Source organism: Mucilaginibacter gossypii (assembly GCF_900100945.1).
Lineage (GTDB): Bacteria > Bacteroidota > Bacteroidia > Sphingobacteriales > Sphingobacteriaceae > Mucilaginibacter > Mucilaginibacter gossypii.
In genome coordinates, this window is sequence record NZ_FNCG01000021.1 from 57,672 (window position 1) to 110,015 (window position 52,344).

Genomic DNA, 52,344 nt, shown 5'->3' on the forward strand with positions numbered 1-52,344 from the left:
ATCTGTAACCTCGCTGTAAAATATCTGTTATCAGGATTATTGACAGATATTTTCACTATCTTAATCACTCCTGATTTGAATGACCGTGGTATTTATCCATATCAAAAATTTGCTCCGGATTTTGCCGCTGTTGGTTTTGCTTGGTGCGTGTGCCAAACAAAAAAAAGTTTTCCAAAGCGATTGCAATAGTTCAAAAGATTATAAAAAGATTTCATTTACAGAGCTGACCAGTCATATTGAAAAATATGATAAACAATATGTTGAAGTGAGCGGTAAATACAAGGAAGGGAACGAGCAATCCGCGCTTTTTAATGACAGCCTGTTCTCGAGCCACGCATTACATAATGCCATTTGGGTTGATTTTAGTCAGGATTGCCCCCTTTATCTGCCGGGTACTCATATAGGTTTGTTTACCTATAATGATGGTCAGTTTATCCGTATGAATAAACGTAAAGTAACTATTCGGGGCGTGGTTGATGCCAGCGATAAAGGCCATTTAAAACAATACAGAGGTACCATCGACAGGGTGAGTTTTATCGAACTGTGATCTTCAATGCTTTTGAAAATAAAAACAATGCGCCCCGGTATCAGTTGTAATTATAAAAACAATAGTTATGGCTATCAACCCCAATGATGCACCAGACAATGGCTTTTTCGATGAATCAGATGATGAGGAGATCATCAATCAAAATCAAATAAAAGGTTCAAATATGGTAAAAGACCCTGATGAATGGTCAACAGGTGATGAACCCATGACCGGCGCACAGCATTCCTACCTCAAAACATTATCTGACGAGGCCGGTGAAGAGTTTGACGGATCGCTTACCAAAGCCGAAGCATCAAAACGGATAGACGAGCTGCAGCATAAAACAGGCAGGGGATTGAATAATTAATTAAAATAAGCAATATTAAAACCCGTTGCTTGCAGTAAAGGCTCGAGTTCTTTGTAAATGTATGCTTGCCGTTTAAAACCGTGGATTGATATCGATATTAAATAGTCAGTTTCAGGCCGTCATACGCCAGTTCAATGCCTGCAGGCAGCTCTTTGGAAACGTCAGCATGTTTGCCCAGCCTGTGGCTTATATGTGTAAAGTAGGTGGTTTCGGCCCCAATGTCGTTAGCAAAAGCTATGGCTTCTTCAAGCGTAAAATGGGAAATATGGGTTTCCTTTTGCAGGGCGTTGATCACTAATATTTTTGTGCCTTTTATTTTTTTCCTTTCTGCATCCGGAATTGTTTTGGCATCGGTGAGGTAGGTAAAATCTTTAATCCTGAAACCTTTTATAGGCAATCTGTAATGAAACACCTCGATAGGGACGAACTCAACATTACCGATCATAAAGGGATCAAGCGCAATAATGTGCATGTTTACCTGCGGAATGCCCGGGTAACCCGTGCCATCAAAAATATAGGGAAATTCACGCACCAGGGCTTTTTGCACCCTTTCATCAGCGTAAATATCAATCGGGGCGTTTTGTTTGTAATTAAACGCGCGGATATCATCCATACCGGCAATATGGTCTTTATGCTCATGTGTAAAAACGATAGCATCAAGGTGCTGTACTTTTGCACGAAGCATCTGGTACCTGAAATCGGGGCCCGAATCAATGGCAATTACCTTTTCCTCGGTTTCAATTAAAACAGAGCTGCGCAGCCGCTTATCGTGCTTATCTGTTGAGAGGCATACCTCGCAGTTACATGCTATAACAGGTACCCCCTGCGATGTTCCGGTTCCTAAAAATGTTATGGTCACAGCTGCAGTTTAGTTTGTTTAATTTCCTGCAAAAATGTAATCTGTTTATCATCAAGCAGCTTGTAATCTACCTCAAGTTCGCGCAATAGCTCAACCAAAGCAAGGATCTTACTTTCCAGATTAGAGAAACGGTTTACCACAATCATTTTACTGTTAAGCAGCAGGCAGGCACCGGTTTTAAAGTTTCCCTTTTCATAACGCACTTTATAACCGGCTGTTTTTAACAGCAGTTCCAGTTTCTCGAGTGTATGGTTAGTTGCGGGAAGCATTAATTTCAAAAGTAGTAAAAATGGGTGTATTTGCAGGGCTTAAATTGGCATTTGCATGTCACATTTGGTAATTAAATTTCTATTTTTATTTACCTTTTATAACCTAAAACCATCCGGATGAAGAACTTACTGCTCATAGCAACAGGCATTGTTTTTAGCATTGCCGTTTATGCACAGCAAACCAAAACCTATGCCGAAAAGCTTGGCTGGCCTAAAGGCGCACGTGTAATTATCCTGCATGTTGACGATGCCGGTATGTCGCACGAATCAAACGAAGGGGTGGAGAAAGCCATTGGTGAGGGTATAGCCACTTCAACCAGTGTGATGATGCCCTGCCCCTGGGTACCAGATTTTAAGCATTATATGGATCAGCACCCGGGAATTGATGCAGGGCTGCACTTAACCTTAACTTCCGAATGGAAAAATTACCGATGGGGGCCGCTTGCGGGTAAGGCAACAGTTCCGGGACTGATTGATAAAGAAGGCGCTTTCTGGCCCGGAGTAGTCGCCGTTTATTTCCATGCTACTGCCGATGAGATTGATAAGGAGATCCGCGCCCAGCTTGACCGTGCCTTAACCATGGGCTTTATACCAACCCATCTCGACTCGCATATGGGTACTTTATTTGCCAAGCCGGCTTTTCTCGAAAAATATATTAACCTCGGCATTGAAAAAAAGATACCGGTAATGCTGCCCGGAGGCGAGGATCTTTTTTACCGCGAGGAAGCAAAGAATGCTACGATAGCACAGCTTAAAAAAGATGGTAAATATACTGAAGGAATGACGATACCCGAACCTGCCGAACTGGCAAAAGCGCGTGAGCTTGGCGACGTAGTCTGGAAAGGAGGTTTGCCGGTACTGGACGATCTCGATAATTCAAGCTATGACTGGGTAATGCCCGATATTGACAAGGCTACTGATAAGGAACTGCAAAAATGGTACACAGACCACTATATCGAAAACTTCGACCGTTTTTCGCCGGGATTAACGATGGTACTGATGCACTGCACACAACCGTCGCCGCAATTTAAAAATATCTGTAACGAAGGCCAGAAACGGAAAGGCGACCTGCTGGCCATGACCGATCCTCGCCTGAAAGCTTATCTTAAACAAAAAGGCTTTATTTTAACCACCTGGAAAGAGGTAATGGAGCGGAGGGTTAAGGTCGGAAAAGAGTAAGTTTGAACTTAAATATAACAACCCGTGCATATCAACATCTTCGGCGCGTCTGGCTCAGGGGTAACTACGCTGGGCAAAACTTTGAGCGAGAGACTTGATTACCCGTATTTCGACAGCGATCATTATTTCTGGTTCCCTTCCGATCCTCCTTTTACTAACCGGCGACCGCCTGAAGAACGAAATGCTATGATTAACAGTGAAATGGCCGGTAATGAAAACTGGATCCTTGGCGGGTCCGTCATCAACTGGAACAATAACTGGCGATTTGATCTGTCGGTATTTTTATATATCCCGCCAGCCATCAGGATTTGGCGTTTGCAGCAAAGAGAGCTTGAACGTTATGGCGATATTATCTATACCGGTAGGGAGCGAAATAAGCTTTATAATGAATTTATTGACTGGGCACGCGGTTATGATGAGCTCATCACCAACAGCCGAAGCCTGCATTCGCATAAGAATTGGATGAACAAGCTCACAACTCCTTTGCTGATTATAGAAGGTGATACAACTGTTGAGGAAAGGGTAGAGGCTGTTTTAGGGAAAATTAAGGAGTTAATTTTGTAATAAAAACAACTCTTCGCCGCCGCTCGGCTCCTGCCGAGTGGCAACTATCCTGCGGCGTCCCGCCGCCGGGATCAAATAAATCAGGTGTTTAACGCAGGCCAGAGGCCTGGTAATAGTTGCCACTCGCCAAGAGGCGAGCGGCGGCAAAATAATTAAAATAAAAAAAACGGGAGGTAACCCCCCCGCTTCAAAATATCTCAAATCGCACATCTAAGAAAGATTACCTCAAGTCCACCAGTTCAACACCCGGGTGACCTTTGGCATCCCATGCAAAAGTAGCGTCAGGAGCAGGTACGTTGGGGGTAAAGGTACGCACGGTATAAGTATACCTGTTGCCGTTTTTATCAAACAGCAAAGCACTGTAGAGCTGTTTTTTTACTTTATCGATAGTAAGCTTCACTTTAAAAATAGCTTTTTTATCATCTTCGGGTGTAAGCTCAATATTTTGGTAAGTTTTACCTGATATCTTTTGCTCGCCGGTGTACAGGTATTTAAACCCTTTTTCATACATGGTAAAAATCTGGGCAGGGTTGCTCAATCCGTCGCCGCTTTTGTCAGCGTCACTTACCTGTACTTCTTTATCTTTTTTAAGGTATGTCCACTGGTTTTTGCCGTCGCTCAAAATTTCTTTGTCTACTTCGGGTTTTGCGGCTGCGCTGTAAAGGGTAACGCGGTATTTACCGGTTTTCGCCCTTGATATCAGGGTGCCGGTTTGTGTTTCTTTAATATTGGCCTGTTGGTTATTCAGGCTAAAGGTAAAATCACTTTTAATAACATCGTACGACCGGTATTTTTGGCTTACCTGGTTTAAAATCGCTTTTGCCTGGCTGTCTTTTTGTGCAAAGGCAGTGCTGTATGTACTTATTGCTAAAATGGTATATGCTATGATCCTTTTCATTCAGTTTTATTCAACAACAACTATTGTTATTAATAGTTATTGGATTAGAGTAATTAAATTTTGCTTGGTTTAATCTTTAATTGGTTTTTGCAGTGTTTCGAGGTAGCGCTCAAGGCTGTATTCGTCGGGATAGAGTACATCACGGGCCTTGCTGCCTTCAAACGGCCCTACAATTCCGGCTGCTTCCAACTGGTCAATAATGCGGCCGGCGCGGTTATAGCCCAGTTTCATTTTGCGTTGGATAAGCGATGTTGAGCCTTGTTGGTGCAGTACAATTAAACGGGCAGCTTCTTCAAACATCGGGTCGCGGTCGTCCGGGTCATATTCTTTGGCGCCGCTGCTGGCTTCACCTTCTCCCACATATTCGGGCAGGTACATGGCCGATGGATAACCTTTCTGGTTGCCGATAAAATCAGATATAGCTTCAACCTCCGGCGTATCCACAAATGCACACTGTAAACGGATCAGGTCGCTACCTGTTGAAAATAGCATATCCCCACGACCGATCAACTGATCAGCGCCGCCGGCATCCAGAATGGTGCGCGAATCGATCTTAGAAAGTACCCTGAAGGCCAGCCTTGACGGGAAGTTGGCTTTGATAGTACCGGTAATGATGTTAACAGAAGGGCGCTGCGTTGCAATAACCAAATGGATACCCACCGCACGTGCCAGCTGCGCAATACGGGCAATAGGCATTTCTACTTCTTTACCGGCAGTCATCATCAAATCGGCAAACTCATCAATCACCAAAACTATAAACGGCAGGTAACGATGTTTTTCAGGGTCGCTGATCTTACGGTTTACAAATTTGGCGTTGTACTCTTTCAGGTTGCGTACCTGCGCGTCTTTCAGCAAGTCATAACGCTGGTCCATTTCAATACAAAGCGAATTGAGCGTGTTTACTACCTTTTTGGTATCGGTGATGATGGCATCGCCATCATCAGGCAGCTTAGCCAAAAAGTGCCTTTCTATCTTACGGAAAAGCGTAAGTTCCACCTTTTTAGGGTCAACCAGTACAAATTTGAGCTCGGCAGGGTGTTTTTTATACAGCAGCGATACCAGAATGGCGTTAATACCAACCGATTTACCCTGGCCGGTGGCTCCGGCAACCAGTAAATGTGGCATCTTGGCCAAATCGGCAATAAAAACTTCGTTAGATATGGTTTTACCTAAAGCGATAGGCAGGTCCATCGTGGTATTCTGGTATTTTTCCGTGGATAGAATAGAGCGCATCGAAACCATCTCGGGATTTTGATTAGGCACTTCAATACCGATGGTTCCCTTGCCAGGCATAGGGGCAATGATACGGATGCCTAATGCAGCTAAACTTAGTGCGATATCATCTTCCAGGTTCTTGATCTTGCTGATCCTTACACCTGGGGCAGGGATGATCTCGTATAAGGTAACCGTTGGGCCAATGGTTGCCTTGATCTTATCAATCTCGATGTTGTAATGGTTCAGCGTTTCAACAATTTTATTCTTGTTGGCTTCCAGCTCTTCGGCATTAACCGAAATCTTGTTTGAACCGTGGTTTTCTAATAACTCCAGGTGCGGAAGTTTGTATGAAGCCAGATCGAGCTTGTGGTCATATATACCAAATTTGCTTAGCAGGTCATCCTGTTTGGCTCCATCAGCCTGTTCAACACTTAATTCGGGCAGAGGCCTGTTGGTATCAATGGTGAGTGGGATTTCTTCTTCCTCTTCGGGTTCGTGTTTAATTGTATTTTCAGGACGCAACACCACAGGTTCATGATATCCGGGCATTTGCTCCATAGGAGGGTGCCTAAGCGGTGATGGAGGTATAAGCGGTTCCTGTACCATGGGCTCGGGCATGATGCTGCTTACATGGGTTTCGCGGATGTTGTTATTGCCCCGGGGCCATTCAAGCGGCATTGACGGCTCTTCATCAATCAGTTCAACAGGTTCAGGTGCTATCTCATCAACACTCATTGCTGCAACCGGGCGGTTTTTACGCTGGGGTATTTTAAAGTCGATGTTATAGGCTATTACCAATACGGTAAGTGCCAAAAACACCAGCAATCCGCCGGTACCCGCTTCACCTATCTGAGCCGCAAGTAAGCGGTTGGTCCAAAAACCGAAACCGCCTTCAAGGTAGTGGGGATAATCAATCACAAATGAATGAAAATAAGCTATCGCCACAGAAATAAAAACAATGCTGAATAACGAATATGCAAGTGTTTTACGTATAGAAAATAGCCTCGCTTTAAAAAGCAGACGATATCCTACAACAAAAAAAACAAAAATAAAAAGGAATGAAGCTACGCCAAACCACTCATAAATAAACTGATTGGATAATAACGCGCCAAACTTGCCCAGCCAGTTTTGCGCCCTGATGGTTGGATCGCTCAGGTCGGCAATTTCATGAACGGTAGTGCCTGTTGAAAGGTTATGCCAGCCGCCGTTTGTTTTGGAAATATAGCTTTGGTCTTCCTGCCAGGTAAACAGGTATGATGTAAAAGCAATGAGGAAAAAAATGGATAATAGCAGTGAAAACAAACCTGCTATTTTAACAGCCTTGCCGTTTTCATAGTCATAGTCAAAGCTGGGCAGTTTAGGTAATTTCCTGCCTTTCGCCCGTTCCTGTTCGGCCTTGCCGCTTTGGCGAGGCTGATTTTCTCCCTTGAAATTATTTGATCTAAACTGGTTTCCTTTTGCCGGCATCCTGATGTAACAATCGTTTATGTGCAAACTTACGTAAAATTTCACCTATGTGAACTTTGCAGTTACACCCGGTAAATATTTTATATAAGATTCAGTAACCTGCAAAAAATTACAGGCCGAATCAATATAAAGTTAACAGATTATATAACTTATTGGCAACATTTTTAATTTTTTAGTATAATTGAAAAACAACATTTACCCGTAACATAAACGTAAATTTAACAAAGTGAATATAGTAGCGCCGTTAATAGTAAACGCTTTACTTAACTAAGTAATGAGCATAGAAAGACTAGAAGAATATATCGCCTCAGCTGATTTAGATAGTATCAATACCCTGCTTGGCCGAGATCCTGCGCTGGCTACTCAAAAAACAAGCCTCAGGGTATCGCCGCTTATGCTTTCGTGCTATTATAAAAAGCCGGAGGTTACCGGTTTACTGTTAAACTATGTAAACGATATTAGTTTGTTTGAAGCGGCTGCGGCCGGCAAATTTGATACGGTTGCCCACCTGGTTACTACTAACCCAAATACTCTTGATGATTACGCCGAAGATGGCTTTACTGCTTTAGGGCTTGCCTGTTATTTTGGGCAGTTTGATGTTGCGCGCTACCTGGTGCTCAAAGGCGCAAATGTTAACCTGCAATCAAATAATGGTTTCAACGTGTTTCCAATTCATTCGGCGGCGGCAGGTAATTATACTGAGATTGCCCGTATGCTGATTGAAAACGGTGCGAAGGTAAATGTGATACAGCAGGCCGGTGCCACACCGCTGCATTCGGCTGCACAAAATGGCAACCTGGAACTCATTATCCTGTTGCTGGAAAATGGTGCCGAGCTTTTTATACGCATGGAAGGCGGCAAACTCCCCGCCGACCTGGCCCGCGAAAAAGGTTTTGAAGAGATAGCTGAAATTTTGAGTTGATGTTTAAATGCTTAATTTTAAACTGGTTAAGTGATAGCTTTTTACTAAAGATGAGCGTTTTTTAAGGCTTATCGCATGTTTTCGTACCGGGGGCTTTTATATATTTGTAATAACCTGAATTATAACAAATGAAAGAAATAGCGCTGCTTATTCACGAAGACATTAATCTTTCAACCATATCGGGCGTATTGGATATGGTGAGGCATACTAACCGTTTTTTGGTAGAAAGCGGCAAAACCGAGGCCTTTAGTGTAATGCTTGTAGGCGAAAAAATAAACAATAACCTGCTTTATTTCCCTGCCCAGTTTACCGGTTTTAAAACCATTGATGAGATCAAAGATATCGATCTGGTAATAGCCCCGGCGTTTTATGGTCCGCCTGATTTGGTGATGCGTAAAAACAAAAACCTGATTGATTTTATAAGGGACATGTACAATAAGGGCGCGGAAGTGGCCAGCCTGTGTTTCGGTAGTTATTTTTTGGCCGAAGCGGGTGTGCTTAACGGCAAACCCTGTACTACACATTGGGTTGCTGTTGATGATATGAAACGCCGCTATCCGGATGTGAATATTTTACCCGATATGGTAACCACCGATAAAGACGGGACTTATACCAGTGGCGGTGCTTTTTCAAGCATGAACCTGATCCTGTACCTGATTGAAAAATATTGTGGCAGGGATACCGGTATTTGGGCAAGTAAAATGTTTTCGCTGGATATTGACCGTACCAGCCAGGCGCACTTTAAAGTATTTGAAGGGCAGCATCAGCATGAAGACCAGGAAATAATGCGTTCGCAGTTGTTTATCGAAAATAATTACCACCTGCCTATTTCGGTAGAGGAGATTGCCGGACAAACCAATATGAGTAAGCGTAATTTCATTCGCCGGTTTAAAAGTGCCACGCAGAATACGCCAATGGAATACCTGCAAAAGGTAAAGATCGAATCTGTAAAAAAAGGCCTCGAGAAAACCAATTTCAATATCAGCGAGCTGATGTACAAAGTTGGTTATAACGACCTGAAAACGTTCAGGAAGATCTTTAAACGGATAACAGGCTTAACTCCGCAGGATTACAGGAGTAAATATTGCCGCAGGGCAGTGCTGGAGAATTGAATGCCCCCCTGTAAATCTCCCCCGGGAGGGGAGACTTGAAAAACTCTTAAGCCCTCTCCTTTGGAGAGGGTTGGGTGAGGCTCGTTGTTTCGTACCTCAATGACACTTTTATAGTATGGGTTTTAAACAACTTCAGCTTTACTTTCTTTTACCTTATCAGTTTTTTCTTGCTCCCCAAGCGATTCAAAATAGGTCTTTTTAACCACTGTTGTCATTTTATGATCGCCCGTATGGCTCCAGCCGGGTGGCATTATAACGTACAGAAACTTGTTTTTAATACCGGGCGCCTTGCGTACATCTTTGGCCAGCGCTATTATCTCGCCAAAATAAGCATCCAAAAAGCTGTTTTTAATCATGGGGCGACTGATGCCATATTCAATAGGGATCTTGCGGTCTTCATTTTGGAAGGTGCCGAAAACTTTATCCCATATCGGTAACAAGTTACAGAAATTGGTATCCATATATAATGGATTACGCGCATGATGTACCCTGTGATGCGATGGTGTAAGTACGATTCTGTTGAGGAAGCCAAGTCGTCCATCTTCAATAAGGTTTTCACCAATGTGGATCATAGATCCCCAAAATCCATCAATAAACATAATTACAAACAGCATAGGCGGGTTTACACCTAATAAAATACAAATGCTGGTGCGGATGAGATCTGCATAAGGCGCTTCAAGAAAGAAATGGGCAAAGGTAACTGAAAGGTTCATGCTTTCGGGCGCGTGATGGGTTGAGTGGAGGCACCACAGGATCCTCACCTTGTGCGCAAGGTAGTGATACCAAAAATGAGCAAACTCCCATACTATATAGCCGTAAATAAACCAGTACCAGGTAAACGTGGTTTTGAAAATAGCAAACCGCGAAAAAAAACCGATACAAAAACCTACCATGGCAATGGAAAGTACGCTGCCTATAAAAGCATTTAGTACATATGTCCAAAAAGAGATCTTGTAATGGATCACCTTGAATTTTTTATAAAAGGCTCCCCTGATGATCTCAAACACCAAAAGTACAGGCAGCATAGGGCCCAATAAAGCCGTAATGCCATCATAGGTAAGCAGTTTGCCATAATCGCCCGATTTGATGATGGTATACAATCCGCCGAGGCCAAAAAATCCTGTAATATGCTCGTATATCGTTTTTAAAAAATCCATATCGAAAATTAGGTTTACCGGTAAAAGGTTTTATTCAAATTTAGGAAAATTAATTTGTATATATGTAGGTACATGTAAATTCTTTGAAAGGATATCAACATCACACATCAGGGCTGACCTGCCTGTGCTCTTCGGTCCTTTTTATTATCAATGATAAATTAGCTTATTAAATAAAGTGAAAAGAAATGAGGGAGCATCAAATAAAAAGGGTAACGAGTGTAGTGATGCCAGGAGTGAGTAACTCTGCATCAATCCCGAAACAATCTATTAACAGCAAGGTTATTTCTCTAAATTTACCTCAAAAAATCATCTGATATGAAATTATTTAACCGTGCTTTTATATTATTTTTAGTGTGTATGATCCGGTACAGTTTAGTTAACGCACAATCAACACCTTTGCCCCAAACTTCTGCCAACAGTCCGCTACAAAACAACCGCATCAAAATTGATTCCCTCGATAAAAAATTGATAGCCTTATTGGGCGAACGCGAGAGGGTAGTAAAAGAGATAGGCATTTACAAAGCAAAAAACAATATACCGGCCCTCCAAGCCGACCGTTTTAAACAGGTACTGGAGAAAACTGTCGAAGCCGGAAAACAGGAGGGGCTCTCCGCCACATTCATTACAGAACTTATGAACGCTATCCATAAAGAAAGTCTGCGCATTGAGGAAGAAATTAAGGCTCAAAAACAATAGCCGGTGTAAAAAATACACTATAATTTAAAAAGCATTTTAGCGCATCAAATTTGTAAGCTATTTCTATACGAGTTATCGTTCAATGTATTTATTATCAATTGATTAAACTAAGATAAAATTTGGTATTAAGGCGTATCAATTTGCCCGGCACGACCTTTTGAGGTGATAATTTATATCGTGATTTTTGCTTTTTTTTAATTAAGTTTAATAAATTTGACAACTCCGGTTAGCCACAGTCCAGGCTTGTAACCAAGCCGGTAAGCCTATTAATTAAACTCATGCAAAAAAAGTATTTAATTGCCTGTTTCATCGCGGGCGGATTATTAAAGATTGGCTTTGTCAGCGCCCAGGGTAAAGCGCCTTATTCGGTAATGGGTAAATCGGTCAAGGTGATTGTCTCTGAGCAAAAGGCCGGGTATAAATTTAAAGAAACCGAAACCCTGAAGTTTGCAGATAAGCCTCAACCTGCAGAAACAGAGGTGGCAGTTTTTATTGATCCGTCCAAAACATTCCAAACGATGATAGGAATTGGCGGTGCGCTTACAGATGCGGCAGCCGAAACTTATGCCAAACTGCCAAAAGATAAACAAAAGGAATTTTTAACTGCTTACTATAATAAAGCCAAAGGCATTGGTTACTCCTTTGGCCGCACCAATATTCAAAGCTGTGATTTTTCGAGCGATAGCTACAGTTATGTAAAAGATGGTGATAAGGAATTAAAAACCTTTGATATTAGTCATGATAAAACCTACCGGATTCCTTTTATTAAAGCGGCCGCAGCGGCTGCGGGAGGTAAACTGACCATGTTTGTATCACCCTGGAGCCCTCCTGCTTTTATGAAAGATAATAACGATGTACTGCATGGAGGTAAGCTCAAAAAGGAATTTGATCAAAGCTGGGCCAACTTTTACGTTAAGTTTATTAAAGCTTATGAAAAAGAAGGGGTTCCTATATGGGGCCTTTCGGTACAAAACGAACCGATGGCTAAGCAAACATGGGAATCATGCATGTATACTGCCGAAGAGGAGCGTGATTTTGTAAAGAACTTTTTAGGCCCAACCTTGCAAAAACGAGGCCTGGCCGATAAAAAACTGATAGTTTGGGACCATAACCGAGATTTGCTTTACCAACGTGCCAGCACTATCCTGGAAGATCCTGCAGCGGCCAAATATATCTGGGGTATCGGTTTCCATTGGTATGAAACCTGGACCGGGGCGGGCCAAAATTTTGAAGCTACCCGCCGTACCCATGAAGCATTCCCCGGCAAAAACCTGGTATTTACCGAAGGTTGTATCGAAAAATTTGATTTCAACAAGATCAATGACTGGTCGCTTGGCGAACGTTACGGCCTTTCAATGATCAATGACTTTAACGCCGGTACCGTTGCCTGGACCGACTGGAACGTTTTGCTTGACGAAAACGGCGGGCCAAATCACGTAGGTAACTTTTGCTTTGCCCCGGTACATGCCGACCTGCGCAACGGAAGCCTCATCTACACCAGTTCATACTATTACATAGGCCATTTCTCTAAATATATTCACCCCGGTGCAAAACGCATTAGCGCGGTGGCCAGCAGGGATAAGCTATTAACAACCGCTTACCAAAACCCCGATGGCTCAATTGCGGTGGTGGTAATGAACAAAACCGACGAAAAAATAGATTACAGCCTTTGGATAAAAGGAAAAGCGGCAGGCACTACTGCCCTGCCGCACTCAATTGCTACACTTATAGTGAAGTGATTTTTATAAAAATCTTTAGTTCAATCAATCAACTAAATCTCTGGTATGGTGGGTCATTTATGATCCACCATTATCATTACCGGGAAATGGTCGCTGGGCTCCTTAGCCTCATATTTATCCGATCCTTTAGCCTTTGCCCTGTAGGTATCCGTTAAGATCCCGTATCTCTTTACCGTAAAATCTTTGGTTACAAAAATATGATCGATACGGCCGCTGGTTTTACCATTAGCATCGAAGTCATTAAAAGTACCATTGGTAGCATATTTTATGGGCGATAGCCCATAGCTATCCTTCAACGTCCCCGAGTTATTGATTACCGCGTAGCTGTCAGACGTTTGATCAACATTAAAATCGCCCGATAAAATAGCAGGCGAGTTACCGCCTAACTCTTTCACTTTTTTCAATACCAGTTTTGCGCTCTCACGGCGGGCAATCACACCTATATGGTCCATATGCAGGTTAAAGTAGTAAAACTTGTAACCGGTTTTTTTCTCCCGGAAATATCCCCATGAGCATATCCTTGGAAGTGCGGCATCCCAGCCTTTGTTGGGCTTGTTGGTAATCGGCGCCATCCAGAAATCGCCATGTTTCAACAGTTTAAATTTATCCTTTTTGTAAAAAATGGCCGAGAACTCGCCGGCAGTTTTACCATCATCCCGGCCTATGCCGGTAAAAACGTACTGGGGCATGGCCTGTTTTAAACCCTCAAGCTGGTGTACCAAGCCTTCCTGGGTGCCAAAAATATCCCAGTCATGAAAGCGGATGAGCTGCGTTATAACCGGCAGGCGCTGTTTCCAGCCATTGCCTCGTACAGAATCATCATTTGTGGCATTATCATTACGTAAATTATACGTGGCAATAGTAAGCTGATGTTGGCCATAACTTGCTGAAACAGAAAGTATAGCCATAAATAATAAAGAAAGTAGTTTTTTCATAGTAATATTTAGATAAGATGCCAACGGCACTTGAACAAAGTTAAAAGTAAATATTACGTTATAACATAAGTTATACACTGAAGAGTATTTAACCGGCGAAAACTTACGAGGGTTCAAAATTTTGTAAGCCAGGAGTAATTCTATTCAGAATTTAAAGAAACATGCAAGGACACCGATAACAAGCTTAGCCTGGCATTAGCTGGTATCGCTACTATCCCGAACATTGGCGGGTGAGTTTACTCAAACACTACCGTTTTGTTCTTATACACAAATACCCGGTCTTCAAAAACAAGCTTTAGGGCCTTGGCTAATACGGCAGTTTCCACTTCCTGGCCGGCTTTTACCATGTCTGTCCAGCTATATGAGTGGTTTACCGGAACAATTTGCTGGGCAATGATCGGCCCTTCGTCCAACTCATTTGATACGTAGTGCGCTGTTGCCCCTATGAGTTTCACACCCCGTTCAAACGCCTGCTTATAGGGATTGGCACCTATAAACGCGGGTAAAAACGAGTGATGGATATTAATGATCTTCATCGGAAATTCAGCCACAAATTGGGGTGAGAGGATCCGCATAAATTTAGCCAGTACCACGTAATCAGGAGTATATCGTTTAATGGTACCAATCACCTTTTGTTCAAATTCAGCCTTGCTTACCTGCTCATGGCTGATATGATAAAAAGGAATGTCAAATCGCTCGCATATGTTTTGCAGCTTGGCGTGATTACCGATAACGCATTGCACACTTGCGCCCAGGGTATTAAAGTGGTTACGCACCAGGATATCGCTCAGGCAATGATACTCTTTGGTAGCCAGTACAACCACTTTCTTCACGGGCTCAGGGTTTACTGAAATATAAGCCCCTTCGGGCAGTATCTTACGTAATGAATCTTCGAGGCTGGCGTCGTCGCCTTGTTCAACTTCCAGGCGCGTAAAAAAAACATTTTCGTTATGATCAACATGCTCTCGCATGGAAACTATATTGAGCAGGTGTTTGGCTAATGTTGCAGATATGGCCGCCACTAGGCCCACTTTGTCTTTACACTGTATTACAATAATCATGGTTTAATGATACAAAGAATTTTGCTGAATATATAACAAGCATTTCTCTTTAAATTATTCTACAACTTATTGTAGCAAAGCCATGTGCTGTACCGTAAGGTATCTTATAAACCCACAATTATGAAAATTATCCTGTTAGCAGTATCCATAATTTTATTAGGTAGTATAACCGCCTGTAATAAAGGCGATCTTCCCGGCCCGGGCAGCAGCAGTATTGTTGGCAAATGGCGCTGGATAAAATCAGTTGGCGGTATTGGCGGCTTTACCGTTACGCCACAAAGCAGCGGCTACAATATTCGAAATGAATTTTATGCTGATAGCAGTTTCAAAAGGTTCCAAAACAACGTGCTACAGATTAGCGGCAATTTTCGCACTACTCCAAACTATCAATATAGCCCAACAGAAAAGGCAGATATATTATTGATCTCCGGGCCTACGCTTGATACTCGCCCGGTTTCATACCTCATAAGGCACGATACGCTTTACCTGAATGAGATTTATATAGCCGATGGGTATAGTGAGGTATATGTACGGATGAAATAATTGCCGTTACTCCCCCCGGCACCGCTATGCTCGTTACCTCCTCTCTAAATAAGCATAAAGAGAGGAGGTGTTTTTTGCCCGCTTTGCAACGCAGAGAAGAACACAGGAGGGGGTAAGTAAACTGTAAGCTACACTTACCTTATATAATAGTTATTTAGCGTAATGCCCTATCTTCATCATATCCCGTACGGCGCTTGCTAATGAGGACTTCTCATTATTATCGAGTTCTTTTTTCTTTTCGCCATCATTAAACTGATAGGTAATACGCCCGTTATAATCGCTTTCGGCACTTATTTCAAAGTCATTATTTTTGTATTTTACCTTCCCATTAGGCGAGATCCTGCTGATGCCCGTGCTATCAGCGGTAAAATACACGTGCCCCCAGTATTCAATCCGTCTTACTCTACCATCAGCGTTTTCAGAAATCACTGTATGCCTTCCGCCTATGTGGCAGGCATCTAATAAGGCTATCAAACCTATGACAACCAATACATAACCTAATAATTTTTTCATGTTGTTGTTTTTTTTAATGTTGATTATTTTAATTGACGCTGCTCTTTGATGTTGAGCAGTTTAATAAAGCAGGAGCCGAGCGATATAAACCAAACCGACCAACCCAGGTGGGCCAATCTTTGAATAAGCCCGGTATAATTGTTTTGAATAGTAGCCGAAGGAATGAAGCGGATAAAGATGAGCAGCATAATACCCAGGCTTAATAGCGAAAGCTTCCTGATCTGTCTAAACTCCTCTCCCCGCCATAAGATAGCAGAAAGCAGCGCACCTGCGTAAAGGAGTAAAAACACCGGCCCGGATGCCGAATGCAGCGGGTTGCCTGCATGAAATATAGCCGCCCAGCCAAACATGATAGGGAAACCTATCACCCCAAACACCGGCAGGATATTAAGCCCCAACTGGCTGCAAGCAATAAACAGGCCCGCCATAAAAAACACGCTGAGCACTGTATTGAGCAGCGTAAATGTTTCCATCAGCGTTTCAGATTTTGTGCCGATAGCGCCCAGCTCACTGATTGTATTGCTGAAATGATTGTAATTACCATGCACAAACCCGCAAACAATGGTTGAAAGCCAAAATACAATGGGAATAATGATGCCGGTATAGAGTAGCGGTTTAGTGTCCATTTTAATAATATTCAACTTGTTTTTCTTTCGACTAAAACAAAGTTAATATTAAACATGGTACTATACAATACATAGTACTATGTTTTTTATTTTATTTTTTCAAAACTCTTTAATGGCTTCGCCAAAATGTGTTAGTTTAAAAATGGATTGACGAAACCTGAATTTGATTTAGATGCACTTCGCCCTTGTCAGGCAGGGAGGGGGGCAACACAGCGTAATATCACAGAGATGAAACAGATACCGGTTATACCCATACATTTATTCACCATCACAAAAATGTGCTAACTTCGCGGCATGTATCAGTTGATAAAACCCATCCTGTTTAAGTTCGATCCGGAAAATGTGCATTACTTTGTTACCCGCAACCTGAAGCGCTTTAATCGTTTTCCGGGTGGTGCATCGTTAAGTAAAGCGATGTGGGATGTAAAAGATCCGAAGCTTGAACGCGAGGTTTTTGGTCTGAAGTTCAGGAACCCGGTTGGACTGGCTGCAGGTTTTGATAAAAACGCCGAAATGATGGGCGAAATGGCCAACCTTGGTTTTGGTTTTGTTGAGATTGGTACTGTTACACCGCTGCCGCAACCTGGTAACGAAAAGCCACGCATGTTCCGCCTGCCGGAAGATAGCGCGCTCATTAACCGCATGGGGTTTAATAATTTTGGTGTAGACATAGCTGCCGAACGAATCGCAGCTTTCAGGCGCGATCAGAAAAATATCAACAAACAACTGATCATTGGCGGCAACATTGGTAAAAACAAGGTTACCCCTAATGAGGATGCTGTTAACGACTACATTAAATGCTTTGACCGCCTGTTTGATGTAGTTGATTATTTTGTAGTAAACGTAAGTTCACCCAATACTCCGGGCTTGCGTGCCCTGCAGGAAAAGGGACCTTTGATGGAAATTTTGAATACATTACAGCAACGTAATAATAAAAACGGTATCAGCAGACCTATCCTGCTAAAAATAGCGCCTGATTTAACTGATTCCCAACTGGACGATATTGTTGATATTGTGCAGCAAACAGGCATAGCCGGGGTAATTGCCACCAATACCACTATCAGCCGTGAAAACCTTTCATCTCCATCGAAATTAAAAGGAGAAACCGGCGGTTTGAGTGGTAAGCCACTTACCCAACGCTCAACAGAAGTTATTGCTTATCTGCATAAAAAATCTAACGGATCATTCCCCATCATCGGAGTGGGGGGGATTCACTCTGCCGAAGATGCCATTGAGAAGCTGAATGCAGGTGCATCTTTGGTACAGCTTTATACTGGCTTTATTTATGAAGGGCCTGGGCTGATTGGAAGGATTAACAGGAAGCTTCTGAACCGTGATTCTTAGTATTTGAGGATTGCCCTGAAATATACATTTTGATGCCGGATATCCCCGTTTCCTCGCGGAGACCTTATGCCTTTTAGTTTATTGAATGATATTTTTGTCTGAATCCGTAAGGACATGGGCTTCGGAAGAAAATATCAAGTCCATCCTCAAATCCTGACAATCATGGTTCAAAATCATAATGCAAAAAAAGTCCCGCCGGAAACCGGCAGGACTTTAAATTTTTTTTCCGAAGAAAGAGAGAATTATTTGCCTAATGCGATATCTAAAGCTGCATTGTTTTTAGCTATCTGGCTGTGTTTTGACTCAGCAGAACGGCTTCCGTATTCAAGGTTAGTAGCCAGTTTCAAGAACTGTACTTCCAAGCGTGAAAAAGTTTTATTTCTCCTGTCTTTTCTTTTTAAACGAGTAACGCCCATTGTCTTTTATTTTAAATTTTTTTAACCCTGAGGTCGGAAGCGGATTCGAACCGCTGTAAAAGGTTTTGCAGACCTCTGCCTAGCCACTCGGCCATCCGACCCTTTTTTAAGGACTGCAAAGATAGTAATTATTTTTAGCGGGCAAATTTATTTGAACGAATTTCTTTTTATTTCTGAACATAATATGGCCGTAGCTATAGCTACATTCAATGATTCGGCATAACCTATCCGGGGTATAGTTACTGTTTTATTTATTAACTGCTGTATTTCAGGGCGTAAGCCATTACCCTCGTTGCCCATAGCCAGTAAACCTTCATGGCCGAAATTGGTGCTGTAGATATTTTCGCCATCGAGCATGGCGCCAAATAAAGGAAGCTTTATTTCGGCGAGGATGGTCGTTAAATTGCCGTAATGCACGTTTACCCGAGCTAATGAGCCCATGGTAGCCTGTACCACTTTGGGGTTATAAACATCAACGGTATCGTCAGAACAGATAATATCGGTAATGCCAAACCAGTCGGCCGTGCGGATAATGGTGCCCATATTGCCGGGGTCCTGCACCCCATCAAGTATCAGCGAGAACTTGTTTTTCAGTAAGTTATAATTTAATCGGGGCCATTTTGGTATTTTAATCAAACCAATTACATCCTGCGGGGTTTTCAAACTGCTGATCTTTTCCAGATCTGAAGATGAAATTTCCTGAAAATTTATTTTTCGGGATAAATTCATCATTTTTGGAGCAATTTCGGATGTATGGTATATAGCATCAACCTGGTATGCAGCGTTTACAAATTCAACAACTGATTTGTAACCCTCAACCAAAAACAAGCCATGCTCTTTACGGAATTTTTTATGTTGTAAGGATTTTAATAAACTGATCTGTGATTTTGAAAGCATATACTAAGCCTGCTGTTTACCGCCTTACAATATTAAGTATTTTACTGGTTATTATCGGTTCGGGCTGCAGCATTACCCGTGGCATCCGTAAAGATCAGGCGCTTATACGCAAAATTACTATAAAAGGTATTGATGAGCAATTTGCCGAGACCGCTATAAATTATGTGGATAAGGAGCAACAACCCAATAACTGGCTCAATCTGCAGTTGTACTATACTTTTAGCAATAAAGGTAAAAAAAATATAGGCGAAGCCCCCGTTGTTGTTGATAGTAACCTGATCGAGTACTCGCGTGTACAGATGGAAAAATACATCCGCAGCCGTGGTTACCTCAAAGCAAAGGTCACCGACAGTGTAGTGATAAAAAAGCAAAAGGCTGAGCTGATTTTTACTGCTAATGAGGGACCTATGTTCCGCATCCGCAAATTTACTGATAGTATTGCCGATAATAATATTAAAGCATTGTATAATGGTAACCGCAACAGGATATCACACATACAGCCGGGCGGCAGGTTTGACACTGATAGTTTAGCTTACGACCGCGATCAGCTCTATTTGCTGATGAAGCATAACGGCTACTACGACTTTTACAGGCAGTATATCAATTTTACCTATGATTCTACCTTTAACAGCAGTGTGGTTGATGTAAAAATGATCATTGATAATCCGGCGGGGAAAACACAGCACCCGGTTTATACTATCAACAATACATTAATTACGATATCAAACAGCCAGGGGCGTACACCGGGCAAAGTTGATACGATACAGGTTGATTCACAATTCAGGTTTGTTGACTACTCAAAAAGGTTTAAACCAAGGGTAGTAACCGATTACGTTTTTCAGAAAAAAGGCGAAATATACGATATTGATAAGCAAACACGCACCACCACTCGCTTATCAGAATTAAATGTTTTCAGAAATGTGCCCAACCCCGTTTACGAAAAACTGAAGGATAGCTCTAACAGGCTTAATACCCGGATAGATATTGTGCCGCTTAAACGGATGAGTGACCGTGTAGAGGGTGAGGTGCTTTTTAGCGGCGGTCGTTTTGGTTATAACGTGGGTAATACTTTTACCGACAGGAATTTATTTAAACAGGCTGCTATATTGCAGCTAAAAGTTAACTGGAGCATCCTTTTTGATAACGGCAATACTGTTGGTAATGATCACAGCAGTATTCAAAACCAGGAGTTTAGGGTAGGGGCACAGCTTGTCTATCCGCGACTTTTGCTTCCGTTCAAATTTCCGTTTCTTGGTAAATTTGCGGTTCCGCATACCACGTTTTCATCAAACTATTCATTGTTTTACCAAAAAGATTTGGTTAAGCGCGAAAGTTTTATCAATTCCATCACTTACGACTTTTTTGATACGCCGTATAAAACGCATACTATTACGCCCATTAACATTGAGTTTTCGAGAGGTATAATTGATCCGGCTGCAAGGGCGGCGCTGCTTGCTCAAAACAGGTACTCCTATGTTTATTTAATCGGGCGTACGGTTTTTACATCCGGTAGCCAATACACTTACCAGGTTAATGCCATAAAGCTTAATGGTTATGAAAACTTTACCTATTTCCGGGGGAGTTTAGATATTGGCGGAAATTTTCTTAACCTGGTAAGCAATCTCACCAATGCTCCTAAAGATACTCTTGGGCAACACAAGCTTTTTGGATATACCTTTGCGCAGTATACCAAAGTTGAGCTTGATACGCGCATCTACCGAAATTTTGGCGGCGAAAAACAATTTGTTTTCCGCATAAACCCGGGTATAGGCATCGCTTACGGTAATAGCAATCAGCTTATTTTTGAAAAGAATTTTTATGCAGGTGGAGCCAATGATATCAGGGCCTGGCTGCCGCGCACATTAGGCCCGGGACAATTTAACCGCGCTTCATTTTATGGAACTGATGTTAATAACCGGGCACGCCTGAAATATCTTGATCAGTTTGGCGAGATTAAATTTATCACCAATGCCGAGTACCGGTACCTGTTGGCAAATAACTTTTTTGGTGCAAAACTCAAAGGTGCGGTTTTTGTTGATGCCGGTAATGTATGGCGCTTGCATGACGAGCCTGACAACCCCAACGGGCAGTTTAAACTGAACAATTTTTTAAGCTCAACGGCTTTAGGTATCGGCACTGGGTTGAGGTTTGATTTAAGTTTCTTCGTTTTTAGACTCGATGCAGCCTTTAAACTAAAAGACCCGCAATTTAGCGGAGCTAACCAATGGGTGCTGATTAACCATGCCGGCGAACTGTTTAGCAAAGGTTCATTCAAACAAGCTTACAAAGCAGCCAACGGAGAAGATTACAACTTTATGCAGTTGAACTTTGGTATTGGATTACCGTTTTAAGATTTTTAGGTAAAAGGATAAAGGTGAAAGGCAAAAGGTAGCTGCAGCTTTACGTTTGCATCTGTTTTTAAACCTTTTACTTTTCGTTTTGCTTTCACCTCTCCCTAAAAAAACTTTAACCTTTCGCCTTTGACCTTTTACCTTCCTTCTAAAACATATTCTTCAACCCGTCAATAATGCTTTCAAAAAAGGTTGGGATACTTAATCCGTTGTGGTAGTTGAAATACAGGAAGATACAAAATATTACTACAGCAATAATGATGAACCGTTTAAACATATAGGCCAGTAACACCAGTAAAAGAGGGATAGCTATCAGTAATACCCAGCTGATATGGAATGGACTTAGTTTACTGTCGTGCTTGTAAATGTAGTATAGTATGGCGTGTGTGCCGGAATCGTTCATGTGTTTGGCGTACAGGAAGGTTGAACGATCAAGCTTGTGGCGGTAAAAAGCAGTGCCTTTGTCAAACTTAAGTTCTTCGGTAAAACCATTCATTACAAAGGTGAAAACGCCGTTTACATTTTCCTGTATTACGCCTGCCGTATCGGTTGCAACTACAGCTACCTCGTCAACCGCAAAGGGGTTTTCTTTAACTACAAAGTTGTTGATAGCGGTTTTATCGGCAAAAGCAAAGCTGTGTGCCGCTGTAATAAGGCAAAAAATAAGTAAAAGTTTTTTCATGGCTTGATAGAGAGATTCTTTATCGATGCTGCAATTATCTGCAATAAAAATAGTGTTTTTTATGAGCTATCGGTTAAGGAAATAAATACTCATGTTAAGTATGCTGGCAAAGCTTACCCATAGTAAATAGGGCACAAGCAGCCACGAAGCAGTACGGCTAAATTTATTAAACCAGTTAATGTTTGCCACAATACTGAGCCACAGTAAAATGATTACAACCGCAGCTGCGGCTATTTGATGCATGCCAAAGAATACTATCGACCACGAAAAATTTAAAATAAGCTGAATAAAGTATATCGAACGGGCAATAATGTAAACCGGCTTACGGCTGCGGTGTTTCCATACAAGATAAGCGGCGGTCGCTATCATAATATAAATTGCAGTCCATACCGGTGCAAACAGCCAGGGTGGTGGGTTAAACGATGGCTTTTTGAGTGTGCTATACCAGCCGGCAATTTCGGGCCGGGTTACCAGTGAGGCAACAAAACCAATAAATAATACAATCAGCAAACTGATGAGGTATGGGAAAAATTGAAAACGTTTGGTAGATACAGCTACGGACATAATATTATCTGAACCCTTAAAGGAAGCCTAAGTTTTACTGTGAATGAATAATCTTTAAAACTAAATAAAATAAACATTAATGCTCAATAAAGCAACTGTTTTGCAATAAATACACAAGGGGCAGGTAGTATTAACAGTTAAATGTTAGTTTAGCCTGTATGATAAAAGCCTACAGGTTATATACCGGTGATGACGGTCATTCACATATACAAAAAGGGATGGTTGATTTAGGGACACTTAATGAAGCCCTTGCGCTTAGGTTTCAGGAATCGGAACCGCATGCATTTTATGATTACCATAATGCCCCTACAAATCAGTACGTGATAACCCTTACCGGTACGCTTGAATTTGAAACCTATCCCGGCGAAAAATTTATACTTGAGCCCGGCGAAATACTGATAGCGCAGGATACTACGGGAACTGCGCACAAATGGCGGTTGATGGATGATGAGCCCTGGAAACGGGTGTATGTTACCTTTGATCCGGCAAAGCCGATAAATTTTGTGGCTGATAAATAAGAACCGTTGCTGCAGTAGTGATGCACGTAATATTCCTTTTACAAATACTGATACAGAACCCAACAAAATTTTAATAGTTACACTAAATCAGTATTTTCGACAAATACCTTTATAATCCTCAAATGAAAGATACCAAACAAAACTACCGTCGTCATTTTTTAAAAACCACTGCTGTAGGCACGCTTGCAGCTATGGGCATACCATCAATTGTTTCATCGGCTTTAGCTGCCGAAAAACCTGCAAAAAAGCTAACTTTTAACCAGGGCGATGTAGTGCTTTTTCAGGGCGACTCCATTACCGACTGGGGGCGTGACCATAGCAAAACCGAACCGAATACTACCAGTGCTTTAGGTTCGGGCTATGCCTTGCTAACTGCTTCACAATTGCTGCTTAAACATGCTGATAAAGGTTTGAAGATTTACAATAAAGGTATCAGCGGCAATAAAGTATATCAGCTTGCCGAGCGCTGGGATACCGATTGTCTTGCCCTTAAACCAAACATATTGAGCATTCACATAGGCGTGAATGACTTTTGGCATACCCTTACCGGTGGTTATAAAGGCACAATAGATACTTATATTACTGATTACCGCGCACTGCTCACACGTACCAAACAGGCCCTGCCCGATATTAAACTGGTGATTTGCGAACCCTTTGCCGAAAAAAATGTGAAGGCCGTTGATGATAAATGGTACCCAACGTTTGATTCGTTTCGCAAAGCTGCTAAGGATATCGCTGCTGAGTTCGACGCGGTATTTGTGCCTTACCAATCGGCATTTGATAAAGCCGAGCAAAGAGCACCGGCAACTTACTGGAACCTTGATGGCGTACACCCCAGCGTAGCCGGCGAAGCCCTTATGGCACAAACATGGTTGAAAGCGGTTGGAGCTCTTTAGAAGGTAAAAGGATAAAGGTGAAAGGCAAAAGGTAGCTGCGGCTTTGCAAATAAAAGGTGAAGGGGTAAAGGCTAAAGGTGAAAGGTAGCTTCAGCTTTGCAAATAAAAGGTAAAAGGCTAAAGGTAGCTACAACTTTGCATACGGCTTGGTGTATCTTTGGCCTTTTTATTTGTCTGTCGCTTTTTAAAGACCTTTCGCCTTTAGCCTTTCACCTCAAAAAAGCGTATCTTTGCGCGTAAATGATTGCTATAAATAACCTTACGTTCGAGATTGGTGCGCGGGCCTTATATGATGAAGCCAACTGGCATATTAAACCCGGTGAAAAAATTGGTTTAATTGGTGCCAACGGTACTGGTAAAACTACCCTTTTAAAAATTATTGTAGGCGACTATAAGCCTACCTCCGGAACTGTTTCAATGGCTAAGGACCTTACCATGGGTTACCTTAACCAGGATCTACTTTCTTATTCATCTGATAAAAATATCGTACACGTGGCCATGGAAGCCTTTGAGCGCCAAAACCAGCTGCACGATGAGATCGAGAACCTGCTCAAAAAGCTGGAAACGGATTATAGCGAAGAACTATTAAATAAACTGAGCGACAAGCAGCACGAGTTTGAATTGCTCGATGGTTATAATATCGAATATAAAGCCCATGAGATTTTAGCCGGCTTGGGTTTTAGCGACGAGGATTGCAAACGCAAGCTGAGTACCTTTTCGGGCGGTTGGCGCATGCGTGTAATGCTGGCCAAGATCCTGTTACAAGCACCTGATATCCTGCTGCTGGATGAGCCTACCAACCACCTTGACTTACCGTCTATCCAATGGCTGGAGGATTACCTGAAATCATTCCCCGGTGCTATCATCATCGTATCGCACGACAGGTGGTTCCTGGATAAAGTGATCAATCGTACGGTTGAATCGAGGAAGGGCAAGTTGACCGTTTACGCAGGTAATTATTCTTTCTATCTCGAAGAAAAAGCCCTGCGTGAAGAAATTCAGCGTGGCGAGTTTAAAAATCAGCAATCAAAAATTAAACAGGAAGAGCGTTTGATCGAGCGTTTCCGTGCCAAAGCTTCTAAGGCTAAAATGGCGCAGTCCCGCATCAAAATGCTGGATAAAATGGAGCGTATTGACGATGTGGATGACGATAATCCATCCGTTAACTTCGCTTTCCGTTTCAGCAAACAGTCGGGTAGGCACGTGATCACTTTAGAGGATATCACCAAAAAATACCCTGCTATCGATATTCTTGACCACGCCGAAGCTGTAATTGAAAAAGGTGATAAAATTGCACTCATCGGTGCCAACGGTAAAGGTAAATCAACCCTGTTGCGCATTATTGCATCTGCCGATAAAGATTACACTGGTACGGTAACCACCGGCCATAACGTAACTACTACGTTTTTTGCCCAGCACCAGCTGGAATCTTTACACCTCGAAAATCAGATATTGCAGGAACTGCAATCATTTGCACCTAAGCATACAGATACCGAGCTGCGTACCATTTTAGGTTCGTTTTTGTTTACCGGGGATGATGTGTTCAAGAAGATCAAGGTATTATCGGGTGGTGAAAAATCACGTGTAGCATTGGCTAAGGCGCTTACCGCTGATGCTAATTTCCTGGTACTGGATGAGCCTACCAACCACCTGGATATGCAGTCGGTTAATATCCTGATCCAGGCGCTTGACCAGTACGAGGGTACTTTCATTGTGGTATCGCACGACAGGTATTTCCTTGATAACGTAGCCAACAAGATCTGGTTTATAGAAGATCAAAAGATTAAAATTTATCCGGGTACTTATGCCGAATTTGACGAATGGTATGCCAAACGTAAACTGGAACCCAAAGCAGCTGCACCTGCACCTCAACCCAAAAAAGAAGAGAAAAAGCCCGAGCCCGTTAAACAGCCGCAAGGCGAAAATAAGCATCAGCAATTAAAGAAACTGAACCAGGACCTGGCCAAAATGGAGCAGCAGATCGCCGACCTCGAAAAAGAGGTAAAGCACTTTGAAACCCAGCTGGCCGACGAAAAAATATACAGCGATAACGGCAAACTAAAACAAACCAATGCTGCCTATAGCGCTAAACAAACCGAGCTGAAACAAATGCAGGACAAGTGGGAAGCCCTGGCCGAGCAGATTTTGGAGTTGGAATCGTAAGCCCCACCCAAACCCTCCCCTAAAGGGAGAGGGCTTTGATAAGCGTAGAGTAAAGTATCGTGAATGAAAGCCGCTATTGCATTATGATAGTGGCTTTTTTATATTCGTGTTAAACCTAAATTAGTACATGGACAATCAATATCGTGGGCTTACCATCGCTGTATTAATATCCAGTTGTTTTATTTTAATTGGTGCCGGGCATAGCGTCGGGCCAATAATATTGTTTGAAGTAATGTTTCCTTTTGCAAGTGAAAACAAATTGTCGTTTAGCTTATCAAATAATTACGATAATTCAATTTTAGCATCCGCATTAATTCTTTTGACAGGACAGCTTTTGTTATTTATTGCGACTCACAAAGAGCACATAATTACCCGGCTTATAGCGCTTTTTGTTATGTGGATAGCGCTGCTTTTTCTGACGCATAATATTTTCAATGGCGATAGCCTTTCAGAGTTTAGCCTGGGTTCAGCTACGCCCTTCTTAATATTATCAATCACATTGTTTAGTTTTGACGTTAAACAATATTTGCAGCGGGATAAAATAGATATTGAACCGGAATGAAATTGACAAAGATATTTTTAGGCATGGTGATCTTTACCTTGCTTATACAACAAACCTTCGCTCAATCACCCTATAACAACAACGTTTACTCTTCAGCCATAAAAAGCGTTGAGTTTTATAATACCGCGAAGCAGGGCTCTTTCCCGGTTATTAATTTGGGGACCGATGAAAGGGTGCTGCTAACTTTCGATGACCTGCGCGGGGGCAGCCGTAATTACTATTATACCATTGAGCATTGCGATGCCAACTGGAACTCGTCAAACCTTTCATCTGCCGAGTACCTGCAAAGCTTTACTGATGACCGGTTGTATAACTACAGCTATTCAACCGGTACTATGCAAAAATATACCCATTATGAAATTTCGCTGCCCAACAATAACATCGCTCCCAAAATATCGGGCAATTATGTGCTGAAGGTTTATGAAGATGGCGATCAAAACAAAATGGTGCTTACCCGCAGGTTGTATGTGTTGGGCAAAAGGATATCTATCGCAGCTGATATGGTAGCATCGCCCAATAATGCCACACGGCAAACCAATCAGAAGATCAACTTTACGGTTGATTATTCGGGGCTTGTTGTGCAGAACCCGGCTTATGCTTTGCGTACTTTTATTATGCAAAACGCCCGTACTGAAACTACAGTGCTTAACGGGCAGCCAACCTATATCCGTGGTTCGCAGTTAATTTATAACGATGTAAGCATTAATGATTTTCCTGGCCGTAATGAGTTCAGGCTGTTTGATACGCGTACGCTCAAGCTTAATTCGCAAAGGGTAGCCAAAATTTATAAGGATTCTACCAACGTTGTTGTACTGCTTGGCGACCCGGTGCGCGACAAGCCCAACTACATTTTTCAATACGATAACGACGGCAAGTTTTACATCCTGAATAACGACGGTACCACGCCAGCCACCGATGCTGACTATGCTCATGTATACTTCACGTTATCAACCAATAAAAATCCTAACGACGGAGCGCCATATGTGGTAGGCCAGTTCAACAACTACCGCCTTGATGATAGTAACAAATTGCACCCGCTTGATAACGGGAGATACACCGTAAACATGTTGCTAAAACAAGGCGTTTATGACTATGAATACGTTTGGGTGGATGCCAAAACCGGCAAAGCAGATGATATCCCTTTTGAAGGCAGTCACTTTGAAACCGAAAACGAATACCAGGTGCTTACCTATTATCGCCCCCCCGCAGCCCGTTGGGATGAACTGGTGGGTTTCAGGGAATTGGTGACAAAAAGATAATGGCCTCACCTAAATTCTCTACGAAGGAGCGGACTTTAAAAAACAAACTTAACAGCGTTTGCGAATTAAAAGCTTCCGCTTAGGAGAAGGCTGTCTCATCCTAAAAAAAGTTTAGAGTTTAACTGCTAAATCCTGTTATACGTTTACAATAAAAAAGTCACGAGTACGCCACGCTTTCGTCAGCGCTGCATACTCGCGCCAGTGGGGGTTTCTGCAAAATGCAGAAATTCTGGAAGCGCGTCTATCGACATTAGCTCGGACAATCTTGGATAATACCTCTTTGTAACCGCTTTATTTAAAGTAGGCATAACTGTATTTTTAGTATTATTTATCAAACGTTGAACCTCCCCGCATTCAAATAAATGATGCGATACGATCACCACTTCTAAATCGGCAACAGTTGATCAGAATGATAATAAGTTTGAGTATCCCATGAGAATAAAGGAGCTATAAGAGGATGATTTAAAATATTTTCCTCTTCCGTTATATAATATATTTCATTATCGAAATCGGGCAAATTAACCGATACCGTAATTTCATCTGGCTCACTAAGACCATAAGTAAACTCAAGTGTACCGTAGTTAAGGACCCTATCTGTATAGGCAAAACTTCCAAAGTTTGTTAAATAAAAATATTTAACCGTGTATAGGACCTGATGTGTTGCAGCATCAACATGTTCCTCAGCAATAATTCGACCTTGGTTATCCCAGACCTTTCGCCCTTCTTCTAACTTTTCTGTTTTTTCATAGAGCCCCCAGTTCATGACAGTATAATTTCCCACTTGTTGCTTATTGGTGAAGAACGTTCCAGACCTCCATAGTGACTGGTATTCCGCAAGCACGCTCTGTAGATTTTCCCCCTCCGACAAATAATACTCTCCGGTGCTTAACTCTCCGTTCTCATATATGTCAATTTTTTGTAAAACATCGTCGACATAATGTTCAGAACTGTAATCACCTTGTAAAAGGTTAGCCTGTTGAGCGGATACTTCTACGCCCAATGAATTTTTATATTTTATTTCAATTGCCATAACATTATTTGTATTTGAAAGGAATGAGAGGTTCCAATGCACCAATCGTTCCCGATTTGAAAATTTTAAAACCTATTTTTTTCGAAGATGCAACACCTGTAAGATGGGTGAAGCCTGCATTTTGAATCATGGAAAGAGCATCCGTGTCATCAACTTTAAAATACTTAAGAAAACTATTTCCAATCTCGTTATTCTTTTCAGTATACTTTATCGTAGTTTTAATTTTATCTTTCAGTCTCCCAGTGGCTTTTACCTTGCATTTATCCAGTTCTCTAATAAATGCGTCAAAGTTCTCGCTGTCCATTATTATGGCGAACTCCACATCCCCCGGAGCCGGTAATTCGGTATAATCATTCGGATCGACCCCTTCAGGAAAAGGATCCGTAGGATAACGCTTCCAGACAGCGGAGCCCTGCATATAAAATTCATACTCAATCGATCGAAAATCACCGCCAAGCTTTTCTCCCATTTGTGCTAATGCTTTATTAAAGTTATCCTTTACATCAGTACAGAAATCCTGATAGTTCTCCATAGGGGCGAAACCAGCTACATACTTCCTTACTTTGGTAACATTAATGTAATATTTTACCCGCAATATAAATTCTTCAGATTCAATCAGCTTTCTATTTCGATAACTGATATGTATCAGACCCGCTATTTCACTTGCAGGCGTCGAGCTATCATAAGCCATTTGCATAACTTCCGCCAACACTTCAGGATTATGACGAGGCATTCCCAGTAAACCTACTGAGGAGAATGTATTGGGCTTCTCTAAACTTAATAAGCGTTCCAATTCTGAGTTGACTTTTTTCTTATAGTTATCGAAATGTTCGGCAATTTCGATACCAGCCAGCTTTAAGATTGATTCGCGCGCCTCTACCCCCCGCGAGTCTGTAGCGAATTCAGGTGGCCATGTCTCTCCAATTTCATTTACGAGATTTTTCGCGCTGATTTTTAATAAATTACCGGCAAGCACGCTCCCACTAGCGGATAGAAAATCTGACAAAAATCCTGCCTATCCAAAAAATCTCCCCACATCTCGGTTCAGACAAACAAAAACGCCCTCCGGCTAACCGAAGGGCGTTTTTATATCTGATAAAATCAGCGATTATAATTTGCCAATTTCCTGAACAAGGTCAATCAGTTTGTTTGAGTAACCCCACTCGTTATCGTACCATGAAACAACTTTTACGAAGTTTTCATTCAGACCGATACCGGCTTTAGCGTCGAAAATTGAAGTGCGTGAATCGCCTTTAAAGTCTTCAGATACTACTTCGTCTTCGGTGTAGCCAAGGATGCCTTTCAATTCGCCTTCAGAAGCTTCTTTCATTGCAGCTTTTATGGCTTCATAAGAAGCACCGTTTTTCAAACGTACAGTTAAGTCAACTACAGATACGTCGGCAACCGGTACGCGCAGGCTCATGCCTGTTAATTTACCTTTTAACTGAGGTAAAACTAAACCAACCGCTTTAGCTGCACCTGTTGATGAAGGGATGATGTTTTGGTAAGCACCACGACCACCTCTCCAATCTTTTGCAGATGGGCCGTCAACTGTTTTTTGAGTTGCGGTAACAGCGTGTACAGTAGTCATCAAACCTTCTTCGATACCAAATTTATCGTCCAATACTTTAGCGATAGGAGCTAAACAGTTGGTAGTACATGAGGCGTTTGAAACGATGTTTTGATCGGCTTTCAAAGCTTTGTGGTTAACACCCATAACAAATGTAGGGGTATCATCTTTTGCAGGAGCGCTCATTACTACTTTTTTAGCACCGGCGTCGATGTGTTTTTGAGCAGTTTCCTGAGTTAAGAACAAACCGGTTGATTCAATTACAACCTCAGCACCTACTTCATTCCATTTAAGGTTAGCAGGGTCTTTTTCGGCAGTAACGCGGATGGTTTTACCGTTAACAACCAAATGACCGCCTTCAACAGCAATAGTACCATTGAACTGACCATGGGTTGAATCGTATTTTAACATGTAAGCCATGTAATCTGGCTCAACAAGGTCATTAATACCAACAACTTCAATGTCTGGTCTTTCAATTGCAGCCCTGAATGCCAGGCGGCCAATACGGCCGAAACCGTTAATTCCTATTTTCATGATTTTTTAATTTTTACTTGAATAGTAGGTTAATAAATTATTTATGGGTTCTTTAATTATGTTAGTGATTTGCAGATCAGCTTCGGCGGCAGCTTCATACAAGTGTTCCTGAAAATTAAAAGCAACAGAGCCTGCAAAGTGAACAGACGTACCCGGGTGTTGCTGATATAAAGGTAACAAATATGTGGAAATTAGCTTGCTAAATCCTTTTTTTATGACGTTTTGCAGATGATGATCGTTTTTATTATCGAGATAAAAATCGGTAAATGAGCTTAAAAATAAAGCAGGTTGTTTTTGCCGGTAAACCTTTTCGAGCAGGTTTTTACGGTCGGCATCGTATTTGTGTATAAACTTTTTACGGATAGATAGAGGCAGGGTATCGTTCATGAATTCCTTGATGAGCTGCCTGCCCAGCCAGTTGCCCGAGCCTTCATCGGCCAGGATATAACCCAAGCCATAATTGTTTGGCCAAACTCTTCTTCCATCATACCAAGCGGCATTGGTGCCGCTGCCGCAAATGCTCACAATGCCGGGTTCGTTTTTACAGCAGGCTATCGCTGCCCCGGCAATGTCATGCTCAACAGAAACTTTTCCGAACTTGAAAAAGGTTGAAAAAGCACTATGTACTATCTTCTTCCGCTCGTCTGACGAGGCGCCCGCACCAAAAAAGTAGATGCGTCTGATCACTTCGGCATGGTGTATAAGATTGATGTTTTTGTTGAGAAGCTGAAGGATATGTTTTTCGTCGTTAAAATAGGGATTTATGCCATTGGTTTTAAAGGAAGCAACAGTTCTTCCCTTATCAGTAAGCCTCCAATGTGCAAAGTACGATCCGCTATAAACAACTGCAATCATTAATAATCTATATCGATAATATATCCATCATTTGTAAAAGGTCTTCTTCAAGCTTAAACTCATGGTGGTTAAGTGCTGCTTCCAGGTCTGTCATCATGATCTGATTGGCCTGCAAACCTACCATTTTTTGTGATTCGCCGGCAACCAAAGCATTAACTGCTGCAAAGCCAAGTCTGCTGCCCAAAATACGGTCAAAGCTTGAGGGTGCACCGCCACGTTGCAAGTGGCCTAAGATAGTAACTTTTATGTCGTAATTTTTAACTTCTTGTTGTACAGCCTTTGCAACATCATAAACGCCGCCGTTTTTATCACCTTCGGCAACAATTACAATGCTTGATGATTTTTTGTTCATGTGGCCCTCTTTAAGGTTTACGATCAAATCATCAATAGCGGTAGCGCGCTCAGGAAGTAAAATAGCTTCGGCACCGCATGATATACCAGCACGTAAAGCAATAGCGCCCGAGTCGCGGCCCATAACCTCTATAAAGAAAAGGCGGTCATGCGCATCGGCAGTATCGCGGATTTTGTCGATAGCCTGGATAACCGTATTGGTAGCGGTATCAAAACCAAGGGTATAGGTTGAACCGCAAAGGTCATTATCAATTGTACCCGGTACGCCCATTACTGCAATGTCGGGATACTTACGTGAAAAACGCAGGGCACCAGTAAAAGTACCATCACCGCCAATAACCACAAGGGCATCGATACCACGGGCTTTGGCGTTTTGGTATGCTATCTCCATGCCCTCGTCGGTTTTGAAAGGCAGGCAACGCGCGGTTTTTAAAATGGTGCCACCCAAATTAAGGATGTTACTTACCGAGCGTTTATCCATTTCATACATATCGTTTTCGATAAGGCCTTTATAACCCTGCCTTATACCTACAACTTCCAGCCCGTTATACAGTGCGGTCCTCACAACGGCACGTATACAAGGGTTCATTCCAGGGGCGTCACCACCTGAAGTTAAAACCCCTATTTTTGAAATTTTACGCATCTTTCGCTCCTTAATTTTACGCTACGAAGATAGTGTGTGTAGATTACACCATTAAATTTTATTTATTTTTTTTTGGATTAGGAATTAAGGCTATATATTTAAACTTATTAACTAAATCTCACTAATAGTTTGGAACTAATGTTACCCAAGTTTGATTCCGTATTCTCGATTGACTGCGTGATATTCGGCTTTGAAGCCGGCGAGCTCAAAATTTTGCTTATTGAGCGAAACGAGGAGCCATATAAAGACTGGCTTGCACTGCCTGGCTATATTGTTGAGCAAGACGAGAGTATTGATGATGCTGCCGAGCGGATCCTGTATGAACTTACGGGTTTGCGCGATTTGCACATGCAACAGTTTCATACTTTTGGCGAAGTGAACCGCCACCCCCAGGGTCGTGTAATTACGGTTGCTTACTATGCATTGATCCGCATAAACGGGCAAAAGGAATTACGACCGGTTACCCAATATGCCAAAAAAGCGTTCTGGCACCCGGTAAGCGAACTACCTAAACTGGCGTTTGACCATAGTGAGATCTTTAAAACAGGATTCAATAAAATAAAGCGCCGGCTACACTACCAGCCGATAGCATTTGAGCTGTTGCCCGAAAAATTTACGCTCACTCAACTGCAGTCGCTTTATGAGGCTGTTTTGGATAAGAAGCTTGATAAACGCAATTTCCGCAAAAAGATGCTCAGCTATGGCTTTTTGAAGGAGCTTGATGAAAAGCAGAAAGGTGTATCGTACCGCGCCGCTAAGCTCTACAAATTTGATAAACGCAAATACGGGAAGATTTTTCAGGGAGAGATGAATTTGGTGTAAGATAGAAGCAAGACGTCAAGAATCAGGAATTAAGACAGAAACAGGATGTCAAGATTCAGTAAGCACGAAAGTAATAGAGGGCTTTTGCAAGCGCCTCCGTACAGTTCGCGATTGCGTCGATTTTAAAAAGAAAGGACCGGAAAATCTTCCGGTCCTTTCTTTTTAAAATCGTAACGTCTTAGGTCTTGACTCTTGACTTCTTGAATCTTACAAAGAGCTTGGTGCTAATTCCAAATGGTATTTCACCAGATTATCTATAGGCGAGCGGATGATGTTGCCAACAACCATGCCATTTTCAGTAACTACCTCTTCCAGCACGTTACGGAAGTTATAACCTACCGAACCGATGCAGTTGAAAGTGTATTTTTGATAATCAGGGTAGTGGGTTACCAGGTTGCGGAAAAAATCGTCGAACGAGGTACGCACCAGGTTGCGTGAGTATTCGATGTGTACGTTGTTATCGTAAACAAATTTGCTGAAGCTTGCGCAAAAACGGTTAGCACGGGGCTGGGTGTATACCTGCTCGTTGATATCATCAGGAGTAAGTTTATAAGTTTCCCAGAAAAGGGCACGTACAGGCTCAGGCATGTATCCGCGCAGGTAATCTGTTAACAGCTTTTTGCCAATGTAGCAACCGCTGCCTTCATCACCCAGGATGTAAGCGCCCGAATCAATATTGTGTACAACTTCTTTACCATCATAAATGCAGGTATTAGTTCCGGTACCTAATATGGCAGCAAAGCCTTCGGTGTTGCCGAGCAGGGCACGGGCAGCAGCAAGCAAGTCATGACCAATATTAACTTTTGCGCCTGTGAAAACTACTTTCATAGCTTCCTCAACAATTTTGCGCATTTCGGGGGTTGAACAGCCGGCACCATAGTAATTTACCTCTGTGATCAGGTTTTTTTCAAGATCGGTTGGCAGGCTTTCGTTCAGTGACTGTATAATATACTCTGTACTTGAAAAGTATGGGTTATAACCCTCGGTATTGAAGTAAACTTTTTTTCCCTCTTCGGTAACCAGGCACCAATTTGTTTTGGTTGAGCCACCGTCAGCAATTATGATCATAAATTTTGTTTTTTTAAAAATCGGTTAAAAGTAGGATTTACTTATTGTAAAAAAAACACTTAGTATTTTAAAAATTGAAAATTGCGATTTTTACTTAAGTTATAGCTACTTTTTTGTATAAATTAAACTTTAAATGGTGTTTTTATACCATTGTTATCAATAATTAATCAGGTCAACTATACCTTTTTTTTAAATGTAAAGTTTACAGATAAGCAGTGCGCCGTACAATTTAAAAACAGAGTAATTTACAATTGTACGCAATGTTACATTATTAAGCAAAATATTGGCTTTAATTAATGCTAAAACGTGTATTTTGTATTACAAACTCGTTACAGAAACGCAAGTGAATTGCCCGGATGAATGTGTGTGGCTTTAATACCTGGCACGTTTTGCTTTAGCCAGCCTATCATAAATTCGGAGCCGGGTTCTTCGCTGGCAATATGCCCTAATACAATTAATGAAAGTTTATCGCCTTTGGCTTGGGCATCCCTTACATATTCGGCGGTTTCCCATTCCGAAATCTCGCCGCAAATCAGTACATCGGGCTTTTTGGTGCTCATTTCGGTGATCTGTCTTTTACCGCCGGCCGCTCCAGGTAACAGCAGCACCTTTTGGCAGCTTTGTGATGGATTGCCTATGTAGCGTACCTTTTCTATTTTAAGTTTCTTTTTCAGTGTTTCGATAAGGGAGCTTAACGAGGTAGATGGAATGCTTAACAGGTTTCCGGTTTCCGGCTTGTAATAGCTTACCCAGTCGAGCTGTTTCAATAGCCCAATACCAACACCATCGGGTTTAAGACTGTGGATGGTATCGTGGTTGCGCCAAACGGCTATATTATGTTTATCAAGCAGTTGTTTTTTGTACTGAAATACATCATCATTAGCCAGCCAGGTGGTTTCATCGGCATGGTTATAAAAAGTTGGCTCGTGGGCTATAATAAAGTTAGCGCCTAAGCTAATGGCCTTTTCAATAATGCCTATGGTTGCAAACATGGTGGTAACTATGCCGGTAACAACAATATCGCGGTTGCCTGATTTTAGGGTGTCAACCGTATTAGGGAAGGGTGCGCCCGGCACCTGTTTCATAAACAGATCAATGATTTGCCCTACCGTAATGTGTTCATCAGGGTTAGTGAAGGTGATGGCATCTACAGTAAACGAAGTTGATAATAACGCAGCGGTGCCTGCTAAAGCACTTAACTGGGTAATGAACTTACGGCGATCGGGATTATGATTAATGGGGGAGAGGTTTGAATTCATGGTATGATTGGGTTTGTTCAAAGATAACACAGGGCAAGTTAATTTCAGATTTGTAATAATTGTGTGACATATTTATATCTTCGCATAAATTTAAAGACCCCTAATCCGTGCAAAAACTTGCTAAGCTTATCACCAACAAACCTTTTGTTTATTCTTTATGGTTTGGCCTAAGTCTGTTTCTGGTAATTAAAGGTGTTTTAACCCATCAGGGGTTTAACAATTATACCATATTTAAATACAATTTTTTAAATACTATCCATCAGCATAACCTATACGCTTATCAGCCGGAGCATTATTACGACCTGAACCATTACGGGCCGGTATTTTCAATAATCATGGCACCTTTTGCTATTTTGCCAGATAGTATAGGCGTTATTTTATGGGTGTTGTTTAATGCATTCATCCTGTTTAAAGCTATCCAGCTTTTACCGCTGAAAAAGGACCAGTATGTTATTGTGCTTTTACTGTGCGCCCACGAACTAATGACAGCATCAGCCAATGTGCAGAGTAATCCGATGATAGCAGCGTTGATTATATTAGGTTTTAATTTTATAAAACGTGAACAGGATTTTTGGGCTGCATTAATGATAGCCCTCGGCGCATTTATTAAGCTTTACGGTATAGTTGGGTTGGCCTTCTTTTTCTTCTCCACAAATAAACCAAAGTTTGTGTTAAGCTTTATTTTCTGGTCGGCAGTGTTGTTTGTTTTGCCTATGGCCATTTCATCTCCCTCGTTTATTATACAAACTTATCACGACTGGTATACCGACCTGGTGATTAAAAATTCGGATAACCAGCAATCATATATGCAGGAAATTTGTGTTACTGGTTTTATACGGAGAGCGTTTCATTTCCAGGATCTTAAGAATATGTACGTAATAGGACCTGCACTGGTGTTGTTTGGCTTGTCGTACCTGCGCGTTAAGGCTTATAAGGTTTTGGAATACCAGCGCCTGATCCTTTCATCGGTATTGATCTTCGCTGTGATATTCAGCAGTTCGGCCGAGTCATCAACTTATATTATTGCTTTTGTAGGAGTTGCCGTTTGGTTTATGAATCTGAACCGCCAGGTAACCGGCTTCGAGATTTTTTTGCTGGTTTTAGCATTGTTGATCACAAGTCTTTCCCCTTCAGATCTTTTTCCGTCTTTTATCCGCACCCAATATATCGTTCCTTATAAACTAAAATCGATACCCTGTTTTTTAATTTGGCTTAAAATAATTTATGAAACGCTCACCAGGGATTTTGTTAATGAAAAGGAAGGTGTATTGACCCAGGCAGCAGTTTAGAGGATCACCGGTTTGAAAACAGTCTTGAATGATTATTTTTTACTGTAGAGCCCCGAAAACTTGCAGGTTAATAGATAATTATTATTTATGTTTGTAACTGGAAAGTTACATTTGAGAGCTTTGGCACCTTTTATTAAAACTTGATGACGGCAGTTACATTTTGTAACAATTTATCGTAAGGTTATTTTATAAAAAGGGTACATGAGATTGTAATCAAATATAAGCTTTAATTATTAATACCGCCTGTTACAATTAAAATTTTCCATAGTATAACTATGACATACCTTGCTGATAAAAAGATCTCTATTGTTATACCATCCCATAACGAGGAAAAGAATATTAGTTATCTAATTGAGCAACTCCGCGAGACGCTTTCGCCCACAGGATATGCCTATGAGTTGATATTTGTTGATGATGGTAGCCGTGATAACACCTTAAATGAATTAAAGATCAATGCCGAGTTGCATCCCAATGTTTTTTATGTAGAGCTTTCGCGCAATTTTGGTAAAGATTATGCCCTTAAGGCCGGTATTGCAATGGCGCAGGGCGATGCCGTGATAACAATGGATGCTGATTTGCAGCACCCGCCACAACTGATCCTGAAGATGTTAAACCTTTGGGAAAATGGCTATGATATTGTTTATACCTATCGCGAAGGCGAAAACCCTCATGGTAAAGGTTATCAGAAAGTTACCTCAAAATTGTTTTACAAAGGCCTTAACATGCTTTCGGATATCAAAATGGAAAATGGCACTGCCGATTTTAGGTTGATTGATGAAAAAGTAGTAAAGCAGCTTAAACTGATTGACGAATACGAAATCTTTTTTAGGGGGATAATTAAATGGGCAGGATATAAACAGGTTGGCATTCCTTATGTACCATCAAAACGACATACAGGCGAGGCAAGCTATTCTTTTTCAAAGCTGGTTAAGCTTGCTGTAGGCAGTATCGTAGCTTTCAGCGCGCGCCCGCTTTATATTGTATCGTTAATTGGGCTATTGATTTCATCACTGGCTATTTTGTATATCCCTTATGTATTAGTAAGCTACTTTTTAGGTTACGCAGTTTCGGGATGGGCATCAATTATTGCTACCATAGCCTTTTTTGGCGGCCTTCAGTTGCTTGTGATGAGTGTTATAGGGGTATATGTGGGAAAAATTTTTATGCAGTCAAAACATCGCCCGCATTATATTATCCGGTCATCAAATGTTGTTATTGTAGATAATGATTTTATTAGGGTTTGATGTTGAGGAGTTTGATATGCCGTTTGAGTACGGCAAATCAATACCATTTGATGAGCAGCTTGAAATTTCAACAAGGGGTACCAATACTATACTCAAATTACTGGGGCAGAAAAATATAAAGGTTACTTTTTTTTGCACTGCCAATTATGCCATCAATAGGCCGGATGTCATCAAACAGATGGTGACCGAAGGACATGAAGTAGCCTCGCACGGGTATTATCATTCCGATTTTAAGGTTGAGCATTTAATGCAGTCAAAGCTGGCTTTGGAGAATATTTCCGGAACTGAAGTAACAGGTTTTCGGATGGCCCGGATGATGCCGGTGGATGAGGCTGAGATTGCGAAAGCGGGTTACGAGTATAACTCATCCATAAATCCGACATGGCTGCCAGGAAGGTATAATAATTTTGATAAACCACGTACCTGGTTTTATGATCATGATGTGCTGCAGATTCCGGCTTCGGTTTCGCCGGTAATACGTTTTCCGCTTTTCTGGCTGAGCTTTCATAATTTGCCGCTTTCTTTATTAAAAAGGATGGCCTCGGCAACGCTAAAAAAAGATGGCTACCTGAACCTTTATTTTCACCCCTGGGAATTTACCAATCTGCACGATAAAGAAAAGTTCGGTTTCCCGGGCTATGTTTCCAAAAACTCGGGCGAAGCTTTTGCACGAAGGATAGCTGATTTTATTGATTGGGCAATGGACAAGGGTTACACCTTTGGACGGACGGACGGATTTTGTGAAATAATCAAAAACAAAATTAAACAAGAGGCCGTATTACATTAACGAGCTGTTAAGCAGCTTATAGCAAATCAATTACCAAATTGATTGTTATTTTCAGCATAATTTTGCATATTTGCACCGCAAAAAAATATACAGTATACCATGGGTTCGAAACCATGCTTATATTTGTAGTTTAGGTGCGATGGTCCTATAGCTCAGCTGGATAGAGCAACAGATTTCTAATCTGTAGGTCTTTGGTTCGAATCCAAATGGGATCACTTATAAGAAAAGCCGTTTCGTATACATAGAAACGGCTTTTTTTGTACATGAGGGCACTTTTGAGGGCCGGCCATATCTTGAATAGACGCTCGTCGTAACAGCTTGTCCCGGAACACAGTGGGCAAGTTCAACAGAATCTCCACCTATCAACGAGTATCGTATCGACTTTATAGCCAGTTGTAAAAGTCATTGCTAAGTGAGTTCATGTGTGCTGCTTCCCCGGTAAGCGAGCTATAGACTATACGAAAGTCTGATGCTTTTTTCAGTAAAGCACAGCAGTCGGCGCAAGCCCGAATTGCTTTTTAAAGGCAAAGGAGAAATGGGACAGATTCTCGAAGCCCAGCTCAAGATAAATGTCTTTGGGCTTTTGGCTTTGCTGGTGGATGAGAAAGTAAGCTTCTTCCAATCGCTTTTTTGTCAGCCAGCGTCCGGGCGTGTCGTTATAGATTTGCTGGAAGTCACGCTTGAAAGCGGATAAGCTTCTGCCCGTCAGAAACGCGAAGCGCTCTAAAGGGACATTAAACCTGAAGTTCCGGGTCATGAAGGCTTCGATGTCTATCTTTTGCGGCGCACCGAAGTTGAACAATGCGGCAGCAAGGCCTGGGTCGCTTTTGAGCAGGATCAATAGCAGTTCTTCCCGCTTGAGATCTGCAAAAGCTTCCTCGATCTCGGCCTCGCCCCTATAATAGGGTTCGAGGGAATGGATGAAGCTGGTAAGCAGCTGATCGTCCTTGACCGGCAGGATGGAATCGTCTGACGTGGCGATGCCGGTATCTACCCTGTGCCGGGCTAAAAACCGTTTTAGAAAAGCTTCATCCAGCACGATGACGATCTTTTTAAAGTCACCGTCCTGTTGCTGCTTGGTGTAGCGTAGCAAATGGTTCTTACGGGCGATGCAGCTATCGCCGGGATGAAAGTGGTAATGCTTGTCGCCACTGTATGCAAGCATAGAGCCTTTTAGGAGGTACAGAAAGAAATGATCGGATATTACCTGTTCGGGAGATATTCCGGGCCCTAAATGACAGGATTGCAGACTACTGGTGATCATGCTCAAAAATACTTAATTCAAAAGACTATCCACACTTGCCAATATCACTTCTTCCTTACTGCGAGGATGCCAATTCAATACCCGCTGTGACTTTTCGTTGGAAATGGCGATATAGAAGGATTCATCCAGCGGTTTCAAGTCGGCGATGTTTCCGGCGTATTCGGGTCTTTCTTTCCGGATAAGCTCAGCCACGTCGTAAAGGCTCATGACCCCGGTGGCTGTTGCCAGGAAGCGCTCACCCGCTGCGGCCGGATGTGTCATTGCTTTGAGGTGAATATCGGCTACATCACGCACATCCACCACGCCAAAAGTGAAGGGCAGCGTTTCTTTGATCTGGCCATCCAATACGCCTTTCACAAAGCCGATAGAGGTGGAAAAGTCTTTTCCCAGGGCAGGGCCGAATACGCCTACCGGGTTTATTACGGTGAGTTCCATGCCGTCGCCCTCGCTGTTAATCCAGTCCCAGGCAGCTTTTTCGGCAATCGTTTTAGATTTGATGTAGGCGCGGTCTGTCAGTTCGGGGTCTGTCCAGTCTTCTTCGGTAAAGGTGTAGCCTTTGGGATCTTTGCTGTAGCCGATGGCAGCAAAGGATGAGGTTAATACCACGCGTTTCACACCGGCATGGCGGGCGGCTTTCAATACCCTTAATGCGCCATCCCGTGCGGGTATAATAAGGTCGTTGGCATCTTCGGGTTCTTCGGCAGGAAATGGGGAAGCTACGTGCAGCACATAGGTGCAGCCATCAGCTGCCCAATTCCAGTTCAGGTCATTAGTCAGGTCTGCTTCCACAAAGGCGAGGTTTTCAATGGATTTCATTCCGGCTCCTTTGAGCAGGTTAATTACTTCGTCTTTTCTTTTTAAGGAGCGAAGGGTTGTTTTAACAGTGTAGCCTTGTTGTAAGAGTTGAAGGATACAATAGATGCCAATGAAGCCTGTGCCGCCTGTTACTAATACGGTTGGCTGTTTGATGTTATTTTCCATGTTGAATTTTCTTTTGACAAAGATGGCGCTAATGCGGCTTGCCTGTTTTGTTTAGAAGTTCAATTTTGTTTTGTTTAAAAGTCCAGGAGATTTGATTTTGCTTTAAGCCGCTGACTATAAGGTTTAGCACATAACTGTGTTATTTACCAAGCGGATAAAGCATTTTAATTCCAATCTGTCTTTTTATTGATGTTAAAGTAACACTTAAAATTGCACTGAATTCCTTATGAAAAATTCTCATATCGCTGGCAAGTAAATATTAATATTTGTTTTTTCGGTATATCTATCGAACTTAAAATGAATGTTTATTTAACAATTAATTTAAGTTTTTATTTGATTATTGATTTAATTGATTTAGATTAGTAATACAATTAAAACCTAATTATAGTTCCCTCTACACGGTGAATTTTTATTGACTGGTAAACAAATTAGTTGTTTTCAATGAAGACGGACTGTAACTATTATAAACATCAAATTTATAATGAAATCAATTGAGTTAAATCATACTGACGACGTTTTATTGTTACAGCAAATAGAACAGGGCAGTCAACATGCATTTAATTTATTGTATGAAAAGCATTGGGGAAACGCCTATTCTGAAGCCTATAAACGTTTAAAGGATTCGGATCAGGCAAAAGATATAGTCCAGGAAGTATTTACCCATATTTGGCTCAAAAAAGAAAGTCTCCGTATTCATAATCTACCGGCTTATTTAACAGTAGCTATACGTAATAAGGTGTTTAAACTGGCTGAAAAGCAGAAAATCATTCATCCATTTTTTGATGTCATTGATGACCTGCCTGCATCTTGCCAACAAGCTGACGACAATTTGCTTTGGAAAGAGTTTTTAATATCTTATGAGGCACTTTTAAATACACTTCCTCCTAAAAGGCAAATTATTTTCCGGCTTCATTATCAGAACGATTTACCAACGAAAGAAATCGCGGCACAATTAGGTCTCACAAGAAAAACAGTTCAAAATCAGCTCGGAAAAGCTATTGAAAAATTGAAAGTGTCATTATTACCCTTCCTTTCTTTATTGATCATTTTATTTGGGCAATAAAATAATTAAGTCTGAAAAAAAATTTTTTAGCAGAGTGGGACTTTTGTTTGTTTATAGGTCATATCTATAATCAGTAGTACAACCTATTTTAAATGGACAAGCAATATTTTCTTGAACTGTTGCATAAATATCTCAATAATGAAGCAACAGATGAAGAACAACAATTTTTAGTTAAATATTATGAGTTGTTTTCTGCTGAGCCAGATATTGTTTCTCTATTGAGTGATGAGCAGAAGAAGGAAATCAGGGAAGAAATAAATGCCTCAATTTGGGAAAACATCGATAAACATACCGGTGTTGATAAAAAAATAATACGCCTCAAGACTTGGGGCAGAAAAATAGCTTCCGCAGCGGCAATCATTGGGGTTTGTGGCATAGGGTATTTGTTTTTACACAATAAATCGGTTGTTAAACCGCCCCAGTCATATTCGGCCCATCGGCCAAAACCTAACCTGTTTCTGGTACTGCCTGACGGAAGCAGGGTAATACTCAGCTATGGTAGCAAACTTAGTTATGCTTCATCATTTGATGGCCTTACGAAACGCGAAGTATATCTTACGGGTGAAGCCTTTTTCGATATAAAACACAACAACTTAAAACCGTTTGTTGTACACACCGGTAAAATAAAAACAATCGTGTTGGGTACTGCATTTGATGTAAAAGCAGTGCCCGGTGATAAAACCATAACAGTCACCGTTACCAGAGGCAAGGTAAAAGTCAGCAATAATAACAAGCTCCTGGGCATTATTGTTCCCAATCAGCAGATCACCTTTGACCGGCAAAAATCTATTTCAATGCAAACTAACATAAATGCAAAAAATTATACAATCTGGACGGCGAAGGATGATTTGTATTTTGAAGATGTAACTTTTGGGGAAGCAGCCAAGGTATTGGAAGACAGGTTTAAGGTTAAGATATTATTTACAGATCAGTTGGTTCGCTCAAAACACTTCACCTCTACTTTCAATAAATCTGCCAACCTGGATCAGGCATTAAAGAGCATTTGTGAGTTCAATGACGCCACTTATTCGTACGATAAAGCGAAGACTACCATAACCATCACCACTAAATCTCAAGCCAATTCAACTAAATCTCAAACCAATTAAACTTAAAGTATATGAAGAAAAAGTACCTCAAAAATCACAAACAGATCCTGTTTAAAAGAAGTCCGGATAGTTCTCCGGCATAAAAAACCCTCTGAACCATTTCCGGGGAAATAACCTCAGAGGGTCGCTAACGCTATTCGACTGCAATCGATTGTATTAGCCGGGTGTTTTAAATTTTAACATTCAATCGAAGACATTAATCACTTAAAACAAACTAAATTATGAATTTTTCCATAATTCTGGCAGAACCGCGGCATTTTGTTAAATACCCGCTCAGATTTCATCTGCTAATTGACTTAAATTTTAAACAGTGTATGAGAATCGGGATAATTTCAATGTTCATATTAGCTACTTCAATTCCTGTATTTTCAGCAGCCCCTGTAAAGAGTCAGACAATTGACCAGGTAGCGGTGAGTCTTACACTCAAGAATGAATCACTTGTAAAAGCTTTTCATAAAATCGAATCACAAAGCAGTTTTCATTTTATGTATCGCAATGATGATGTGAAGGATATTCTCAACCTGGATATTGCTGCCAGTAATAAATCGATAGCAGTAGTTCTGAAGGCCATTTTGTCTAACACTTTACTCAAATTCAGACAGATTGATGACCAGATATTAATTACAAAATCAAATCAGGATAAAGCGGCAACCGGTGAAAAAGCAGATGTCACTACTGATATAGTAGCATCCAAAGGCATAATTAAAGGAACGGTGACCGATTCAAAGGAGAGTCCGTTAGCGGGTGTTACGGTAAAACTGGATGGCGCAATTTCATTAAATAAAGCAACAGACGTTAACGGTAACTATAGCTTCGCTAATTTACCGGCAGGTAACTATACGCTCACTTTTACTTTTGTTGGTTTTAAATCGGTAACAAAAACATTAGCATTAGGGGAGGATCAGCAAAGTGTAATTAATGTGGTGTTAACGGAAAGTACAAATGGCCTGGACGAAGTTGTTGTAACTGGTTACGGAACACAGAAAAAGCGGGAAGTAACCAGCGCAATTACCTCTGTAAGTGCAGCACAATTTAATAAAGGTAATATCAGCGATGTTGCACAGTTATTACAAGGTAAAGTAGCCGGTCTTTCTATCGCACGCCCGGGTGGCGACCCTAACGGTGGTTTTGCCATCAGGTTAAGGGGACTTTCTACTTTAGGAGCTAACACACAGCCGCTAATAGTGCTTGATGGCCAGGTGGGGGCTGATATTAATACAGTTGATCCAAATGATATAAAAAGTATTGACGTACTGAAGGATGGTTCGGCCGCTGCCATTTATGGTACACGCGGGTCGGCGGGCGTTATCATTATAACAACCATCGCAGGAAAGAGAGGGATGTCAAAGCTTACTTATAACGTTTCAGGTACTGAAGAAACCCCTGCCAAATTTACCAAGCATATGACAGCCGCCGAGTTTGTTGCGCTTGGCAAAGGGACAAACTATGGCTCTTCTACCGATTGGAATAAAGAAATAACCCGTTCGGCTTTTTCACATGTACATAATTTAGGCATTTCGGGAGGTGATGAGCGTACTGTTTATGATGCAACTTTAAACTATCGCAATAGTCAGGGTGTTGCAATCAGAACTGGTTTTCAGCAATTAAATGGCCGTTTGAATATCACACACAAGGCGTTGGATAACAAATTGGTCCTCAATTTAAATATAAATACTACTAACAGAAACTCACAATTTGGTTTTCCCGATGCTTTCAAATATGCAACCATTTTTAACCCCACAGCACCGGTGCATTCTACAGATCCTTTATATGATTTAACCGGCGGGGGTTTTTTTGAATCCAACTTCGTTGATTATTCAAACCCGGTGGCAATGTTGGTTCAAAATACAAACGAAGCACGGAATAAGAAATTTAACATTGGCGGAACCGCGACGTATGAGCTAACTAAAGGATTGAAGTTTGCTACTAAATATTTTAAACAAACAACAAGCATCTATCATTCAGAGTACTCCCCAACTACAGCCTTTATTTCCAGGGGCTTTCCGTTGGGCAGTGGTTTTGGCCGTTCGGGTATTTCTGCAAAATTTGATGATGAATCTGAAAATAGCCTGCTTGAAAGCACCTTGTCTTACGACAAAACAATACATAAACTGGAGATTGCTGCTGTCGCCGGATATTCGTATCAGGATTTCTTCTACCAGGGATTTGATGCCCAGGGCGGTAATTTTGTAACTGATGCTTCGGGTCAGAATTTTGCAGCCGCTCTTGATTTTAAAAATGGTATAGGTGTAGTTGAAAGTTATAAAAATGAGAATAAGCTGATCTCGTTTTTCGGGCGGGTAAACTTAAACTATGATAATATCGCTTTCCTTTCGGCCAGTTTAAGAAGAGACGGTTCAACAGAGTTTGGTGTAAATAACAAATGGGGCTTTTTTCCTGCTGTTAGTGCAGGTTTTGATTTGAGCAGAATATTAAAGATTCAAAGTATAAGCAACCTTAAATTGCGCGGCAGCTACGGTGTTACCGGTGCATTACCACCGTTTCCGTATCTTTCATTGTCTACTTTATCAAATAGCGGCGGTACCTACTATGCGGGCAATGGTGTATACCTCAGTACCTACAGTGGCACCAGGAACCCTAACCCCGGTCTGAAATGGGAGAAAAAAGCTGAAACAGATATCGGTTTAGACTTTTCACTGTTAAACGGAAGGTTAACCGGCACATTTGACTATTTTAACCGGAAAACTACCGACTTGATTTTTGACGTTACGGTGCCTTCGCCACCGGCGTTATTCAACAACACATGGGAAAATATTGGTGAATTGAGTAACTCGGGTGTGGAATTAGCTTTAAGCTATGAAGCTATTAAAACACCTGACTTCAGTTGGACGACTGGTGGTAATATTTCAAGTTACCACGTAGTTTTAACAAAGCTGATTGACGCTTTAAAAGGTTCGTACGTAGGGGCTACCAACCTTGGCACTCCTGGCCAGGAAGCCACGCAGTTAACGAGGGCGGTAGAAGGTCAGCCGATCGGTATACTTTACGGGCCCAAATATGTAGGTGTTGACGCAAATGGTGTATACCAGTACTCTGACGGCAAAGGCGGCACTGTTGGATTAGCAAATGCGCCACGCCAGGTTATTGGTAATGGCTTACCTAAATTTGAATTTGGGATTACCAACGCCTTTAGATACAAACAGTTCGATTTTAACTTTTTTCTTCGCTCATCTATCGGTCATCAGTTAATCAATACTTACCGCGCGTTTTACGAAAATCCAAATGTTGCAACCAGCTACAATATAGTAAATACCAAATATTTCAATCCCAAAGTTACCGATGGTGCCGCATACAGCAGTTATGACGTTGAAAAAGCATCTTTCCTGAAATTGGATAACGCAACGTTTGGCTATACTTTCAAGATTGCCAAGAGTAGTAAACCGGGGATGATTAGCAGTTTGAGAGCCTATATTTCGGGCCAGAACCTTTTCACTATTACCGGTTATACAGGTGTCGACCCGGAGGTTAGGTACGCTGACTCTGGAAATGTGTTAGCTCCGGGTATCGACCGCAGGGAGACATGGGTTTATACAAGGTCATTTACCCTCGGCGTTAATTTGGGATTTTAATTAAGGTATTTCAAAGTTTAATATATACAAATTATGAAACATAAATCATTAACAAGATATTCGTTGCTGGTGTTTCTTGCTGCGGCTTCATGTACAAAGCTGGATGAAAAAGCATTGCTCTACGATCAGGTAACTGAGGATAGTTTTTATAAAACAGATAAGCAACTGGCGGCCGCTGTGGGCGCTGCATATTCTTCTATTTATGGTTATAACGGTGCTTTCTTTAACTTAAATGAGGTTACTACCGACGAGGTTGTTGTACCAACACGGGGCGCGGACTGGGGTGACGGTGGGCACTGGGTACGTTTAAAAACACATAAAACCAACAGCACCGATTCACAACCAGCTAATGGCTGGAGCCTTGGTTTCGGCGGGGTTACTACTTGTAACAAAATTTTAGCTGCCCTGGCTGTAAGTAAATCACCAACTGCTGCTACTTATGTAGCAGAATTAAAATGTTTAAGGGCCATTTACTACTACTGGCTGCTTGATTTGTTTGGCAACGTGCCTATCACTACTGATTTTTCGGATACCAAACCCCCTGCAACTAAAAGTCGGGCCGAGGTTTATGCTTTTATTGAATCAGAATTACTGGCAAATATTGAAAAACTACCCAAAATAGGCACAGGAGATGGCCCATACTATGGCCGTGTTACTTATTATGTTGCTGAAGCAACTTTGGCCAAGTTATATTTAAATGCCCAAACTTATACCGGGACCCCACAATATGATAAAGCATTAGCTGCATGTGATGTAATCATTAATTCCGGGAAGTATACCCTGATGAATAATTACGCTGATAACTTTTCAAGGAATAATACCAGTTCAACCGAGTCTATTTGGGCGATACCGTTTGATGGGGTTAAAGCGGGCGGCTTTAATATGAATATGGAGACTTTGCACTTGCAAAGCCAGAATACTTATCAAATGAATAACCAGCCATGGAATGGATTTGCTTCGGTACAGGAATTTTACCAATCCTATATTGACCCGGCGCAAAATCCGGGCCCGCAGGGAACAGTTGTAGGTCTTGACCCCAAAGGTACACCTACTACCGGTACCCTCGATAAGAGGATGCTGAATAATTTCCTTGTTGGACCTCAATACCAGGCTGATGGGGTAACCCCCTTAACAGACGGCGGTGCAGATGTGACGGATCCTAATGGTCCGCCTATTACCTTTACCCCTTACATTAACGAACTGCAGCCCAATGCCTGGAGACAGGCAGGTGCACGTATTGGTAAATGGCAATTTTATAAAGGTATGCAGACAAGTTTGGATAATGATTTGGCAATTTATAGATACGCTGATATTTTGCTGATGAAGGCCGAATTATTAGCCAGAAAAAGTGGCAATTGGAACGATCCGGTTACGCTTGCACTGGTTAATCAAATCCGAACAGTACATGGAGGGGTTGCACCATTTACCAGTTTAACTCCTTTAATATTTTTAGCAGAGCGCGGCCGGGAAATGTTCGCAGAAAGCTACAGAAGGCAGGACATGATCCGTTTTGGTGTTTATAATGATGCGTACCGTTTCCACCCGGCCGATCCGGATGCTCACGTTAATATTTTCCCGGTACCCGAACCTCAAATTAATGCAAATCCAAACCTGAAACAAAACCCCGGGTATTGATAAAATACCTGAGTTAGTAAAGGTGCTCTTTTAAGGAAAGCAAGTAATAAATCACTTGCTTTCCTCATTAAATACCACGGATTTACCTAATTGACCTGGATGTTGGTTTAATTGTTTGATTATTAGTTGGTTGTGTTTTGCTGTTTTGATTGAGTTGTTGTCAGCTCATCAGGTTTAGAAATTGCGACGACTACAATATTTGAACAAGGTGAAAAGGAACTTATTTTATATAAAGTGAATGATTAAACGGGTACTTAATATTATTCATGAGCTAATTGTATTATTGGTTTATTCTCCAATAAAACGTAGCTCCCCAAAGGTCATTTTATTTTTCACAGCCTTTTGGCGTTCCGTTATGGCGGCAAAGATATATGCTTCATGCACCGGGGCCAGCTATATTCGGCAGGTGTTGTTTTTTGCATTTTTATTTTTGATTGGCTGCAATACCAGTGAGCCTAAAAAAGACGAAGGCAACAAACTTTTTTCACTGCTTCCTTCATCATCTACAGGAATAACTTTTGCCAATGATGTTAAATATACCGAACAATTGAATGTTTATACCTACCGTAATTTTTATAACGGTGGGGGTGTTGGTATTGGAGATATTAATAATGACGGCTTGCCGGATGTTTTCCTTTGCGGAAATCAAAAATCAAACAGACTCTATTTAAACAAAGGCAACTTTCAGTTTGAAGACATAACCGATAAGGCCGGACTCTCTTCGGCAGGTGTCTGGTCAACTGGCGTTACCTTTGCGGATATTAACGGCGATGGGCTGTTGGATATTTATATATGTAAGTCGGGCGATTTTTCCGGAAAAAACAGAAGTAATCAGTTATTCATTAATAATGGTAACCTCACGTTTACCGAAAAAGCGGCCGAATACGGGTTAAATAATAAAGGCTTGTGTACTCATGCTGTTTTCTTTGATTACGATCACGACGGAGACTTGGATTGCTACCTTCTTAATAATTCGTTTCGTTCGGTAGGGAACTATGATTTGATCAAAGATCAGCGCAATATTCCTGATCCCCTGGGTGGGAATAAACTGTATCGTAACGACGGTAGTCATTTTACAGACGTGACCCAACAAGCAGGAATATACAGCAGCAAAATTGGTTTTGGATTAGGTGTAACCATTTCTGATGTAAACGGGGATGGCTGGGACGATATCTATGTTTCCAACGATTTTTTTGAACGTGATTACCTCTACATTAATAATCGCGACGGTACCTTTAAAGAGTGCCTTACCGACGCAATTAGGGAACTAAGCCAAAACTCAATGGGAGCTGACATAGCCGACATCAATAATGACGGCTATCCTGATATTTATGTGACTGATATGCTTCCTGAACCGGAATCAAGGTTAAAAACAAAAACAGCTTTTGAAAACTGGGATAAGTATCAGTCCGACCTCCAAAATGGATATTATCAGCAATTCCTTCGCAATGTTTTGCAGCTGAACCAGGGGCCGGTTATGAATAAAAACTTAGTCACAAATAAGATAAACTTCAGCGAGATAGGCCGGCTTTCGGGAGTTCATGCAACCGACTGGAGTTGGGGCGCACTGATCTCGGATATGGATAATGATGGGTTTAAAGACATTTTCGTTAGCAACGGTATTTATAAAGACCTAACCGATCAGGATTATATCCAATTTATGGCTAATCCGATACAAGTAAGAAAGATGATGGGTAGTGAGAAGGAGGTAATTAAGAAGCTGATAGATAGCATGCCCTCGGAGGCTGTGCCTAACTATGCCTACCGAAACAATGGGGACCTGACATTTACCAATAAGGCAGCCGAATGGGGACTTGGAGATCCGGGTTTTTCGAATGGTTCGGCGTATGGTGATTTAAATAATGATGGGGCGCTTGACCTGGTGGTTAACAATGTAAATATGCCGGCCTTTATCTACCGAAACAACAGCAGGAAGCTGGAGCCGGCGAATAAATATTTGAAAGTGGTATTGCAGGGCGAGGGGAAGAACCGCTTTGGCGTAGGGGCGCAGGTAACGTTATACTATAATCATATCTTAAACTACCAGGAGCAGGTTCCGTCGCGGGGATTTGAATCGAGTGTAGACACCCGGTTGAATTTCGGTTTAGGTAAAATAAAGGAGATCGATTCGATAGTGGTAAAATGGCCTTGCGGTAAGCAGAAAGTATTAAAAGGAGTAAAACCCAACCAGACAATCACGGTAAAAGAGGCTGAATCGGGACTGCCCGGGAAAGCAGTGAGGGGGGCAGCCGGTTCAAAGCCGGTGTTTGAACAGAGTACAGATAACCATGGGATAGACTTTGTGCACAAGGAAAATGACTTTATAGATTTTGACAGGGAAAAGCTGATCTTCCAGATGCACTCGGCCGATGGCCCGCGGATAGGTAAAGGCGATGTCAACGGCGACGGTTTGGAAGACTTCTATATCTGCGGGGCCAAAGACCAGCCAGGCGCATTATATATCCAAACCCGGGCGGGTCGTTTTAAACGGAGCAACGAAAAGCTGTTTGAGCAGGATAAGGCCAGTGAAGATACAGACTGTTTGTTTTTCGACGCGGATGGCGACGGGGACCAGGACCTGTATGTATGTAGCGGGGGCAACGAGTTCTCGGCTAACTCGACGGATCTGATCGACCGGCTATATATCAATAATGGGAAGGGTAATTTCAGCAAATCGCAACAGGTGCTGCCGTCATTTCAGTTTGAGAGCAGCTCCTGCGTAACGGCCGCAGATGTTGACGGGGACTGGGACCAGGACCTGTTTGTTGGAGTGCGTTTAAAGCCGGGTGAATATGGCTACCCGTGTAAGGGTTATCTCCTGCAGAACAATGGCAAAGGCTATTTTACAGATGTAACCGACGAGAGGGCCCCGGGCTTAACGGAATTGGGTATGGTTACCGATGCCAAATGGTTTGATTATGACCGTGACGGAAAACCAGACCTGGTGGCCTGC

Annotated in this window: 47 protein-coding genes and 2 tRNA genes; 26 read left to right on the forward strand and 23 right to left on the reverse strand. The window is 41.8% G+C overall.

The features are described 5' to 3' along the window. Positions 1-79: 79 nt before the first annotated feature. Positions 80-547 carry a hypothetical protein gene (locus BLS28_RS26945; RefSeq protein WP_091175072.1) on the forward strand — a complete coding sequence of 156 codons (468 nt, stop codon included), beginning with the start codon at positions 80-82 and terminating at the stop codon, positions 545-547. 67 nt (positions 548-614) lie between these two features. Beyond that, positions 615-893, forward strand: a complete 279-nt coding sequence (locus BLS28_RS26950) for a DUF3072 domain-containing protein (RefSeq protein WP_091175073.1) — start codon at positions 615-617, stop codon at positions 891-893. 97 nt (positions 894-990) lie between these two features. Here BLS28_RS26950 and BLS28_RS26955 read toward each other — a convergent pair whose 3' ends face one another. Beyond that, entirely contained in the window at positions 991-1,752 is a 762-nt protein-coding gene (locus tag BLS28_RS26955) for an MBL fold metallo-hydrolase (RefSeq protein WP_091175076.1), read from the reverse strand. Further along, positions 1,749-2,021, reverse strand: coding sequence for a hypothetical protein (locus BLS28_RS26960; protein ID WP_091175078.1), 273 nt, complete (start codon positions 2,019-2,021; stop codon positions 1,749-1,751). The genes BLS28_RS26955 and BLS28_RS26960 overlap by 4 nt, the downstream gene beginning before the upstream one ends. Positions 2,022-2,138: 117 nt before the next feature. Between BLS28_RS26960 and BLS28_RS26965 the strand changes: the two genes are divergently transcribed. Next, complete coding sequence (locus BLS28_RS26965; RefSeq protein WP_091175081.1) at positions 2,139-3,200, forward strand: polysaccharide deacetylase family protein; 1,062 nt, start codon at positions 2,139-2,141, stop codon at positions 3,198-3,200. Between the two features lie 24 nt (positions 3,201-3,224). Beyond that, positions 3,225-3,764, forward strand: a complete 540-nt coding sequence (locus tag BLS28_RS26970) for an AAA family ATPase (RefSeq protein WP_091175083.1) — start codon at positions 3,225-3,227, stop codon at positions 3,762-3,764. A 220-nt stretch (positions 3,765-3,984) separates the two neighbouring features. Here BLS28_RS26970 and lolA1 read toward each other — a convergent pair whose 3' ends face one another. Both lolA1 and BLS28_RS26985 read right to left on the reverse strand, forming a co-directional pair. Continuing rightward, entirely contained in the window at positions 3,985-4,662 is a 678-nt protein-coding gene (gene lolA1 / locus BLS28_RS26980) for an outer membrane lipoprotein periplasmic chaperone LolA1 (RefSeq protein WP_091175087.1), read from the reverse strand. 69 nt (positions 4,663-4,731) lie between these two features. Next, positions 4,732-7,344, reverse strand: a complete 2,613-nt coding sequence (locus tag BLS28_RS26985) for an FtsK/SpoIIIE family DNA translocase (protein ID WP_091175089.1) — start codon at positions 7,342-7,344, stop codon at positions 4,732-4,734. Between the two features lie 274 nt (positions 7,345-7,618). On the opposite strand from BLS28_RS26985, the gene BLS28_RS26990 reads away from it, so the two are divergent. Both BLS28_RS26990 and BLS28_RS26995 read left to right on the forward strand, forming a co-directional pair. After that, complete coding sequence (locus BLS28_RS26990; RefSeq protein WP_090527806.1) at positions 7,619-8,266, forward strand: ankyrin repeat domain-containing protein; 648 nt, start codon at positions 7,619-7,621, stop codon at positions 8,264-8,266. Between the two features lie 128 nt (positions 8,267-8,394). Next, entirely contained in the window at positions 8,395-9,378 is a 984-nt protein-coding gene (locus BLS28_RS26995; protein WP_091175091.1) for a GlxA family transcriptional regulator, read from the forward strand. A 122-nt stretch (positions 9,379-9,500) separates the two neighbouring features. Here BLS28_RS26995 and BLS28_RS27000 read toward each other — a convergent pair whose 3' ends face one another. Next, positions 9,501-10,535: a sterol desaturase family protein gene (locus BLS28_RS27000; protein ID WP_091175093.1), complete on the reverse strand. Its 1,035-nt coding sequence runs from the start codon at positions 10,533-10,535 to the stop codon at positions 9,501-9,503. 315 nt (positions 10,536-10,850) lie between these two features. Between BLS28_RS27000 and BLS28_RS27005 the strand changes: the two genes are divergently transcribed. Beyond that, positions 10,851-11,231: a chorismate mutase gene (locus BLS28_RS27005; protein WP_091175095.1), complete on the forward strand. Its 381-nt coding sequence runs from the start codon at positions 10,851-10,853 to the stop codon at positions 11,229-11,231. Positions 11,232-11,509: 278 nt separating this feature from the next. Continuing rightward, entirely contained in the window at positions 11,510-12,970 is a 1,461-nt protein-coding gene (locus tag BLS28_RS27010; protein WP_091175098.1) for a glycoside hydrolase family 30 protein, read from the forward strand. A gap of 53 nt (positions 12,971-13,023) precedes the next feature. On the opposite strand, the gene BLS28_RS27015 is transcribed toward BLS28_RS27010, so the two are convergent. Both BLS28_RS27015 and purU read right to left on the reverse strand, forming a co-directional pair. Continuing rightward, on the reverse strand, positions 13,024-13,905 hold the full coding sequence (locus BLS28_RS27015; protein ID WP_091175100.1) for an endonuclease/exonuclease/phosphatase family protein: 882 nt from the start codon (positions 13,903-13,905) through the stop codon (positions 13,024-13,026). A 236-nt stretch (positions 13,906-14,141) separates the two neighbouring features. After that, positions 14,142-14,966 (reverse strand): formyltetrahydrofolate deformylase, encoded by an 825-nt coding sequence (purU, locus tag BLS28_RS27020; RefSeq protein ID WP_091175103.1) that lies wholly within the window; start codon positions 14,964-14,966, stop codon positions 14,142-14,144. Between the two features lie 120 nt (positions 14,967-15,086). On the opposite strand from purU, the gene BLS28_RS27025 reads away from it, so the two are divergent. Next, a complete protein-coding gene (locus tag BLS28_RS27025; protein WP_129570539.1) occupies positions 15,087-15,509 on the forward strand; it encodes a hypothetical protein in 423 nt (140 codons plus the stop codon). Between the two features lie 150 nt (positions 15,510-15,659). Here the strand turns inward: BLS28_RS27025 and BLS28_RS27030 are convergent, their stop codons facing one another. Continuing rightward, positions 15,660-16,022 (reverse strand): hypothetical protein, encoded by a 363-nt coding sequence (locus BLS28_RS27030; protein WP_091175107.1) that lies wholly within the window; start codon positions 16,020-16,022, stop codon positions 15,660-15,662. A gap of 23 nt (positions 16,023-16,045) precedes the next feature. Then, positions 16,046-16,648 carry a DUF998 domain-containing protein gene (locus BLS28_RS27035; protein ID WP_091175110.1) on the reverse strand — a complete coding sequence of 201 codons (603 nt, stop codon included), beginning with the start codon at positions 16,646-16,648 and terminating at the stop codon, positions 16,046-16,048. Positions 16,649-16,942: 294 nt separating this feature from the next. Between BLS28_RS27035 and BLS28_RS27040 the strand changes: the two genes are divergently transcribed. Beyond that, entirely contained in the window at positions 16,943-17,992 is a 1,050-nt protein-coding gene (locus BLS28_RS27040) for a quinone-dependent dihydroorotate dehydrogenase (RefSeq protein ID WP_091175113.1), read from the forward strand. Between the two features lie 242 nt (positions 17,993-18,234). Here the strand turns inward: BLS28_RS27040 and BLS28_RS27045 are convergent, their stop codons facing one another. The 3 genes from BLS28_RS27045 to BLS28_RS27055 all read right to left on the reverse strand — a co-directional run bounded on the left by BLS28_RS27045 (position 18,235) and on the right by BLS28_RS27055 (position 19,305). Then, the gene (locus BLS28_RS27045) at positions 18,235-18,408 is read right to left on the reverse strand and encodes a spore protein (RefSeq protein WP_090527770.1); all 174 of its coding nucleotides are present in this window, start codon (positions 18,406-18,408) and stop codon (positions 18,235-18,237) included. A gap of 30 nt (positions 18,409-18,438) precedes the next feature. Then, positions 18,439-18,509 (reverse strand) — tRNA-Cys (locus tag BLS28_RS27050). 46 nt (positions 18,510-18,555) lie between these two features. Next, positions 18,556-19,305 (reverse strand): TrmH family RNA methyltransferase, encoded by a 750-nt coding sequence (locus tag BLS28_RS27055; RefSeq protein WP_091175116.1) that lies wholly within the window; start codon positions 19,303-19,305, stop codon positions 18,556-18,558. Here BLS28_RS27055 and tamL point away from each other — a divergent pair. Then, positions 19,296-21,656, forward strand: coding sequence for a translocation and assembly module lipoprotein TamL (gene tamL / locus BLS28_RS27060; RefSeq protein ID WP_091175118.1), 2,361 nt, complete (start codon positions 19,296-19,298; stop codon positions 21,654-21,656). The genes BLS28_RS27055 and tamL overlap by 10 nt on opposite strands. Positions 21,657-21,804: 148 nt before the next feature. Here tamL and BLS28_RS27065 read toward each other — a convergent pair whose 3' ends face one another. After that, entirely contained in the window at positions 21,805-22,338 is a 534-nt protein-coding gene (locus BLS28_RS27065; RefSeq protein WP_091175120.1) for a hypothetical protein, read from the reverse strand. Between the two features lie 66 nt (positions 22,339-22,404). Next, positions 22,405-22,902, reverse strand: a complete 498-nt coding sequence (locus BLS28_RS27070) for a TspO/MBR family protein (RefSeq protein ID WP_091175123.1) — start codon at positions 22,900-22,902, stop codon at positions 22,405-22,407. 158 nt (positions 22,903-23,060) lie between these two features. On the opposite strand from BLS28_RS27070, the gene BLS28_RS27075 reads away from it, so the two are divergent. The 5 genes from BLS28_RS27075 to BLS28_RS27095 all read left to right on the forward strand — a co-directional run bounded on the left by BLS28_RS27075 (position 23,061) and on the right by BLS28_RS27095 (position 28,300). Further along, on the forward strand, positions 23,061-23,420 hold the full coding sequence (locus BLS28_RS27075; RefSeq protein WP_091175125.1) for a cupin domain-containing protein: 360 nt from the start codon (positions 23,061-23,063) through the stop codon (positions 23,418-23,420). A gap of 122 nt (positions 23,421-23,542) precedes the next feature. Beyond that, a complete protein-coding gene (locus tag BLS28_RS27080) occupies positions 23,543-24,316 on the forward strand; it encodes an SGNH/GDSL hydrolase family protein (protein ID WP_091175127.1) in 774 nt (257 codons plus the stop codon). A 240-nt stretch (positions 24,317-24,556) separates the two neighbouring features. Further along, a complete protein-coding gene (abc-f, locus tag BLS28_RS27085) occupies positions 24,557-26,479 on the forward strand; it encodes a ribosomal protection-like ABC-F family protein (protein ID WP_091175129.1) in 1,923 nt (640 codons plus the stop codon). A 127-nt stretch (positions 26,480-26,606) separates the two neighbouring features. After that, entirely contained in the window at positions 26,607-27,041 is a 435-nt protein-coding gene (locus BLS28_RS27090) for a hypothetical protein (protein ID WP_143020888.1), read from the forward strand. Further along, positions 27,038-28,300: a type IX secretion system plug protein gene (locus BLS28_RS27095; RefSeq protein ID WP_439822834.1), complete on the forward strand. Its 1,263-nt coding sequence runs from the start codon at positions 27,038-27,040 to the stop codon at positions 28,298-28,300. Before BLS28_RS27090 ends, BLS28_RS27095 begins: the two co-directional genes overlap by 4 nt. 385 nt (positions 28,301-28,685) lie before the next feature. Here the strand turns inward: BLS28_RS27095 and BLS28_RS27100 are convergent, their stop codons facing one another. From BLS28_RS27100 to pfkA, 5 genes are all read right to left on the reverse strand, one after another. Continuing rightward, positions 28,686-29,330 carry a hypothetical protein gene (locus BLS28_RS27100; protein WP_091175134.1) on the reverse strand — a complete coding sequence of 215 codons (645 nt, stop codon included), beginning with the start codon at positions 29,328-29,330 and terminating at the stop codon, positions 28,686-28,688. Between the two features lie 4 nt (positions 29,331-29,334). After that, complete coding sequence (locus tag BLS28_RS27105) at positions 29,335-30,336, reverse strand: hypothetical protein (protein WP_143020889.1); 1,002 nt, start codon at positions 30,334-30,336, stop codon at positions 29,335-29,337. A 102-nt stretch (positions 30,337-30,438) separates the two neighbouring features. Beyond that, complete coding sequence (gene gap, locus BLS28_RS27110; protein WP_091175140.1) at positions 30,439-31,434, reverse strand: type I glyceraldehyde-3-phosphate dehydrogenase; 996 nt, start codon at positions 31,432-31,434, stop codon at positions 30,439-30,441. Between the two features lie 6 nt (positions 31,435-31,440). Beyond that, the gene (locus BLS28_RS27115) at positions 31,441-32,289 is read right to left on the reverse strand and encodes a hypothetical protein (RefSeq protein WP_091175142.1); all 849 of its coding nucleotides are present in this window, start codon (positions 32,287-32,289) and stop codon (positions 31,441-31,443) included. Between the two features lie 7 nt (positions 32,290-32,296). After that, positions 32,297-33,283 carry a 6-phosphofructokinase gene (gene pfkA, locus BLS28_RS27120; protein WP_091175145.1) on the reverse strand — a complete coding sequence of 329 codons (987 nt, stop codon included), beginning with the start codon at positions 33,281-33,283 and terminating at the stop codon, positions 32,297-32,299. Positions 33,284-33,412: 129 nt separating this feature from the next. Here pfkA and BLS28_RS27125 point away from each other — a divergent pair, with 129 nt between their 5' ends. Beyond that, entirely contained in the window at positions 33,413-34,105 is a 693-nt protein-coding gene (locus BLS28_RS27125; protein ID WP_371328320.1) for an NUDIX hydrolase, read from the forward strand. A gap of 207 nt (positions 34,106-34,312) precedes the next feature. Here BLS28_RS27125 and BLS28_RS27130 read toward each other — a convergent pair whose 3' ends face one another. Both BLS28_RS27130 and BLS28_RS27135 read right to left on the reverse strand, forming a co-directional pair. Further along, complete coding sequence (locus BLS28_RS27130; RefSeq protein WP_091175149.1) at positions 34,313-35,173, reverse strand: N-acetylglucosamine kinase; 861 nt, start codon at positions 35,171-35,173, stop codon at positions 34,313-34,315. Between the two features lie 329 nt (positions 35,174-35,502). After that, on the reverse strand, positions 35,503-36,432 hold the full coding sequence (locus BLS28_RS27135) for a Nif3-like dinuclear metal center hexameric protein (protein ID WP_091175151.1): 930 nt from the start codon (positions 36,430-36,432) through the stop codon (positions 35,503-35,505). A gap of 107 nt (positions 36,433-36,539) precedes the next feature. Between BLS28_RS27135 and BLS28_RS27140 the strand changes: the two genes are divergently transcribed. The 4 genes from BLS28_RS27140 to BLS28_RS27155 all read left to right on the forward strand — a co-directional run bounded on the left by BLS28_RS27140 (position 36,540) and on the right by BLS28_RS27155 (position 39,967). Continuing rightward, entirely contained in the window at positions 36,540-37,721 is a 1,182-nt protein-coding gene (locus BLS28_RS27140) for a glycosyltransferase family 87 protein (RefSeq protein WP_091175154.1), read from the forward strand. Between the two features lie 275 nt (positions 37,722-37,996). Beyond that, positions 37,997-38,965 (forward strand): glycosyltransferase family 2 protein, encoded by a 969-nt coding sequence (locus tag BLS28_RS27145; RefSeq protein WP_091175157.1) that lies wholly within the window; start codon positions 37,997-37,999, stop codon positions 38,963-38,965. Beyond that, a complete protein-coding gene (locus BLS28_RS27150; RefSeq protein WP_091175159.1) occupies positions 38,946-39,752 on the forward strand; it encodes a polysaccharide deacetylase family protein in 807 nt (268 codons plus the stop codon). The genes BLS28_RS27145 and BLS28_RS27150 overlap by 20 nt, the downstream gene beginning before the upstream one ends. 141 nt (positions 39,753-39,893) lie before the next feature. After that, positions 39,894-39,967: transfer RNA gene (locus BLS28_RS27155), tRNA-Arg, on the forward strand. A 263-nt stretch (positions 39,968-40,230) separates the two neighbouring features. On the opposite strand, the gene BLS28_RS27160 is transcribed toward BLS28_RS27155, so the two are convergent. Next, entirely contained in the window at positions 40,231-40,917 is a 687-nt protein-coding gene (locus BLS28_RS27160) for a helix-turn-helix domain-containing protein (RefSeq protein WP_431198912.1), read from the reverse strand. Between the two features lie 111 nt (positions 40,918-41,028). Continuing rightward, complete coding sequence (locus BLS28_RS27165; RefSeq protein WP_091175163.1) at positions 41,029-41,997, reverse strand: SDR family oxidoreductase; 969 nt, start codon at positions 41,995-41,997, stop codon at positions 41,029-41,031. Positions 41,998-42,478: 481 nt separating this feature from the next. Between BLS28_RS27165 and BLS28_RS27170 the strand changes: the two genes are divergently transcribed. From BLS28_RS27170 to BLS28_RS27190, 5 genes are all read left to right on the forward strand, one after another. Continuing rightward, positions 42,479-43,060 (forward strand): RNA polymerase sigma factor, encoded by a 582-nt coding sequence (locus BLS28_RS27170; protein WP_091175165.1) that lies wholly within the window; start codon positions 42,479-42,481, stop codon positions 43,058-43,060. Between the two features lie 92 nt (positions 43,061-43,152). Beyond that, complete coding sequence (locus BLS28_RS27175) at positions 43,153-44,166, forward strand: FecR family protein (protein WP_091175168.1); 1,014 nt, start codon at positions 43,153-43,155, stop codon at positions 44,164-44,166. 314 nt (positions 44,167-44,480) lie between these two features. Beyond that, a complete protein-coding gene (locus tag BLS28_RS27180; RefSeq protein ID WP_176844576.1) occupies positions 44,481-47,756 on the forward strand; it encodes a SusC/RagA family TonB-linked outer membrane protein in 3,276 nt (1,091 codons plus the stop codon). Positions 47,757-47,789: 33 nt separating this feature from the next. Beyond that, positions 47,790-49,391, forward strand: coding sequence for a RagB/SusD family nutrient uptake outer membrane protein (locus BLS28_RS27185; RefSeq protein WP_091175172.1), 1,602 nt, complete (start codon positions 47,790-47,792; stop codon positions 49,389-49,391). 355 nt (positions 49,392-49,746) lie between these two features. After that, the coding region (locus tag BLS28_RS27190) for a VCBS repeat-containing protein (protein ID WP_091175174.1) at positions 49,747-52,344 on the forward strand (2,598 nt) is incomplete at its 3' end.

Bases quoted from the DNA above. Each gene is read 5' to 3' on its own strand.
- BLS28_RS26945 (WP_091175072.1), top strand. From the start codon at position 80: ATGACCGTGGTATTTATCCATATCAAAAATTTGCTCCGGATTTTGCCG.
- BLS28_RS26950 (WP_091175073.1), top strand. From the start codon at position 615: ATGGCTATCAACCCCAATGATGCACCAGACAATGGCTTTTTCGATGAA.
- BLS28_RS26960 (WP_091175078.1), bottom strand. From the start codon at position 2,021: ATGCTTCCCGCAACTAACCATACACTCGAGAAACTGGAACTGCTGTTA.
- BLS28_RS26965 (WP_091175081.1), top strand. From the start codon at position 2,139: ATGAAGAACTTACTGCTCATAGCAACAGGCATTGTTTTTAGCATTGCC.
- lolA1 (WP_091175087.1), bottom strand. From the start codon at position 4,662: ATGAAAAGGATCATAGCATATACCATTTTAGCAATAAGTACATACAGC.
- BLS28_RS26985 (WP_091175089.1), bottom strand. From the start codon at position 7,344: ATGCCGGCAAAAGGAAACCAGTTTAGATCAAATAATTTCAAGGGAGAA.
- BLS28_RS26990 (WP_090527806.1), top strand. From the start codon at position 7,619: ATGAGCATAGAAAGACTAGAAGAATATATCGCCTCAGCTGATTTAGAT.
- BLS28_RS26995 (WP_091175091.1), top strand. From the start codon at position 8,395: ATGAAAGAAATAGCGCTGCTTATTCACGAAGACATTAATCTTTCAACC.
- BLS28_RS27000 (WP_091175093.1), bottom strand. From the start codon at position 10,535: ATGGATTTTTTAAAAACGATATACGAGCATATTACAGGATTTTTTGGC.
- BLS28_RS27005 (WP_091175095.1), top strand. From the start codon at position 10,851: ATGAAATTATTTAACCGTGCTTTTATATTATTTTTAGTGTGTATGATC.
- BLS28_RS27010 (WP_091175098.1), top strand. From the start codon at position 11,510: ATGCAAAAAAAGTATTTAATTGCCTGTTTCATCGCGGGCGGATTATTA.
- BLS28_RS27015 (WP_091175100.1), bottom strand. From the start codon at position 13,905: ATGAAAAAACTACTTTCTTTATTATTTATGGCTATACTTTCTGTTTCA.
- purU (WP_091175103.1), bottom strand. From the start codon at position 14,966: ATGATTATTGTAATACAGTGTAAAGACAAAGTGGGCCTAGTGGCGGCC.
- BLS28_RS27025 (WP_129570539.1), top strand. From the start codon at position 15,087: ATGAAAATTATCCTGTTAGCAGTATCCATAATTTTATTAGGTAGTATA.
- BLS28_RS27030 (WP_091175107.1), bottom strand. From the start codon at position 16,022: ATGAAAAAATTATTAGGTTATGTATTGGTTGTCATAGGTTTGATAGCC.
- BLS28_RS27035 (WP_091175110.1), bottom strand. From the start codon at position 16,648: ATGGACACTAAACCGCTACTCTATACCGGCATCATTATTCCCATTGTA.
- BLS28_RS27040 (WP_091175113.1), top strand. From the start codon at position 16,943: ATGTATCAGTTGATAAAACCCATCCTGTTTAAGTTCGATCCGGAAAAT.
- BLS28_RS27045 (WP_090527770.1), bottom strand. From the start codon at position 18,408: ATGGGCGTTACTCGTTTAAAAAGAAAAGACAGGAGAAATAAAACTTTT.
- BLS28_RS27055 (WP_091175116.1), bottom strand. From the start codon at position 19,305: ATGCTTTCAAAATCACAGATCAGTTTATTAAAATCCTTACAACATAAA.
- BLS28_RS27065 (WP_091175120.1), bottom strand. From the start codon at position 22,338: ATGAAAAAACTTTTACTTATTTTTTGCCTTATTACAGCGGCACACAGC.
- BLS28_RS27070 (WP_091175123.1), bottom strand. From the start codon at position 22,902: ATGTCCGTAGCTGTATCTACCAAACGTTTTCAATTTTTCCCATACCTC.
- BLS28_RS27075 (WP_091175125.1), top strand. From the start codon at position 23,061: ATGATAAAAGCCTACAGGTTATATACCGGTGATGACGGTCATTCACAT.
- BLS28_RS27080 (WP_091175127.1), top strand. From the start codon at position 23,543: ATGAAAGATACCAAACAAAACTACCGTCGTCATTTTTTAAAAACCACT.
- abc-f (WP_091175129.1), top strand. From the start codon at position 24,557: ATGATTGCTATAAATAACCTTACGTTCGAGATTGGTGCGCGGGCCTTA.
- BLS28_RS27090 (WP_143020888.1), top strand. From the start codon at position 26,607: ATGGACAATCAATATCGTGGGCTTACCATCGCTGTATTAATATCCAGT.
- BLS28_RS27095 (WP_439822834.1), top strand. From the start codon at position 27,038: ATGAAATTGACAAAGATATTTTTAGGCATGGTGATCTTTACCTTGCTT.
- BLS28_RS27100 (WP_091175134.1), bottom strand. From the start codon at position 29,330: ATGGCAATTGAAATAAAATATAAAAATTCATTGGGCGTAGAAGTATCC.
- gap (WP_091175140.1), bottom strand. From the start codon at position 31,434: ATGAAAATAGGAATTAACGGTTTCGGCCGTATTGGCCGCCTGGCATTC.
- BLS28_RS27115 (WP_091175142.1), bottom strand. From the start codon at position 32,289: ATGATTGCAGTTGTTTATAGCGGATCGTACTTTGCACATTGGAGGCTT.
- pfkA (WP_091175145.1), bottom strand. From the start codon at position 33,283: ATGCGTAAAATTTCAAAAATAGGGGTTTTAACTTCAGGTGGTGACGCC.
- BLS28_RS27130 (WP_091175149.1), bottom strand. From the start codon at position 35,173: ATGATCATAATTGCTGACGGTGGCTCAACCAAAACAAATTGGTGCCTG.
- BLS28_RS27135 (WP_091175151.1), bottom strand. From the start codon at position 36,432: ATGAATTCAAACCTCTCCCCCATTAATCATAATCCCGATCGCCGTAAG.
- BLS28_RS27145 (WP_091175157.1), top strand. From the start codon at position 37,997: ATGACATACCTTGCTGATAAAAAGATCTCTATTGTTATACCATCCCAT.
- BLS28_RS27150 (WP_091175159.1), top strand. From the start codon at position 38,946: ATGATTTTATTAGGGTTTGATGTTGAGGAGTTTGATATGCCGTTTGAG.
- BLS28_RS27160 (WP_431198912.1), bottom strand. From the start codon at position 40,917: ATGCTTGCATACAGTGGCGACAAGCATTACCACTTTCATCCCGGCGAT.
- BLS28_RS27165 (WP_091175163.1), bottom strand. From the start codon at position 41,997: ATGGAAAATAACATCAAACAGCCAACCGTATTAGTAACAGGCGGCACA.
- BLS28_RS27170 (WP_091175165.1), top strand. From the start codon at position 42,479: ATGAAATCAATTGAGTTAAATCATACTGACGACGTTTTATTGTTACAG.
- BLS28_RS27175 (WP_091175168.1), top strand. From the start codon at position 43,153: ATGGACAAGCAATATTTTCTTGAACTGTTGCATAAATATCTCAATAAT.
- BLS28_RS27180 (WP_176844576.1), top strand. From the start codon at position 44,481: ATGAGAATCGGGATAATTTCAATGTTCATATTAGCTACTTCAATTCCT.
- BLS28_RS27185 (WP_091175172.1), top strand. From the start codon at position 47,790: ATGAAACATAAATCATTAACAAGATATTCGTTGCTGGTGTTTCTTGCT.